This window comes from bacterium (assembly GCA_016716565.1).
Classification (GTDB): Bacteria; Bacteroidota; Ignavibacteria; order Ignavibacteriales; family Ignavibacteriaceae; genus IGN2.
The window spans coordinates 461,372-519,042 of sequence record JADJWC010000004.1 but is presented as its reverse complement, the minus strand read 5'-3'; the positions used below and the strand labels follow the sequence as shown (position 1 = coordinate 519,042).

General features: G+C 35.3%; 53 protein-coding genes, 4 tRNA genes and 3 pseudogenes (2 of these 60 running past the window's edge). 39 read left to right on the top strand and 21 right to left on the bottom strand.

Annotation, left to right across the window (positions count from 1 at the left end):
* On the top strand, nucleotides 1-1,212 hold the 3' portion of the coding sequence (locus IPM14_17830; protein ID MBK9099918.1) for a leucyl aminopeptidase. Its footprint begins 279 nt before the window's first position; the window shows 1,212 of its 1,491 coding nt (coding positions 280-1,491); the start codon falls outside the window, past its left edge; the stop codon is at nucleotides 1,210-1,212.
* Between the two features lie 4 nt (nucleotides 1,213-1,216).
* Here the strand turns inward: IPM14_17830 and IPM14_17825 are convergent, their stop codons facing one another.
* The 3 genes from IPM14_17825 to IPM14_17815 form a co-directional block, all read right to left on the bottom strand.
* On the bottom strand, nucleotides 1,217-1,903 hold the full coding sequence (locus tag IPM14_17825) for an ABC transporter ATP-binding protein (GenBank protein MBK9099917.1): 687 nt from the start codon (nucleotides 1,901-1,903) through the stop codon (nucleotides 1,217-1,219).
* A 36-nt stretch (nucleotides 1,904-1,939) separates the two neighbouring features.
* Nucleotides 1,940-3,163 carry an ABC transporter permease gene (locus IPM14_17820; GenBank protein MBK9099916.1) on the bottom strand — a complete coding sequence of 408 codons (1,224 nt, stop codon included), beginning with the start codon at nucleotides 3,161-3,163 and terminating at the stop codon, nucleotides 1,940-1,942.
* A gap of 118 nt (nucleotides 3,164-3,281) precedes the next feature.
* The gene (locus tag IPM14_17815; GenBank protein ID MBK9099915.1) at nucleotides 3,282-4,373 is read right to left on the bottom strand and encodes an ABC transporter permease; all 1,092 of its coding nucleotides are present in this window, start codon (nucleotides 4,371-4,373) and stop codon (nucleotides 3,282-3,284) included.
* Nucleotides 4,374-4,567: 194 nt separating this feature from the next.
* On the opposite strand from IPM14_17815, the gene IPM14_17810 reads away from it, so the two are divergent.
* The 16 genes from IPM14_17810 to IPM14_17735 all read left to right on the top strand — a co-directional run bounded on the left by IPM14_17810 (nucleotide 4,568) and on the right by IPM14_17735 (nucleotide 19,321).
* Nucleotides 4,568-4,642: transfer RNA gene (locus tag IPM14_17810), tRNA-Pro, on the top strand.
* 136 nt (nucleotides 4,643-4,778) lie between these two features.
* Nucleotides 4,779-4,852 (top strand) — tRNA-Arg (locus IPM14_17805).
* Between the two features lie 77 nt (nucleotides 4,853-4,929).
* Nucleotides 4,930-5,006, top strand: a tRNA-His gene (locus IPM14_17800).
* A 36-nt stretch (nucleotides 5,007-5,042) separates the two neighbouring features.
* Nucleotides 5,043-5,114: transfer RNA gene (locus IPM14_17795), tRNA-Glu, on the top strand.
* Nucleotides 5,115-5,619: 505 nt separating this feature from the next.
* Nucleotides 5,620-7,098, top strand: coding sequence for a hypothetical protein (locus IPM14_17790; protein MBK9099914.1), 1,479 nt, complete (start codon nucleotides 5,620-5,622; stop codon nucleotides 7,096-7,098).
* A gap of 132 nt (nucleotides 7,099-7,230) precedes the next feature.
* Nucleotides 7,231-9,819, top strand: a complete 2,589-nt coding sequence (locus IPM14_17785) for a DUF3160 domain-containing protein (protein MBK9099913.1) — start codon at nucleotides 7,231-7,233, stop codon at nucleotides 9,817-9,819.
* A 42-nt stretch (nucleotides 9,820-9,861) separates the two neighbouring features.
* Nucleotides 9,862-10,647, top strand: a complete 786-nt coding sequence (locus IPM14_17780) for a hypothetical protein (GenBank protein ID MBK9099912.1) — start codon at nucleotides 9,862-9,864, stop codon at nucleotides 10,645-10,647.
* Between the two features lie 1,117 nt (nucleotides 10,648-11,764).
* Complete coding sequence (locus tag IPM14_17775; protein MBK9099911.1) at nucleotides 11,765-12,343, top strand: T9SS type A sorting domain-containing protein; 579 nt, start codon at nucleotides 11,765-11,767, stop codon at nucleotides 12,341-12,343.
* A gap of 200 nt (nucleotides 12,344-12,543) precedes the next feature.
* The gene (locus tag IPM14_17770; protein MBK9099910.1) at nucleotides 12,544-13,455 is read left to right on the top strand and encodes a PstS family phosphate ABC transporter substrate-binding protein; all 912 of its coding nucleotides are present in this window, start codon (nucleotides 12,544-12,546) and stop codon (nucleotides 13,453-13,455) included.
* 84 nt (nucleotides 13,456-13,539) lie between these two features.
* Nucleotides 13,540-14,637, top strand: coding sequence for a hypothetical protein (locus tag IPM14_17765; protein ID MBK9099909.1), 1,098 nt, complete (start codon nucleotides 13,540-13,542; stop codon nucleotides 14,635-14,637).
* Nucleotides 14,638-14,660: 23 nt separating this feature from the next.
* Nucleotides 14,661-15,638: a phosphate ABC transporter permease subunit PstC gene (gene pstC, locus IPM14_17760; protein MBK9099908.1), complete on the top strand. Its 978-nt coding sequence runs from the start codon at nucleotides 14,661-14,663 to the stop codon at nucleotides 15,636-15,638.
* Nucleotides 15,639-15,648: 10 nt separating this feature from the next.
* Nucleotides 15,649-16,596: a phosphate ABC transporter permease PstA gene (gene pstA / locus IPM14_17755; GenBank protein ID MBK9099907.1), complete on the top strand. Its 948-nt coding sequence runs from the start codon at nucleotides 15,649-15,651 to the stop codon at nucleotides 16,594-16,596.
* Nucleotides 16,597-16,606: 10 nt separating this feature from the next.
* Nucleotides 16,607-17,365 carry a phosphate ABC transporter ATP-binding protein gene (locus IPM14_17750; GenBank protein MBK9099906.1) on the top strand — a complete coding sequence of 253 codons (759 nt, stop codon included), beginning with the start codon at nucleotides 16,607-16,609 and terminating at the stop codon, nucleotides 17,363-17,365.
* A gap of 32 nt (nucleotides 17,366-17,397) precedes the next feature.
* A complete protein-coding gene (phoU, locus tag IPM14_17745; protein ID MBK9099905.1) occupies nucleotides 17,398-18,093 on the top strand; it encodes a phosphate signaling complex protein PhoU in 696 nt (231 codons plus the stop codon).
* An 85-nt stretch (nucleotides 18,094-18,178) separates the two neighbouring features.
* Nucleotides 18,179-19,006, top strand: a complete 828-nt coding sequence (locus tag IPM14_17740) for a phosphate ABC transporter substrate-binding protein (protein MBK9099904.1) — start codon at nucleotides 18,179-18,181, stop codon at nucleotides 19,004-19,006.
* Between the two features lie 120 nt (nucleotides 19,007-19,126).
* Nucleotides 19,127-19,321, top strand: coding sequence for a hypothetical protein (locus tag IPM14_17735; GenBank protein ID MBK9099903.1), 195 nt, complete (start codon nucleotides 19,127-19,129; stop codon nucleotides 19,319-19,321).
* Between the two features lie 19 nt (nucleotides 19,322-19,340).
* On the opposite strand, the gene IPM14_17730 is transcribed toward IPM14_17735, so the two are convergent.
* The 8 genes and pseudogenes from IPM14_17730 to IPM14_17695 form a co-directional block, all read right to left on the bottom strand.
* Nucleotides 19,341-20,285: a metallophosphoesterase gene (locus IPM14_17730; protein ID MBK9099902.1), complete on the bottom strand. Its 945-nt coding sequence runs from the start codon at nucleotides 20,283-20,285 to the stop codon at nucleotides 19,341-19,343.
* A gap of 352 nt (nucleotides 20,286-20,637) precedes the next feature.
* The gene (locus IPM14_17725; protein MBK9099901.1) at nucleotides 20,638-21,489 is read right to left on the bottom strand and encodes a sterol desaturase family protein; all 852 of its coding nucleotides are present in this window, start codon (nucleotides 21,487-21,489) and stop codon (nucleotides 20,638-20,640) included.
* 18 nt (nucleotides 21,490-21,507) lie between these two features.
* Nucleotides 21,508-22,379 (bottom strand): annotated as a pseudogene (locus IPM14_17720) (N-acetylneuraminate synthase family protein).
* Between the two features lie 30 nt (nucleotides 22,380-22,409).
* On the bottom strand, nucleotides 22,410-22,937 hold the full coding sequence (locus IPM14_17715) for an HAD-IIIA family hydrolase (protein ID MBK9099900.1): 528 nt from the start codon (nucleotides 22,935-22,937) through the stop codon (nucleotides 22,410-22,412).
* Nucleotides 22,931-23,734 (bottom strand): SDR family oxidoreductase, encoded by an 804-nt coding sequence (locus IPM14_17710; protein ID MBK9099899.1) that lies wholly within the window; start codon nucleotides 23,732-23,734, stop codon nucleotides 22,931-22,933. Before IPM14_17710 ends, IPM14_17715 begins: the two co-directional genes overlap by 7 nt.
* 21 nt (nucleotides 23,735-23,755) lie before the next feature.
* Nucleotides 23,756-25,090 (bottom strand): aminotransferase class III-fold pyridoxal phosphate-dependent enzyme, encoded by a 1,335-nt coding sequence (locus IPM14_17705; protein ID MBK9099898.1) that lies wholly within the window; start codon nucleotides 25,088-25,090, stop codon nucleotides 23,756-23,758.
* 33 nt (nucleotides 25,091-25,123) lie between these two features.
* Nucleotides 25,124-25,891 carry a glycosyltransferase family protein gene (locus IPM14_17700; GenBank protein MBK9099897.1) on the bottom strand — a complete coding sequence of 256 codons (768 nt, stop codon included), beginning with the start codon at nucleotides 25,889-25,891 and terminating at the stop codon, nucleotides 25,124-25,126.
* A gap of 52 nt (nucleotides 25,892-25,943) precedes the next feature.
* Nucleotides 25,944-27,011: a hypothetical protein gene (locus IPM14_17695; GenBank protein ID MBK9099896.1), complete on the bottom strand. Its 1,068-nt coding sequence runs from the start codon at nucleotides 27,009-27,011 to the stop codon at nucleotides 25,944-25,946.
* A 219-nt stretch (nucleotides 27,012-27,230) separates the two neighbouring features.
* Here IPM14_17695 and IPM14_17690 point away from each other — a divergent pair, with 219 nt between their 5' ends.
* Nucleotides 27,231-28,172, top strand: coding sequence for an LD-carboxypeptidase (locus IPM14_17690; protein ID MBK9099895.1), 942 nt, complete (start codon nucleotides 27,231-27,233; stop codon nucleotides 28,170-28,172).
* Here the strand turns inward: IPM14_17690 and ispE are convergent.
* The 7 genes and pseudogenes from ispE to polA form a co-directional block, all read right to left on the bottom strand.
* Complete coding sequence (gene ispE / locus IPM14_17685; protein MBK9099894.1) at nucleotides 28,165-29,019, bottom strand: 4-(cytidine 5'-diphospho)-2-C-methyl-D-erythritol kinase; 855 nt, start codon at nucleotides 29,017-29,019, stop codon at nucleotides 28,165-28,167. The genes IPM14_17690 and ispE overlap by 8 nt on opposite strands.
* The gene (locus tag IPM14_17680; protein ID MBK9099893.1) at nucleotides 29,012-29,881 is read right to left on the bottom strand and encodes a homocysteine S-methyltransferase family protein; all 870 of its coding nucleotides are present in this window, start codon (nucleotides 29,879-29,881) and stop codon (nucleotides 29,012-29,014) included. Before IPM14_17680 ends, ispE begins: the two co-directional genes overlap by 8 nt.
* A gap of 1 nt (nucleotide 29,882) precedes the next feature.
* Nucleotides 29,883-31,021 (bottom strand): annotated as a pseudogene (locus tag IPM14_17675) (glycosyltransferase family 9 protein).
* Between the two features lie 11 nt (nucleotides 31,022-31,032).
* On the bottom strand, nucleotides 31,033-31,653 hold the full coding sequence (locus IPM14_17670) for a hypothetical protein (protein MBK9099892.1): 621 nt from the start codon (nucleotides 31,651-31,653) through the stop codon (nucleotides 31,033-31,035).
* 23 nt (nucleotides 31,654-31,676) lie between these two features.
* Nucleotides 31,677-32,018, bottom strand: coding sequence for a hypothetical protein (locus IPM14_17665; protein ID MBK9099891.1), 342 nt, complete (start codon nucleotides 32,016-32,018; stop codon nucleotides 31,677-31,679).
* Nucleotides 32,015-33,034: a glycosyltransferase family 9 protein gene (locus tag IPM14_17660; protein ID MBK9099890.1), complete on the bottom strand. Its 1,020-nt coding sequence runs from the start codon at nucleotides 33,032-33,034 to the stop codon at nucleotides 32,015-32,017. Before IPM14_17660 ends, IPM14_17665 begins: the two co-directional genes overlap by 4 nt.
* 19 nt (nucleotides 33,035-33,053) lie before the next feature.
* On the bottom strand, nucleotides 33,054-35,834 hold the full coding sequence (polA, locus tag IPM14_17655) for a DNA polymerase I (protein MBK9099889.1): 2,781 nt from the start codon (nucleotides 35,832-35,834) through the stop codon (nucleotides 33,054-33,056).
* 240 nt (nucleotides 35,835-36,074) lie between these two features.
* On the opposite strand from polA, the pseudogene aqpZ reads away from it, so the two are divergent.
* The 21 genes and pseudogenes from aqpZ to IPM14_17550 all read left to right on the top strand — a co-directional run bounded on the left by aqpZ (nucleotide 36,075) and on the right by IPM14_17550 (nucleotide 55,543).
* Nucleotides 36,075-36,772, top strand: a pseudogene (gene aqpZ / locus IPM14_17650) (aquaporin Z).
* Between the two features lie 100 nt (nucleotides 36,773-36,872).
* Entirely contained in the window at nucleotides 36,873-37,328 is a 456-nt protein-coding gene (locus IPM14_17645) for a hypothetical protein (GenBank protein ID MBK9099888.1), read from the top strand.
* A 351-nt stretch (nucleotides 37,329-37,679) separates the two neighbouring features.
* Nucleotides 37,680-38,588, top strand: a complete 909-nt coding sequence (locus IPM14_17640; protein ID MBK9099887.1) for a fatty acid desaturase — start codon at nucleotides 37,680-37,682, stop codon at nucleotides 38,586-38,588.
* Between the two features lie 86 nt (nucleotides 38,589-38,674).
* Nucleotides 38,675-39,415 (top strand): hypothetical protein, encoded by a 741-nt coding sequence (locus tag IPM14_17635; protein MBK9099886.1) that lies wholly within the window; start codon nucleotides 38,675-38,677, stop codon nucleotides 39,413-39,415.
* 1 nt (nucleotide 39,416) lies between these two features.
* Nucleotides 39,417-40,838: a sodium:solute symporter gene (locus IPM14_17630; protein MBK9099885.1), complete on the top strand. Its 1,422-nt coding sequence runs from the start codon at nucleotides 39,417-39,419 to the stop codon at nucleotides 40,836-40,838.
* A gap of 87 nt (nucleotides 40,839-40,925) precedes the next feature.
* A complete protein-coding gene (locus IPM14_17625) occupies nucleotides 40,926-41,267 on the top strand; it encodes a hypothetical protein (protein MBK9099884.1) in 342 nt (113 codons plus the stop codon).
* A gap of 286 nt (nucleotides 41,268-41,553) precedes the next feature.
* Complete coding sequence (locus IPM14_17620) at nucleotides 41,554-42,852, top strand: sodium:proton antiporter (protein MBK9099883.1); 1,299 nt, start codon at nucleotides 41,554-41,556, stop codon at nucleotides 42,850-42,852.
* A gap of 30 nt (nucleotides 42,853-42,882) precedes the next feature.
* Entirely contained in the window at nucleotides 42,883-43,425 is a 543-nt protein-coding gene (locus IPM14_17615) for an inorganic diphosphatase (GenBank protein ID MBK9099882.1), read from the top strand.
* 9 nt (nucleotides 43,426-43,434) lie between these two features.
* A complete protein-coding gene (locus IPM14_17610; protein ID MBK9099881.1) occupies nucleotides 43,435-44,481 on the top strand; it encodes a hypothetical protein in 1,047 nt (348 codons plus the stop codon).
* A complete protein-coding gene (locus IPM14_17605; GenBank protein MBK9099880.1) occupies nucleotides 44,478-45,167 on the top strand; it encodes an SDR family oxidoreductase in 690 nt (229 codons plus the stop codon). The genes IPM14_17610 and IPM14_17605 overlap by 4 nt, the downstream gene beginning before the upstream one ends.
* Before the next feature lie 139 nt (nucleotides 45,168-45,306).
* The gene (locus IPM14_17600; protein MBK9099879.1) at nucleotides 45,307-45,999 is read left to right on the top strand and encodes a MotA/TolQ/ExbB proton channel family protein; all 693 of its coding nucleotides are present in this window, start codon (nucleotides 45,307-45,309) and stop codon (nucleotides 45,997-45,999) included.
* A 37-nt stretch (nucleotides 46,000-46,036) separates the two neighbouring features.
* Nucleotides 46,037-46,561 (top strand): biopolymer transporter ExbD, encoded by a 525-nt coding sequence (locus tag IPM14_17595; GenBank protein MBK9099878.1) that lies wholly within the window; start codon nucleotides 46,037-46,039, stop codon nucleotides 46,559-46,561.
* A 12-nt stretch (nucleotides 46,562-46,573) separates the two neighbouring features.
* The gene (locus IPM14_17590; GenBank protein ID MBK9099877.1) at nucleotides 46,574-46,987 is read left to right on the top strand and encodes a biopolymer transporter ExbD; all 414 of its coding nucleotides are present in this window, start codon (nucleotides 46,574-46,576) and stop codon (nucleotides 46,985-46,987) included.
* Between the two features lie 71 nt (nucleotides 46,988-47,058).
* The gene (locus tag IPM14_17585; GenBank protein MBK9099876.1) at nucleotides 47,059-47,511 is read left to right on the top strand and encodes a GatB/YqeY domain-containing protein; all 453 of its coding nucleotides are present in this window, start codon (nucleotides 47,059-47,061) and stop codon (nucleotides 47,509-47,511) included.
* Nucleotides 47,508-48,029 (top strand): CvpA family protein, encoded by a 522-nt coding sequence (locus IPM14_17580; GenBank protein MBK9099875.1) that lies wholly within the window; start codon nucleotides 47,508-47,510, stop codon nucleotides 48,027-48,029. Before IPM14_17585 ends, IPM14_17580 begins: the two co-directional genes overlap by 4 nt.
* A complete protein-coding gene (locus tag IPM14_17575; GenBank protein MBK9099874.1) occupies nucleotides 48,026-50,374 on the top strand; it encodes an endonuclease MutS2 in 2,349 nt (782 codons plus the stop codon). The genes IPM14_17580 and IPM14_17575 overlap by 4 nt, the downstream gene beginning before the upstream one ends.
* 7 nt (nucleotides 50,375-50,381) lie before the next feature.
* Entirely contained in the window at nucleotides 50,382-51,878 is a 1,497-nt protein-coding gene (locus IPM14_17570) for an acetyl-CoA carboxylase biotin carboxylase subunit (protein MBK9099873.1), read from the top strand.
* Complete coding sequence (locus tag IPM14_17565; protein MBK9099872.1) at nucleotides 51,871-52,374, top strand: hypothetical protein; 504 nt, start codon at nucleotides 51,871-51,873, stop codon at nucleotides 52,372-52,374. The genes IPM14_17570 and IPM14_17565 overlap by 8 nt, the downstream gene beginning before the upstream one ends.
* 46 nt (nucleotides 52,375-52,420) lie before the next feature.
* Complete coding sequence (locus IPM14_17560; protein MBK9099871.1) at nucleotides 52,421-53,671, top strand: outer membrane protein transport protein; 1,251 nt, start codon at nucleotides 52,421-52,423, stop codon at nucleotides 53,669-53,671.
* A 15-nt stretch (nucleotides 53,672-53,686) separates the two neighbouring features.
* The gene (locus tag IPM14_17555) at nucleotides 53,687-55,084 is read left to right on the top strand and encodes a hypothetical protein (GenBank protein MBK9099870.1); all 1,398 of its coding nucleotides are present in this window, start codon (nucleotides 53,687-53,689) and stop codon (nucleotides 55,082-55,084) included.
* Nucleotides 55,085-55,093: 9 nt separating this feature from the next.
* Nucleotides 55,094-55,543: an SPOR domain-containing protein gene (locus tag IPM14_17550; GenBank protein MBK9099869.1), complete on the top strand. Its 450-nt coding sequence runs from the start codon at nucleotides 55,094-55,096 to the stop codon at nucleotides 55,541-55,543.
* 104 nt (nucleotides 55,544-55,647) lie between these two features.
* On the opposite strand, the gene IPM14_17545 is transcribed toward IPM14_17550, so the two are convergent.
* The 3 genes in view from IPM14_17545 to IPM14_17535 are tightly spaced (at most 14 nt apart) and all read right to left on the bottom strand, a layout consistent with a single transcriptional unit that may run on beyond the window.
* Nucleotides 55,648-56,862, bottom strand: coding sequence for a hypothetical protein (locus IPM14_17545; GenBank protein ID MBK9099868.1), 1,215 nt, complete (start codon nucleotides 56,860-56,862; stop codon nucleotides 55,648-55,650).
* Between the two features lie 14 nt (nucleotides 56,863-56,876).
* Nucleotides 56,877-57,476, bottom strand: a complete 600-nt coding sequence (locus tag IPM14_17540; protein MBK9099867.1) for a hypothetical protein — start codon at nucleotides 57,474-57,476, stop codon at nucleotides 56,877-56,879.
* A gap of 10 nt (nucleotides 57,477-57,486) precedes the next feature.
* Nucleotides 57,487-57,671 carry the 3' portion of a hypothetical protein gene (locus tag IPM14_17535; GenBank protein MBK9099866.1) on the bottom strand. It continues 304 nt past the right edge of the window, so the window shows 185 of its 489 coding nt (coding positions 305-489); its start codon lies beyond the right edge, outside the window — the gene reads right to left on this strand; it ends in the stop codon at nucleotides 57,487-57,489.

The window sequence follows — 57,671 nt, the reverse complement described above, 5'->3', positions numbered from 1 at the left end:
GCAGGTTTGATCAAGGAAGTCAAAAATGATGAGGTTCAATCGTTACATTTATTCATTCCTGAATATGAACTGGTAAAAAAATATTTTGATGAAGAAGAATATTACTACCGTACTTTTCTTGAAGGTATTTCTCTTGGAAATTATTCTTTTGATAAATTCAAAAAAGAAAAAGACAGAACGAGAAATCTTTCAGTTTTTATTTACGCGAAAGATGAAAAGCTTGTTAAGTCGGCTATTGCCAAGACTAATATTTTAGTGGAAGGAATATTTTTTACAAAAGATCTTCAAAATGAACCACCGTCATCTCTGCGTCCGTTTGAGCTGGCTGATAGAATAAAAGAAACTTTAACTAAAGCCGGATTGAAAGTAACGATATTCGATGAAAAGGAAGTTAAAAAAAGAAATATGGGTGGTTTGCTTGCCGTTGGTCAGGGCAGCAATGCGAAACCGAGATTCATTGTTATCGAATATAAGCCAAGGCAAAAGCAATCCAACATGAAAAAAATTGCCTTAGTTGGGAAGGGAGTTACTTTCGATACAGGTGGTTATTGCATCAAACCATGGCAGGGAATGTTGGAAATGAAAGGTGATATGTCCGGAGCAATCCTGGCAGCATCAAAAGCAAATTTTCCAATGGAAATTCTTGGAGTAATTCCCGCAGCCGAAAATATGATTAATGGCGAAGCTATGAGACCCAGTGATGTTGTTAAAACAGCATCTGGAAAAACAATTGAAGTAGGTCATACTGATGCAGAAGGACGAATGATTCTTGCAGATGCACTCGATTATGCATCGAAAGAAAATCCTGACGAAATAATTGACTTCGCAACTTTGACAGGAGCTTGCGTTGTCGCGCTCGGCATTAATGCTGCCGGCCTGTTTACAAAAAATGATAGAATGGCTGATGATCTTTATGAAGCCGGAATGAAAACTTATGATAGGGTCTGGCGTTTACCGATGTGGGATGACTATCATAAAGAAAATGAAAGCAAGATTGCTGACGTTAATAATGATGGTGGACGTTGGGGAGGAGCAATTACAGCCGCAAAATTTTTAGAGAACTTTGTTGATAAGAAAATCCCTTGGGCGCATCTTGATATTGCCGGACCAGCAAGTGCAAACGAACTTACTAATTATAACAAAACGTTTATGACCGGATTTGGCGTGAGATTGATGATTGAATATCTCTCACAGAAGATAAGTCAGTCTTAGGAAATTAATCTCTCGGAAGAATTTTTCCATCTTTAATTTCGAGAATTTGATCTGCAAGGTTAACCAGTTGTTGATTATGAGTAACGATAACAAATGTTACTCCGATGCTTGTCTTTAAATCCAGAATTAGATTGTGAATGTCTTCACTATTTACTGAATCAAGATTGCCGGTCGGTTCATCAGCAAAAATAATTTTTGGATCGTTTGCAAGTGCCCTGGCAACAGCAACTCTTTGCTGTTCGCCACCTGAAAGTTCTGCTGGTTTATGATCAATCCTTTTTGATAAACCTACCGTTTGAAGTAATTGTTCACTCTTAAGTTTTGCTTCAGGAAAATTTTTCCCACTGATTAATTGCGGTATAATTACATTTTCCAGAGCAGTAAATTCAGGCAATAGATGATGAAATTGAAAAACAAAACCAACATTTCCATTTCTGAATTTTGCCAATTTGTCTTCAGAGTAATTAAAAATATTTTCTTCATCATATAAAACCTCACCGGAATCTGGTCGGTCGAGTCCTCCCAGCAAATGCAGCAATGTACTTTTACCAGCACCTGATGCGCCTACGATAATTGTAATTCTTTTCTCCTCAATCTTAAGCGATACTCCTTTCAGAACTTCCAGATTATTCTTTCTCGTAGTTTGAAAAGATTTATAAATATTATTTGCTGATAAAATAGTATTACTCATTTTCTTAGTTTGATTCATTTTAAAAATTGATTGATATTACTCCCATTTGATTGCATTAATCGGATTTACTCTCGATGCTTTTTTTGCTGGATATAATGATGCCAGATATGAGAGCAGCATAGAAGCGAAGCTGATAAAGAAGAAGTCAGATATTCTTATCTCAATCGGAAGAGAATCAATTTTGTATTGTGATGGATCTAGTGGATAAATATTATATTCAATCTGAATGTAACATACAAGATAACCAATTATTACACCCAGCAATGTTCCGATTATACCGATCAGTAATCCTTCGAACATAAAAATTTTCAAAACAGATTTCTCAGTCACGCCCATCGATCGAAGTATTCCAATGTCACGTTTCTTTTCAATCACCGACATTGACAATGATCCAAGTATATTGAAAGTCGCAACTGCTATAATTAAAGAAAGTATGATGTAAGCAGTCCATCTTTCAATCTGCATTACTGAATAAAGTTCTTGGTGGAAATCATACCAGGTGTTAATACTGAATTGATTTTGATCCAATTGTGAAACCAGTTTTTGTTTAACTGAATTAGATTTATCAATGTCATCAAGTCTCACATCATATCCCTGAAAATTCTTTTTATAACCAAATAAATATTGACCATCTTTCAATTCACAAAATATGTAGCCTTCATCATATTCGTTATTTTTTGAGATAAAAACTCCTGCAATAATAAACCTCTTTGATAAAGGAAGTGAAAGCTGAGTTATTGCCTGTTCAATATTTAAAGGTGATATGATTGTGAGAGTATCGCCGGCCATCACCCGAAGTTTATCAGCTAAGGGCAATCCGATAAATACAGAAGATTCATCAGAAAATTTATCATCTCCATCTACAATATTTTCATCAAGCAGATAAACATTATTCACAGATTTAGCTTCAATACCTTTCAGATTTACTACTTGTGTTATTCCTTTGTTGTATGCTAATACTTTTCCTTCTACGAATGCGGAGTAAGATTTTATATTACCATTATTCATCAAGCTTTTCTCAAGACTGCCGATTGATTTTTCTCCTTCTTCAGTAATTGCGTTGATACGGATGTGAGGATCGAGGCTCATCAGGTAACTTGTAACAAGACTGCCAAATCCATTAAATACTGAAAGCACAACTATTAAAGCTGCGACACCAATCGTGATTCCGGCAATTGAGATAATTGAAATTATTGTAATGAAATTTATCTTGTGCTTGGATACCAAATATCTCTTTGCAATGAATCTTTCGAAAAGCATCAGCCAAACCTCAATGCATTAACCGTTTTAATTTTTGAAGCTATCAAACTTGGTATAATCGATGCCAGCAGACAAAGAATGAATGTAAGTAGAGATATCCACAAAAAAGTATCTACAGTTAAAAGAAAAGGAACCCGTGACATAAATGCACTGATGACGGTAAAGTAATGATATTGAAATTTTCCTGAAGCATTATTAATAAAAGTGCGAGCAAACTTCCCGACATAATTCCGATCACACCAAGCACCGCTCCATGTATTAAAAAAACTGTAATGATCTGTCTTCTCCGTGAACCAAGTGTTTTCATGATTCCAACTGCGTTAGTTTTCTCAAGCACGATCATAAGTAGCGTACCAATGATGTTAAACACAGCAACAAGAATTATTAATGCGAGCACAATCGGTATTGGTTCTTTTTGTAATTCAATCCAGGTAAAAATATTACGGTGAATTTGATAAACAGATCTGACGGAGTACGGATATCTGAGTGATTTGCTGAGATATGTTGTGAGGCTGTCAATTTTAGAGATATCGCTTAACTTGATATTAATTCCGGTGATATTGTCGCCAATGTCAAAAAGTTTTTGCGCAGATAATAAAGTGGTATACGCATAAGTATCATCATATTCAGTCATACCGCTTTCAAAAATACCACTGACAGTAAATTTTTGGATGTTGGGTAAATTTTCAGGAGAAGGTATCTCATCATTCTTTAGCGAGAAAATTGTAATCCGATCACCGACTTTGACAAATAGTTTCTCTGCTAGTTTCTTCCCAATTAATAAATTGTCATCAAAAAGTGAAATATCGCCTTCAACCATATTGTTAACAAAAAAAGGCTTTTCGTTTTGTCCATCTATTCCGAATAAGTTTATTCCTTCTTTCTTTTTTTTGTTGCTTACCAGAACCAGCTTGGAAGCAAAAGGTGTAATTGTGGGTTTGAAAGATTCTAATTGCGATTTTATCCATGGTAAAGTTTTTTGATAATCAGGAAGATTAGAGCGATAGGAAGTTATTTTTATATGAGAATCAAAATCTATTATTTTATTTGTAATTGTCTGCTCAAAACCTTTCAGAACACTTATAGCGATGATAAGCGTTGCCACACCCAAAGCAATTCCTATTATTGAAATTGTAGAAATCAGGCTGATAAACCTGGAATCTTTTCTTGAAAGAATGAATTGTTTTGCTATATACCAGGATACATTCATTATAAAGTAAAATGATGAAATTATAATATTTAATTTAATCAATTAAAAAATAACAGAATCGAATCAAAATTGATATGGAGATTTAATCAGATAGAGTAGAGGTAATACAGTAAAATTTACTTTTTTTTTCAGAATTCGATAGATATATTTGTGACTCAATTTTTAAGATGCTTGTTCTTCCGTCAGGAAATTACCGGGGCGTAGCGTAGTCCGGCTATCGCGCCTGCTTTGGGAGCAGGAGGTCGCAGGTTCGAATCCTGCCGCCCCGACTGGTTGAATAACCAAATCATAAACACCAAATAACAAACAATCTAACAATTCAAAATCCCAATAGTTTGTTATTTGAATTTTGAGGAATGAATTTTATTTGTTGTTTGAAAATTGATTATTGATATTTTGATTTGAGCGCCCGTAGCTCAACCGGATAGAGCATCAGCCTTCTAAGCTGAGGGTTAGTGGTTCGAGTCCACTCGGGCGTACTAATCAGGACCAAAAAACAAAAGAATAAAGTAAAAAATCTTTAGTCTTTTTTCTTTTGACTTTTATCTTTAGAATGGTGAGCGTAGCTCAGTTGGTTAGAGCATCAGGTTGTGGCCCTGAGGGCCGTGGGTTCAAATCCCATCGCTCACCCCAATTTATAATTGTTCATTTTTAATTTTTAATTAATCTGGCCCCATCGTCTAATGGTTAGGACCTCGCCCTTTCACGGCGGTAATAGGGGTTCGAATCCCCTTGGGGTCACTAAAGCCTCGGTAATTTTATCGGGGCTTTTTTATTTTCATTTTAATAGAAAAATAGCAAGGCAGTAATAGAGGTTCTCCCAAAGGGACTCCTTTGGAGGAATCCCCTTGGGGTCACTAAAGCCTCGGTAATTTTATCGGGGCTTTTTTATTTTATTAGAAAGTAGAAGATGGTGATGATAGTGGGTTCTTCCAGAGGAATGCCTTCGGCAGAATCCCCTTGGGGTCACCAAAGCTTCAGTAGAAATATCGAAGCTTTTTTATTTTATTAGAAAGTAGAAGATGGTGATGATAGTGGGTTCTTCCAGAGGAATGCCTTCGGCAGAATCCCCTTGGGGTCACCAAAGCCTCGGTAGTTGTTATCGAGGCTTTTTTTGTAAATGATCCATTTGTTTTAATTCCTTATCAATCTTAACCCTTAATTAATACCCTGTGATATTTGCTGATTAGAATATATTTTTACACGGTTACTAAAAGTATTTACTCATAATGCAGAATACTAAACTTTGAAAAAATTTATTTTGGTTTTAATAATCGTTCTTTCACAAGCAACCATTTCCTCAGTTCTTTTTGCTCAGGAATACTTCAAACCGAATGTTGGTGATGCGTTAAGATTATCCATCAGCGGTCAGATTTATGATGCGAGAACATTAAGTATGGGTAACTCAAGTTCCGTCTTCAATGATACATATACGGCAACTCTTATAAATCCTGCTGCTCTGGGATTAGCCAGGAAATTTACGGTTAACACATCTGTTGGAGCCAATTTATACAACAATGAAGCTTTCTATCTCACTGACTCCTTGCTGAGTAAACGAACAGAGACAGTACTCAATCAATTAGGAATCGTCATTCCGCTTGTAAGTGATTCAGCATCAAATAATTTTGCGCTTTCACTTGGTTATAACAGATCGAAAGATTTCAACAGAATATTAAAATTTAATTCCTTCAACTCTGCTAATAATTCTTTAATCCAGGATCTGACCTCGATCAATAATTATATCCCCCGTGAGTTGTTGCTGAGTTATTCAGAATTTGACCCGGGCAGTAACGAATATCTTGGAGACAGAACAATTTTTAATGGTAATCTCAATCAGGAAGGTTATGTTTTGGAAGAGGGTGGTATAAATCATTGGTCAATTGGTATTGCCGGCGAACTTGCCTACAACATTTTCTTTGGTGCAAGTTTTAATTATAATGTAGGCAGCTATTTACGAGATGGAGAATTTACTGAATCCGATTCAAGAGATTCTTATGCTGATTCATTACGAACAATTGCTGACAATCCATTAACCGCAGGCTTTCAATCATTTTATATAAATGATATCAAAGATTGGGTTTTTAACGGTTATGATTTGAGAGTTGGTGTAATGTACAGGTTTTTCAACTTCATTGCTATCGGTGGTGCTGTTAAAACACCTTCAGTTATTTCGGTTACCGAGGATCATTATTTCAGAGGCAGAAGTGAATTTGCTACAGATTATTTTGAACAAATTGATACTGTAATCTCCAACAAATTTACAATCCAAACTCCGTACGAATTTTCCGTTGCAGGCGATGTTAACCTTTGGATAATTACAGGCACTGCAGAAATTACGTATATCGATTATACGCAGATGAAATTCTCAGGTGATCTCGAAGTGCCCGAGCAATCAGCATTAAATAAAAAGATTATTGATACATACACTCAAACTTTTAATGCTAAAATTGGTGCTGAATTCAGGTTGCCGTGGACAGGACTTAGCGCTCGTGCAGGAGCGATGTATATCCCTTTTCCTGTTGCTGATTCACCAACAGAATACGATAGAAAATTTTTAACCGCTGGCCTTGGTATAAGATCGGGTGAAGGTGCAATGGAATTTAATGTAGCTTACGTTTATGGATGGTGGGATCATGTTGCTGAAGATTACGGCGGTAGTGTTTCACCAATCAGGCAATCAATTATCAGTCAGAATATACTTGCGAGTTTGTCATTACGATTTTAATCATTATTAAGTCAATTTATTAGAGCCTCAGCTATTAAGTTGAGGCTTTTTTAATTAATGATTGATAATCGGAAATTGATATTATCTGAATATTTTGCTAAGTTTCAAAAAAAAATATGGAGGTATTTTTTTATGAAACCTCTTGCGAATTTCAGTTTATACATATTCTCTCTCTTTCTTCTATCAAACCAAACTTACCCGCAAGTTTTTAATCTCGAAGATTATACGCAATTCCTTCAACAGCATCAGAACATGAGCACAGAAGAATTGCTGCAAATGCATGATGCAGGATTCTTCACAGATCAGATCAACACCAATTATGAAGATGCTCTTTACTTCGATACTCTCGATGGATTTTACAATTTCACCGATTTCGAAAAATCTCTGATTGAAGATCACGGATTTATGGTAAGCGAAAGATTGAAAAGAATTTCTTTCGGGCAATCGCTTCTTGAAATATTTCATCGGGATTTTCCTGTTTTCGTTTCAACCGATGCGATACTTCACGCTTTTCATATTTCTTACGACAGAATATTAACTGATATGGAAGTTGGGTTGCTTGAAGACAGACTTATTGAATTACTTTGGAATCTGCGGAATTCAATGAACCAGCTTCATAGTAATTACAGCAGCAATCCTGAAATGATGACGATGCTAAAAGATGTGGATATTTATGTAACGGTTCCTTTGCTGCTGCTTGAGGAAAATGCTCAACCATACTATCCTGAAAATGATGCAATGATAGATTCAATCCTGGAATGGATTTACGATGAACAGGGAGGTGTTTCATCAACAATTTTCTCAACCACTTGTCGAGTAATGGATTGGAGCCAATTTAAGCCAAGAGGACATTACGTTTACAATCCTTCAACTCAAATTGATCTTGAAGGTTATTTCAGAGCAATGATGTGGCTCGGAAGAATTGAGTTGTATCTCATGGCACCTGTTTCATATCCCGTTCAGTGTCCAAACCAAAAGTTTACAGATATCCAGAGACAAGCTATTGATGCATTCCTGATTGATGAATTATTCGTTATTGCAAATGCAAACCCAATTTACGAGGAAATGGAAAACATACTTAAGTTTTTTGTCGGCGAATCGGATAATGTAACTCTGGACAATCTTGATTATTTGAAGCAAGCTATTTCACTGAATAATCCGACAGAATTACTGGATAGCTTAAAGATGGTTGAGTTCCAGGATACATTGAGCAATCAGGCTTTTGCATATCAGCTAATTCTTTCCCAAATACTTTTTAGTAATCCTATGAGTCCTGACACAATTGTACCGGCTTCTGCTTTTATGATATTCGGACAAAGATTTGTTATAGATTCATATGTAACAGGAACAGTTGTATATGATAGGATTAAATATTTCGGTGAAAAAATCTGCAGACTTTATCCTTCAACACTCGATGTACTGTTCTCTCTTGGTAACAGCGCATCAGCTCAGCTATTAATTGATGAATTAAATGAATATCATTACTCAACAAATCTTGCAGCTCTTAGATATCTGATTGATCATTACGATCCTGCGTTCTGGGGAAGCTCGATTTACAATTACTGGCTCAACTCTATCAGAAAGCTAAATCCTCCGGAAGATCGAAACGGCTTGCCAACTTTTATGAAGACAGCAGCATTCTGGCAGCAGAAGATGAATACACAACTATCATCCTGGACAGAATTAAGACACGATAATCTTTTATATGCAAAACAATCATATACTGGTGGTTCTGTATGTTCTTACCCTTACAGCTTTGTTGAGCCGTTTCCAGAATTTTATTCAGCATTGAATGAATATTCAACTGAAGCGCTCAACTATTTCACGAGTCTTAATTTCCCCAATCCTGCAATAAAAAACAAAATCATCTATTACTTTGGAAGATGTAAAGGAATAACAGATACACTCCAGACAATTTGTGAAAAGGAACTTGCTGGCATTCCTTTTACCAGTGCTGAACAAGCATTTTTAGCAGGAATGATTTATGAAACCGGACAAAGCGGAGTTTCAATGGATGGCTGGTACCCAAATCTTTTTTATGATGATATTTTTCGTGGAGACTGGGGTTATGAAGGGCTGATGGAAAGTGATCATATTGTTGCTGATATTCATACAACTCCAACCTATTGTGGTGGTGGTTATCTTGGTGCAATAACTCACGTTGGAACAGGCGCTGTTAACCTCGGAGTTTTTATAACTGAAAATCATCTGGGAGAATCAACAGCTTTTGTTGGACCTGTGATGAGTTATTATGAATACAGAACAACTGACTTTTTAAGATTAACAGATGAAGAATGGGAGAACACTTATCTCCAATCTGCATTAAGACCTGAATGGGTCAACATATATCTCGCTGATAGTCTCGGAGAAACAAGAGGAAGCGGACCATCGTTGATAACTTCTGTTGAGCAGGATATAAATCCGGTAATTCCTCAGTCGCAAATATTGCTGAACAATTATCCGAACCCATTTAATCCATATACGATAATTTCTTTTTCAATTCCGTATGATTTAACAAACTCATTTGTTGAATTGAAAATATTTGATATCAATGGCAGTCTTGTTAAAACTCTGGTAAGTGAAAATCTTCCCGCGGGAAATTATTTAACCAAATGGGAAGGGGATAATACCGGTGGAAATAAAGTGAGCAGCGGAATTTATATTTACTCGATCCGAGTTGGTGACAGGGCATTAAATAAGAAGATGACGCTGTTGAAATAAAAAGATTTTTAATTAAGTTTTTCATACATAAGGGGAAGAATAATGAAAAGTAGAAAGCTGATTATGGCAGTCTTTTCAATACTAATTCTTGAGGTCAATGAACATTTTGCTCAAGAAATAAATGGGATTCCAATAGGCCCTATCCCAAAATTAAAAAATACCAAAAACATTAGTTCAGAAAATTCTACATTTAATTCTGCTTCAATTGCATTTGGATATTCATCACAGCAAGAAGCAAGTTTATCCATGCCAATTCCTTCGGGTAATCCTTTTACTATTCTTTCACCTCATACATTTACCGGATTTGCTTCGTCTATGTGTCTTGGGGGAGATGGCAAATATTATTTAATTGAAAGTTATTTCATGCCGCCAATTCCAGATCCTTCATTATATGAATTTGATCCGTTAAATGGTGCGATTACTCTCATAGGATCGATATCAGGATTAGGTACTTCACCTCCAAGTGGTATAGCTTATAATCCATCTGATGGTGGCTATTATATATGTACTCACGATGCATTATATAATTTAAATTTGAATTCAAGAGTAGCAACCTTTATTGGCAGTTTCGATTTAACAGATGGTTTAATGGATGATTTATGCTTTGATGAAAATGGTACTTGTTATGCTATTGCAATAGGTTCTGCACAAGCATTTACAATTAATATTACAACTGGAGTTGCAACACTTCTTGGTTCACTCGGATATTATGCCATTTATGGACACGGTATGAGTTATGACTTTGAGACAAATACTATCTATATAAGTGCATATAATCATACCCCCCAGACCAGGCCAACTAAGAACGATGGATCCATTAACTGGTAACACTACGCTTATAACAGATTGGGGATGGGAACAAATTGCACCATTTGCTGTAAATACATACTATGGCCCACCATGCCCTGTAGGGGTACCTTTTAATCCCATTCCTTCAGATGGAACAACTGGTGTTAGTATAAGTGAAAATTTTTTAAACTGGACAAATGGAAACAACACAGAAAGTGTAGAAGTATGGTTTGGTACATCAGGAAATGTAATCAAGGTTTATGATGGACCTGCAATTTCTAGCCTGGTACTAGATACATTGATTTATTCAACTACATACAATTGGAGAGTTATTTGTAAAAATGATACTTGTAGTTCTACTGGTCCATATTGGTATTTTCTGACTGAGTCTGATTCTACAGTAATATTCTATGAACCGTTTAATGATTTAAATTGTTGGACACCAATTGGTCCTCAAGGATTTGATAATTGGTATATTAGCTATACGAACAACTCTGGTGGATCACCAGTATCAGAGGTTAAGTTGGAAGGTAGATACTTTAATCCTTTCAATGGTCTCAGTCAGTTGCTCTCGTGTCCTATTGTTGATGATTCTTATCACTATATTGTCAAACTTAGGCATATGCTTGACGTTTATGCTGGTTCCACTTGGCAGTACATTGGAGTTGCAGTTTCATATGATGGGGGAATCACAAAAGAGATTATTTGGCAAAGTCCAATTTCAGGAGACATGGGACCTGAAGAAATAGAAACAGAATTTTATCCATCATCAAGCACATTTCAAATGATTCTTTATTTTAACGGCTATACAATTCAATTAAATAATTGGTTTGTCGATGACCTCATACTGATCGATGATTGTATGGAGTGTTTCCCACCTGCTACTCCAACTTGGCTTCATGCTACTCGCTACTATAATCCGCTGAGAGTTCTTTTATATTGGAATGATAATTCCTGGAATGAAGAAGGATTTAAAATATTTAGAAAGAGAGGATTTCCTGAGGATTCACCTCAATATGAATTAATCGGTTTGGTTGTAGAAAATCAACATAATTTCACTGATCCAAATGTATTTATGGATTCAACATATACATACAGAGCACTTGCATATAATCAATGGGGTGAATCCGATTCAAGCAATACAACGACCATTACAATGATTCCAATCCCAGTCGAATTAATTTCATTTACAGCAAAAGTGGTGAAGAATAAAGTGATCCTGAATTGGTCAACTGCAACAGAACTAAATAACTTAGGTTTCGAAATAGAAAGAAAGACTACCGGTGAATTTTATACAATAGGGTTTACAGAAGGTCAAGGATCAACCACAGAAATTCATAACTACTCATTCACAGATTATTATCCTGAAAGAGGAAACAATTATTACCGATTGAAGCAAATCGATTATAATGGAAATTTCAACTATTCAGAGGAGATTGAACTGAATTTTGACATTCCGGAATTCTTCTCACTAGAACAAAATTATCCAAATCCATTTAACCCAAGCACAGTGATCATTTATCAGATGCCAGTAAGCAGTGATGTAACACTAAAAGTATTTGATGTTTTGGGAAATGAAGTTGCAACACTTGTTAATGAATATAAACCCGCTGGTACTCACGAAGTAGAATTTAACACATCATCCATCAACCAAATTCCATCTTCCGGAGTTTATTTCTATCAGGTAAAAGCCGGAGAATTTGTTAGCACGAAGAAGATGATCCTCCTTCGTTAACACTTCGGCGGACAGGTACTTCTGAAATAATTATTAATTTTTAATCAACTTTCCAGCCCCGAATCCGGCAGCTGCCGGACGGGGCTTTTTATTTCCTCTTCAAACTTAACATACACTTAACCCTAACTTAACAATTCCTTAACATTAGTTTTATAATTTTATTTAATAAAAAGTAAAAAATTATTCAGAAAGGAGTGGAAATGTTTAAACAAAGGTACATTCAGATATTCATTGTAGCGATTGTTATTGGACCGTTAATTTTTATCGGCTGCAAGAAAAAAGAAGCTGGTAAGGAAAAAACAGTAATTTCTATAAAAGGTTCAGATACAATGGTTAACCTTGCTCAAAAATGGGCTGAGATCTACATGCAGAAAAATCCAAACGTTTCGATTCAGGTAACCGGAGGTGGTTCAGGAACCGGTGTTGCATCATTATTAAACGGAACAACTGATCTTGCCAACTCTTCAAGAGAATTAAAAGACAGTGAACTGGAAAAAGCAAAAGAAAAAGGAATTACACCTGTAGTTTACAATGTTGCGCTCGATGGAATTGCAGTTATTGTTCATCCTGAAAACAAAATTGACAATCTCACTGTACAACAGGTAAGCGATATTTTTGCCGGAAAAATTTCTAACTGGAAACAGCTTGGTGGTTCAGACATGCCGATAACTTTATATGGAAGGGAAAACAGCAGTGGTACTTACGAATTTTTCAAAGATCATGTATTAGGTAAAGATGCTACAGGAAAACAGGTAGATTACTCACCGGCAACCCAGGTTCTGCAGGGAACAGCAGCACTTGGTGAAGCTGTTGCAAGAGACGTTAAGGGAATTGGTTATGGCGGTGTAGGATACTTTGCTCAGAGAAAAGATGTAAAAATTCTTCATATCAAAAAAGATGATAATGCTGTTGCAATATCACCTGCTGAAAATGGTCTGGTAAACTATGAAGCTATCTGGAATGGTGATTATTCAATTTCGCGTTACCTTTATTGCTTTACGAATGGTGAAGCACAGGGTGAATTGAAAAACTTTATGGATTTTATTCTTTCACCCGAAGGACAAAAATTAGTTGAGTCAATGGAATATATTCCATTACCGCCAAAAGGCTGAGCTTTAATTAAAGCTTCCTGAAAGAGAGAGCAGGAAGCTTTTCTTATTTATACTAAACTGGTCGAATTAAAGAGAGAGGACAAAATGAAAGTTGTTTCATTTATTTTTTTATTTATTGTTTTTGCATTTATTCATGTTTCCGCACAATCTGAATCAAATGGAAAATTTTCAGGGCTTATGTTCGGAGATTATTTTTATAATATCCTTCGGGATTCTACGATCGATAACATTAACTACAAAGCATTATCTGGTCGAAAAGATCTGAACGGTTTTCAGTTCAGGAGAATTTATTTTACTTACGATTATACTATTTCTGATCAATTCAGTACGAGGTTCAGACTAGAATCTCAAACACAGGTAGGTGTCAACAACACCATATTCCTTGTATTTGTAAAAGATGCATTCCTCAAATGGAAAGATATTTTCGAAGGTAGCAGTCTTATTTTCGGAATCCAACCCCCTCCAAGTTTTGATGTAGCAGAAGGTTATTGGGGATATAGATCATTGGAAAGAACAATTATGGATTTGCGGGGAATTGTTAGTTCCAGAGATTTTGGGGCTGCTTTAAAAGGTAGACTCAACAGTTCAGGTACTATAAACTATTGGTTAATGTATGGTAATGGTGCAATACTAGATTCGGAAACAGACAAATATAAAAGAGCATATGCGCATCTTGAATTCAAACCCACTGAAAATATTGATATTACAGTATATGGAGATTATAGATTCAAAGCCGATAAAACATTCAGTTCATTACCTGATGAAAATTTTAATAATGATGCACTCACAACAGACGTTTTTATAGGTTACAGAGATCCTAAAATCTTCTCAGTTGGAGTTGAATCATTTTTGCAGAATACTTCGAATGATGTTATTCAAACTGAGAATACTGATTACAAAGTATCAAATCGTAATGCGCTTGGAATTTCAGCTTTTGGCTGGTACCGAATTTCAGAATTACTTGCCGGAGTAGGAAGGTATGATTATTTCGATCCTAACATTTCAAGTGACTTCAAGGGAGATTCAAGAAATTATTTTATTTTAGGTTTGAGTTTTATTTTACATGAAAAAGTGTCAATTACACCGAACATACTGCTCGAAACTTATGAGCAGCCTGTAAACGGTGTAGAGATTGATCCTTCGCTGACTGGAAGAATCACTTTTAATTATGAATTCTTATAAAAGATTTTGATTCCTTCTCATATATGGAAGAAAAAGAATTTTTTCAAAAAGCTGCGGATTCTAAGTACGCAAAGAAGATTGGTAAGCACACCAGATTAAAAGAATCTTTAATTAAATTCTTTTTTGCTGTTAATGGAACAATGGCTTTAATCTTCATCGTACTGATTTTTGTTTTTTTATTTAAAGAAGGATTTAAAGCATTAGATCATATTGGTCTTCTTGATTTTCTTTATCTGGACAGACCTGATGCTTCCGGAAATATTGAAAGAGTTTTTCAATGGTATCCGACTTCTGAAGAGCCAAGATATTCCTTGATACCATTGTTAATCGGTACTTTCCTCACTGCGTTCCCCGCAACAATAATTTCTACTTTACTCGGAGTTGGTGCAGGTATTTATTTGTCTGAAGTTGCCAATCCAAAATTCAAAGAATTTCTAAAGCCAATGATTGAATTGTTTGCTGGAATACCTACAGTAGTACTCGGATTTATTATGCTTGTTGTAGGAGCGAGCTTCTTCAATGATTTGCTAAATCCTGCAAACAGACTTAATGCTTTTGTCGCATCAATTGGATTATCTTTTGTAATTATTCCGATTATTGCATCTCTAACTGAAGATGCACTTCATTCAATTCCAAATGATTTGAGAATGGCTTCTTATGGATTAGGTGCAACCAAATGGCAAACGATTAGCAAAGTTATTCTTCCGGCAGCATTCAGCGGAGTTTCTGCCAGTATTCTACTCGGATTCGGAAGAGCGATCGGTGAAACAATGATTGTATTGATGTGTGCGGGTAATGCAGCGAATCTTACATCTAATATTTTCTTAAGTGTAAGAACAATGACGGCAACTATCGCCGCTGAAATGGGTGAGGTATCTCAAGGTTCTGATCATTATTACTCTTTATTCTTTATTGGAATAGTTTTGTTTACTATTACTTTCTTTCTCAATCTTATCGCTGAGATCATTATCAATAAGATGAGAAAGAAAAATACTTTTTAAGAAAGCTTTTATGGAACTGAAGAAAAGAAAAATAGATTTTGCCGGATTTTTATCACTTGGAATTGTGAGACTTACTTTCTTTTTTCTTGTTTTAATTCTCATTCTTCTGCTTGGTAAAATATTTATTGAGGGAATCAATGTAATATCACTCGAATTTCTGTTTGATGAGCCCAGAAATAATATGACTGAAGGCGGAATAGGACCAGCGATTTTTGGGACGGTTGCAGTTACACTTTTAATGGTACTTTTTGCTGTCCCGTTGGGTGTCTTTTCAGCCATTTATCTCAATGAGTATGCTAAGGATACTTTTTTTTCCCGGATAATTAGAACATCCATAAATAATCTTGCAGGTGTTCCATCAATCGTATTCGGTCTTTTTGGACTTGGATTTTTTATTCTATTTATTGGAAAAAATCTGGATGATGTGCTACAGACTGGATTGCTATTTGGGCAGCCAGCATTGCTTTGGGCCTCTGCAACTTTAGCAGTGCTTGTTCTGCCAATTGTAATTGTTTCAACTCTTGAAGCGCTTAATTCAGTTCCCAAATCCCACAGGGATGCGTCGTACGGACTTGGCGCAACTAAGTGGCAGACAATTAAAAATGTTGTGCTGCCTCAAGCAAGACCGGGAATATTAACCGGAACCATTTTAGCAATCAGCCGTGGGGCAGGAGAAACTGCACCAATATTATTTTTAGGTGCTGCATTCTTCTTACCGAATTTACCTGTTGCTGATCTTTGTATTGGTGATTATTGTATTCCTATGATTAACCCGACAGAACAATTTATGTATCTTGCTTATCACATTTTTATAATGGCAACACAATCAGCCAATCCTACAAAAACTTTACCGATTCAATACGGCTCAACGCTGGTGTTAATAGTTCTGACATTTTTATTAAATATTACAGCAATAATTTTCAGATATCGGTTCAGAAAATTATTAGGAAGATTATAATCTTAATTCTATGAAAGAAACTAAAATAGTCGTCAAAGATTTAAACCTGTTTTATGGTGAAAAACAGGCACTCAAAAATATTACTATGAACATTCCATCGAAACGTGTTACTGCTTTTATCGGTCCCTCCGGCTGTGGTAAATCAACTTTCCTGAGAGTAATTAATAGAATGAATGATCTTATTGATCACGTTAAAATTGAAGGCGAAGTATATATTGATGGTGTGAATATTTACGACAAATCATTGGATATAGTAAATCTTAGAAAAAATGTGGGAATGGTTTTTCAGAAATCAAACCTCTTTCCCAAAACTGTTTTCGAGAATATTGTTTATGGTCCAAGAATAAACGGTATAAAAGACAAAAAAGCACTGGACGAAATAGTTGAACGCACCCTTAATCAAGCAGCAATCTGGGATGAAGTAAAAGATAGATTGAATGAGAATGCGTTAAGTTTATCCGGTGGACAGCAGCAAAGGCTTTGCATCGCTCGTGCTCTTGCAGTTGAACCCGAAATAATTCTAATGGATGAACCCGCCAGTGCGCTTGATCCGATCTCAACAGCAAAAATAGAGGAACTTATTCACGACTTGAAAAAGCAGTATACAATTGTTATCGTTACACATAATATGCAGCAGGCAGCGAGAGTAAGCGATCAGACCGCGTTCTTTTACCTCGGTGAATTAATTGAAGTTGACCGGACAACAACAATTTTTACTAATCCCTCAAAGAAACAAACTGAGGATTATGTAACCGGCAGATTTGGTTAATTAATTTCAAATTTAATTATTAAGGAGAAGTGATGGAGAGATTATTAGACGAGCACATTGAGAAACTAAAGTCGAGAGTTATTAAAATGTGCAGTCTCGTGGATGAACAGGTACAATCTGCAATAAAAGCAGTTGAGGAAGAGAATATCGAGTTAGCGAAACAGGTAATTGAAAAGGATACTAAAGTAGACAAATATGATACTAAAATAGATAAGATCTGTCAGAAAATTTTTGCGCTCACTCAACCGGTTGCTCTTGATTTAAGATTAATAATGTCTTCTCTTACAATCAACAATAATCTTGAACGGATAGGTGATATCTCCGTTAATATTGCAGAATACCTGACTATGATTGAGAAGAAGCCAGCATTCTTCAATCAAACTAGACTCGAACCAATGTTCAAGATAGCCAAGCAAATGCTCAAGGATGCAATTGATTCATACATACAGGGTAATGAAAATCTTGCTAAATCAGTTATCACATCAGATGATGCACTCGATAAACTTAATGTGGAGAACCATAAAATCCTTGTTGATATTATGAAGCAGGATAAAAATAATATTGATAGCGCGGTTGTGCTGCTCGTCATGTCAAGACAGCTTGAAAGATTAGGGGATCATTGCACCAATATTGCTGAAGATGTCTTTTTCATTGTTGAAGCACATATAGTAAAGCACAAGTATGAGAAATATTTATTCAGTGATGATAAAGATGAAAACGATGACTGATCATTTATTAAAAACTTGTTCAATATAATTCCATCTGTTTTTACCTTATCGATTTAAGTCTCCGAAACTATGAATGGTTGATGAAATGAAATGGTTGTACGTTTTTCTTTTGATCTTTTTATTTCAAATAGGATGCAGTTTCAAACCAGTTGAAGTTGCCCGCATAACCATCAAAGGTTCTGATTCAATGCTACCGCTAACGGAGATGCTTGCAGAAGAATATATGAAGCAGAATCCCGAGATATCAATTTATGTTTATGGCGGCGGTTCTGCGGAAGGAATCAAAGCTTTAATCAGAAATGAAATTGATATTTGCACGACATCAAGAAATCTTGAACCTCAGGAAACTAAAGCTCTCGCTGAATATTATGGGTCAGTCGGCTTATTTTATCTGATTGCCAAAGATGCACTGTGTATATATATCAACAAATCTAACCCGGTAAAAGAATATTCAATTGAACAAATCAGACAAATATTTGAATGTAAAGTAATAAACTGGAATGAACTCGGTTGGCAAAACACAGTAATTATTCCAGTGATCCGAAATCTTAATTCCGGAACACATCTTTATTTCAAAGAGCACGTTTTGGAAGGAGCCGAATACTGCAATTCTGCTATTGTAAAATCTACCACAAACGATGTGATCCAATTTATTGAACAAAATGACAATGCAATTGGGTATGGAAGTATTGGTTACACGGGAGATTTCAGTTACGCCAGTATAAATGGGATCGAACCCTCAGAAAAGAATGCGCAGAACGACACATATCCTATTACCCGTTACCTTCATTTTTTTACCACACAAATTCCAAAAGGTTCGGTTAAAAATTTTGTTGATTGGGTCTTGTCGCCTGAAGGACAACGAATTGTTAAGCAAGCAGGTTATATACCATTATGGGATCTAACATATTAATTATTCTTATTCACCCCGTTTCTTTTTCTTAACAAAAACTTAATCAATTCTTAACTATTTCTTTATCTACAGTTAATACCAATTATTTAGTTTTGTGTAAAAATATTGGTAAGACTTGTAATGACATTTAAAGAAATATTCCACATAAATAATCTTTTTAGTAAGATCAAACTCGATCATTCCGATTCACACCAGAATCTGTTAAACCATTCTGAATACGATGATGTGGATAAAAGAAAAGATGAAAAGTATCCGGAGAATGAGTGGAACCAGGAGTATGAATTGATTTATTTATCATACGTTATTGAAAAATAAATAAGAGTATGATCTGAAATCAAGCTATCATTGCAGCGTTAATTAATTTTAGCTGTTCATTTTTCGAATTGGTTATGCGCTCAGGTTTCAACTGTTCAGGATAAGCCAGCTTTTGTATGTCAATCTTCATTTTACTTTTACTTATTGTAAGGTAATTAATATGAAGATAATCTTTGTTGTTTTTTATCGATGCACCAGCATTTAAAAATCTTATCTCTTTGCGATAATATTCCTTTGATTCGTGAACATGTCCATGCAGTACGATATCCACTCCAAATTCATTAAATAACTTTAACAGTCTTTTCTTACCTCGTAATTTCATTGTCTGCTTTTCAATGCCGGCCCATATTGTTCCGAATGTACTTTTAGCATCACTTTTTAATTTATTAAAATGATGATGGGTAATTAATATTTTGTGACTCAAATCGTTGCTATTTTTCCGCAGAATCTCGTATAGTTCTCCGAACTGAGTAGGATCCACAACACCATTAGAACCAAATGGATTTGTTATTCTTGAATAAGGGGCAACTGAGTTTACCCCGATGATTAATGTATCATTTAACTTTTTTAAGAAAGGGAAGAATTTTTTTGGAGATATATAGTTACAATTGCTAAAAGCTTCCGGGAAGTAGCTCAGGAATGTATCCATTCTCTCATTATAATTTGTTGAATTACATTTCTCGGGAAAAATAAAAATGTCCTCTGCTTTCTGAACGCCTCCGAAAATGTCATGATTACCTGCAATTATTGAAAGCTTATTGCCATCCATAAAATTATATTTAATTAACAGACGTCTGAATCTTTCCAGATCCTTTTCAGAAGCGTTATCTGTTATGTCACCGGTAATTATTAAATGATCCACCTTGCTTTCAGAAATTTCTTTTAAGAGAAAGTTAGCGCGTTTAAAAGTAGAATCGTTATAAAAACTGTTTAGATGTAGATCTGATATGTGAGCTATTAACAAGAAGATACTTTAGATTGTTTTTGATAACCAAAGCTACAATTGAACTGTTAACAAAATATTAAGAAATGCTTAAGTAATTATTATTAAATATTTGACGGAAAAGTATCTTTCCAAAGTAAATTGACCTCACTCTAATCTCTCTCCTAAAAGGAGAGAGACTTATTATCAATAAAACGATAAGTGATTATGTTCTGACGTAATAAATATATCACGTAACAATAAAATAAATAATCCCTTCTCTTCTTAAGAGAAGGGTAGGGATGAGTTCAATTATTGTTTAATAAATTTAGAATTTATCAAATATTCAGATTGAATATTACAATAAAATCCTTCTCAACAAGACAGTAACCACCTAATTTTCCGTTTCAGCCTGCAGCGAACCTTTAGACTTCTTGAAGGTGCGAAACGCAAATAACGTTTGCATAAAGTAATGTTTCGGAAAGTAAGTTTTCAATCCATATTCATCCGGCTTCGTTTCAGGTAGAAATGCTGTGCCGAAAATCCAATCCCAGATTGCAAGCTTTGTGGCAAAGTTTCTGTTTCTTCCTTTGCCGGTTGAGTGATGCCAGCGATGCATTTCAGGACCATTAATAAATTTTTGAAGTTTTCCGGTACGCACATTAAGGTTTGAATGGATGTACATTCCCCAAACTGCGCTAATCACTCCTTTATATGCAATGACTTCAGGTGGAGAACCAAGTAATACAATCGGAAGAAATTCAATTGTCTGGTTGATTAAAATCTCCAAGCCGTGTGATCTCGAACCGGAAAGCCAATCAACTTTTTTGGGTGAGTGATGCGCCTCGTGAATTCTCCAAAGATATTTATTCTTGTGCTGCCAGCGATGCATCCAGTAAATGTAAAGATCGTGAGTTACCAGGAAAAAGATAAGTTGAATCCATATTGGAACATCTCTGAATAACTGCAATCTTGAAAGACCGGTTGATTGATCGATAAAATTAATGATGTAGGTGAAAATCAAAATTCCAAGAATGTAACTCTGGGCAATTGTGTATAATGCAAGATCGTCGAAGAAACCTTCACGTAAAACCTTCTGACCTTTAGTATAGGGCCAGATTCTTTCTGCAAGAATAAAAAGTACAGCAGCACCAACAATTATAAGAGTTGAATATAGCTCAGCATTAGACATATTGGAAAAATAGTTCTGAATCCAGTGAGCGATATCAGCAAATATTGTAGCCATGATCTTTTTTAGTCGAAATTATTTTACTCTTCTTAACTTTGTTCTTGCACTCATTTCACTCGGATAAACCCGCTTTATTCCGTCACCTAAAGCAATTTCAATATCACGAATGTTTCTTACGAGCCGGTGAAATCCGTCAACTTCTACAGATGCAGCCTGATCGCTGCCCCACATTGCCCGGTCAAGAGTAATGTGTCTTTCGACAAAGTTAGCACCGAGTGAAACAGCAGCCCAGGTAGGAGCTAACCCGGTTTCGTGTCCTGAATATCCAATCGGAATTTCAGGATATTTATTTCGCAATGTTGTAATCATCTTTAAATTCAGTTCTTCATTCGGACAGGGATAGGAAGATGTTGAATGTGCAATAAGAATATTTTTCCTTCGAATAAATTCTCAGCAACTTCAATTTCTTCCAAAGTTGACATACCCGTTGAAACAATCGTTGCTTTATTCAATTTTTTATGTTTCAGCAGAAGATTTATATCCGTAAGTGAAGCAGATGCAGTTTTGTAAATAGGTACATCAAATTGTTCAATAAAATCTACTGCTGCTTCATCCCAGCAGGAAGCGAACCAAAAAATATTTTTCTCTTTGCAGAACTTATCAATTTCTGCATAATCGTCCTTTGTAAATTCAACTTTGTATCTGTAATCGATGTAAGTCATTCTGCCCCAGGGAGTATCTCTTTCAATACTCCATTGGTCTTTTGGAACGCAGATTTCAGGAGTTCTTTTCTGAAATTTGACTGCATCACATCCTGCAGCTTTTGCACCATCGATTAATTTTTTTGCAATTTCTAATGAACCATTGTGATTGATTCCGATTTCTGCAACAATAAAAACCGGATTTCCATCACCAATATTTATCCTTCCAGCTTTGATTGATCTCATATTCAAATTCTCATTTAAAGAATAATATTATTATTTCGTTTTGAAAGCTATAATTAATTCGGCGACTTCTCTGAAAGCACCGTTACCGCCTTTATTTTCGCAAACATAATCTGCAATTTCTTTAATGAAACTCATACCATCTGAAGGAGTGGCTTTGAATCCTGCAAGTTTCATTACTTCAAAATCATTTGAATCATCTCCCACATAAGCAATTTCATTCGAGGTTAATTTGTGCTTTTTCATAATTTCAGAAAAGACTTCCTCTTTTTTCTTCACGCCAAGATAATATTCATTCATTTTTAACTTTTCAGCCCGCGCTTTTACAGAACCTGATTCTTCACCGGTTACAATTATGGTTTCAACGCCAGCATATTTTCTTAGTCTTTCAACACCCATTCCATCTCTGATTGAAAATCTTTTAAGCTCTTCGCCTTTGGCGGAAAAGTAAACACCTGTATCAGTAAGAACACCATCATTATCAGTCAGAACGATTTTAATCTTTTCGAGTTTCTCTTTTAGATGAAGATTTTTTTGCTTGAGTTGATTATCGATTACCATGCTGTCCAGCCTCCGTCAACTATGAGATTAGCACCCGTCATATAACTTGAAGCATCACTCGCAAGAAAAACTAAAGCCCCCTTGTAATCAGTAGGGTGAGCCATTCTTCCGAGTGGTGTTTTAGTTGAATAATTCTTCACGAAAAACTCTTCCTGTCCATCTTTTACACCGCCGGGAGAAAGAGTATTTACTCTAACACCTTTGTTTCCCCAATATGCTGCAAGAAATCTTGTGAAAGAAATTACGGCACCTTTTGTAACTGGATAAGCAGCAGATTTATAAAATGTCTGTTCACCTTTTTCATTTTTATAGATTGATTGATCAGGTGCAACAATTCCATAAGTCGATGCGACATTTATTATGCTTCCGTAACCTTTGTTTGCCATTTCAGTTCCGAGAACCTGCGAGCAAAGGAACATTCCGGTTACATTTACTTCAAGTGACTTTCTGAACATTTCAACAGGATAGTTTTCAAATTTTGATTCTTCCAACGCTGCAAGCGGATCTTCAAACTTATCATTTATGGCAGCATTGTTAACAAGAATATCAATCTTACCATAATTACTGAGAATTTTGTTTCTGAGTTCTTTAACAGATTTTTTATTGGTGATGTCGGCAGAAATGCCTAACGACAAGACCGAAAGAGAAGAAGCAAAATCAGCGCATTCGGTTTCATTCAAATCACATACTACAACACTTGCACCTGCATCTGCGAGTGCATGACAATGATGTTTTCCGATTAACCCGAGAGCACCGGTTACAACAGCAACTTTTCTTTTAGGGAAAATAATTCCGATAATTTCTTTTCGACAGTCACTTTATTTCTTCTTTGGTTTAGTGTTAAAGTTTGAAACTTTTCTGAATACAGGTTCTACCGGTTCACCTTTCAGATATCCTTTTACATTTTTCTCATCGACGGCTTTTTTCAAGATTGGCAGAACTTCGCGATAAACTTTTAAAGTATATTCAACATCATGATCTGAATGAGAGAAGCTCATGTTATGAAAACCTCCCCAGAGAATTCCGCGTTTAATCATCTCCTGCTGAACAAGTGATTTCATTTCCAACGGATTGCCAGCAGAAGCATCAAAAGTAATAAGTGAACGGCATTCAAATCCGATACATTTTGTATAAGGCATATTTAATTGTTCTGCTACTGAGTTGTAGCCATCTTTCAGCTTCGTTCCTTGCTTTGCAAGATATGCGGGGACATTCTTTTCCTTTAATTCAGTAATTGTAGCTTTGACTGCTGCTAAAGATAAAGCTTCTCCGCCAAATGTTGTAAAAAAGAAAACATCCTTTTCGAGCACACTCATTACATCTTTTCTTCCAGCCAAAATTCCGATAGGCATTCCATTAGCTACTGCTTTTGAGAAACAAGCAAGATCAGCTTTAACGCCGAAGTATTCCTGTGCACCACCAATTGCAATTCTGAATCCTGTCCACATTTCATCAAATATTAAAAGTGTACCATTCCTATCACAGACATCGCGTAATTTATGCAGAAAATTATCTTTCGGAGCTTCAAACACAAACGGTTCAAGAATTACAGCGGCGGTATCTTCATCAATAGAATCGATTACAGATTGAATGTCGTTGTAATTAAATGTGAAAGTCAAATTCTGAATTACATTAGGGATTCCAGCATTTCTATCTGTAACTGAGATATACCAATCGTGCCAGCCATGATAACCACAGCATAAAACTTTATTTCTTTTTGTGAAAGCTCTTGAAACCCGGATTGCAGCTGAAGTAATATCAGCACCGGACTTACTGTACCTGATTGACTCAGCATTTGGAATTATTTTATTCAACATCTCAGCAACTTCAACCTCCAGCGGATGCATCAATGAAAAAGTAATTCCGTCTTCCAGTTGTTTCTTTATGGCTTCATCAATTTTGTCATAAGCATAACCAAGTGAGAGTGGACCGATACCCATATTAAAATCCAGATATTCATTTCCGTCAACGTCCCAAACATGTGAACCTTTTCCTCTGACTAAATATTTTGGAGCAACTCCTTTTACATTTTGCTGCGGACCTTTTGCGAGTGTCTGGGTTGTGCAAGGAATTAAGTTTAATGCTTTCTGATAAATCTCGTCTGATTTTTTTATTGATGGATAGTCTTTATTGAAATCAACTTTATTTGGCATAGCTTAATTAGTAGTTGTGTTTATAATATAACGCTAAATATTTTTTGTTTGTTCCGGAGAAATTGTTTTCAGTTCATTGAGATGATTTCTGTACCAATTAACTCCGGCATAAACTTCATTTATTTTTTTTATTTCAGGTTTTTCTTCGAGCAGATTAAGAATATCATTTAATCCGAATCTTTTATTTGTTGGATATAGTTCCTCGTAAACTCTTCTTATAAACTCATAGTCTTCCTTGTAATCGATAGTAAACCTGTGAGTCATTGAATAATCTTTTCTGGTTTCCCACTCAACATTTCCTATTCTGAATTTATCTGGGTTTTCCCAAATGTAGGGTGTTGAGTGTTCACGTTCAAAATCTTTTTTTGCATTGATCCAAGCGCTCTCGAGCGTTTTAAAACTCATCACCTCAACATCATTTCCGTCCGGATAGGTTGGAGGATGCAGGTTACTCACAAAGTCAAATTTTTCTCTGTTGTTAATATAATACAGGATGACTTTATCAATAATTTCCGGATCAATTAATGGACAGTCTGAAGGTATTTTGAGGACGACATCAGCATTGAATTTTTTTGCTGCTTGATAATGGCGATCAAGCAGATCAAGTGGATGACCACGAAATACATTAATTCCATTTTGCTGACACAGATTGAAGAGTTGATTATCAGATTGGTCGTTTGTAACTGCAATAACAATTTCTCCTGCATATTTTGAAAGCTTCACACGTTCGTGCATTCTTAATATTAAAGGCTTGTCAGCTAGTGGAAGAAGCACTTTTCCAGGCAAACGTGTCGATCCCATACGAGCTTGAATTACTGAAACAATTTTAAGTGATGTATTCAATTTGGAAAGGTCAGTGCCCGGTATTTGTTCGAGCTACTTTGCGTTTAAGAAGATACTTTAAATTATTCCGGAGATCAGAATAATATTTATCTTTTTCTCTTCCCCTTACAACGGAGCGGGATGATGTTAACAATTCGTTAGCTACTTCTGCGATATTTTTTGCCGAAGTACCGCCATTTTGAATCGGTACTAATTTTTTTAGCTCTTCATTATCAATTGCACAATGAACTTCTTTACCGAGAACAAATGCCGGGAAAATAGTACTTGAATATTTAGTAATGAAGACATCACAATTTGCCAGCAATGGATCAATGCTTACACCGTGATAAACCAATGCTTCCGGTGCATATTTCTTTATTTCATCAATTCTCTTTTTTACTTTTTCATTCGGATGGAGTTTAAATATTAGTTTCCGACCATTAGCAATTTTAAGCGCATAATTAATCAGTTTTTTTCGATTCTCATATTTTAAAGTTTCTCTGATATCCGAAGTAGCAACTAAGACAAAATTCTTGTATTCAAATTTAAGATCTCTCATTTCATCAAAATTATCAAAGTTGGGGATGCCTGTAACCCTGATTTTGCTTGGATTAATTCCTCTTTCAATAAATTGATTTCTGAATCCTTCCGATGCAACACAAAAGTAATCATACTGGTGCGACAAGCCGGTCATCGATGTGCTCGCACACCAGCGAGGTAAATGCAAAAATCTGGTAACGTGATATCTCCAGTCAGGGGGATCGGTCATTCCTTCCTGAATGAGGATAGTCTTAAATTTTTTAATATTCCTGGGAACTGTAATATCCTGAGAAGTAATTACCAGATCATAGTCATCATTCTTGCCACGATAATCTATTTTTAATTTATTCTCTGAGAGGTAATTAAGTGTGTTACGCTTGAATACTCCACCCAAAATTGTAAATTCGATTAATTTTAATCTGTTCAATAATCCTAAAAAACCGGTATCAAAAAATGGTGTGAAGTAAGCATCATGTTCAGGGAGTTCGAGTGAAATTTTGTGCATCTGTGTGGTTTGATTCATCGAACCACATATGTATAAAATTTTTTTCTTGTTCATTTTACAATATTAAAAATAACCACCTTTTGTAAATGAAATATAAAAAAATAATAAATCTTAATGGATGCAATTAAAAGCTACTGTGAAAGATTTGATTGGAATCACATAAAAATAGATTAATCGCTACTGAAAAAATAATTAACAATTAATTAATAACAGGCTTGCATTAGGCGGGAATAAATACAATTTTTTACAAACAAAATTAGAATTAAATACAAGATGAATATTATTAAACCAAATAAACTAAAAAATGGAGATCTGATAGGAATCATTTCGCCTGCTTCATCACCTGAAGACTTATCACTGATTGAAAGTGGAATCAGTTACATTGATAATCTTGGATATTCAACTACTATGGGGAAAAATGTTGGTAAAGTGCGAGGTTATCTTGCTGGCACTGATGAGGAAAGAGTAGCCGACTTGCACCAGATGTTTTCTGATAAAAATGTTAGGGCGATATTTTGTCTTCGTGGTGGATATGGTGCAGTAAGATTGTTGGATAAAATTGATTACAAGCTGATTAAAAATAATCCTAAAATATTAGTTGGCTTTAGTGAGATCACTGCGCTTCAGATGGCGTTTTTCAGGAAGGCTGGATTAGTAACTTTTGGAGGACCAATGGTTATCCCAAATTTTTCAAGGAACATTAGTCCTTTTACTGAAGAGAATTTTTGGGAAACTATTTCTTCAGTTAAAAAACGAAAACCGGTTGAAGCAAAATTTCTTTTTGGGAGGAATCTAAAAAATCCTTCCGGAGTAAGTGGAAGAATTTTAGGTGGTAATCTTGCAGTCCTGACTTCATTAATAGGTAGTAAATATTTTCCTGATTTAAAAGAAAGCATTTTATTTCTGGAAGAAATTAGTGAACCTCCTTACAAAATCGATAGAATGTTAAATCAGCTAAAACTGAATAATGTTTTCAAAAAAGTTAAAGGAATTATTCTGGGCAGCTTTATCGATTGTACTGAGAAAGATATAAATAAAAAGACATTAACACTCGAACAGGTCATCGAAGATTATTTTGGTAAACTGAATATTCCGGTATTCCATTCATTCCCGCATGGTCATATTAATGATTTAGTAACATTTCCATTTGGTGTAAAAGTTAAACTTAATCTACGCAGTGAGAAAATAGAATTTCTGGAAAGCGGAGTCAGGTAATAGAACCTTTTTCAAAAGGAATATTCAGGTACGTAAAATATTTTTTTCTGAAAAAATCTTCCGCCCAAGCTGCTTTCTGAAGATTCGTAAATATTCCATAAACCGTTGAACCTGTTCCGCTCATCAAAGCAAATTCCGCCCCTGAAGCATACAAATCATTTTTTATATCTTTTATTTCCGGAAAAGTTTCAAATACGATTTCTTCGAAATCATTTTTTACAAATGATTTTAGTTCATCGAAATCCAGTGCCCCATTTATGAAAATACTTTTTAAACTTTTCCCTGGTTTTGCAGGACTAATTTTTTTGAATGCCCAGGCCGTTTCAATCTTAATTCCAGGATTCACAATCAAAATAGGATATGGAATTTCCACGTTTAACGGATGAAGTATTTCACCTCGTGATTCAGCAAAACAGGGGATAGGATTCAAAAAATACGGCACATCTGAACCCAAGTTTAGTGCGAATTTTGCTAACTCATTATAACTAAAACCAAGATTAAACATTTTATTTATCGTTTTCAATGTCACAGCTGCATTTGAGCTTCCTCCACCTAATCCACCTCCAATAGGAATAATTTTTTCAACATAAATAGAGAGATTAAAATCTTGTCCGAAATTTGACTTCAACAACCGAATTGCCCGAAGAATCAGATTATCTTTTATTGCAATCATTTGCTGATTGTTGCTATCAAAAGTCAGTTTATCAGATCGAACAAAAGTCATTTTATCGGAAAGCATAATTGGTATGAACACCGTTTCCAAATCGTGAAATCCATCTTCTCTCTTTCTTACAACGTTTAATCCTAAGTTGATTTTTGCGGGAGAATCGACAGTAATTTTATTCATTAAAAAATTTCCTTAAACTTTTTGTGTGTTCCGGATTAGAGCCGCAGCAAGAACCAACAAACGAAGGATGATATTCCATCGATGTCTTCACGATTTGTAAATACTCATCAGGATTAATACCACAATTGATGACTTTATCCTGAGGACTACCACTTCCACAATTTAAGTAATATCCCCAGAGAACAGGTAACTTCGTGCTCCTGATTAGATTTTGAAATACTTCAGTAGATATACAGTTAAATCCAATTGCCATTGGATTGTAATCTTGCAGAAAAGTAAGAACATATTCTACGCTTTCACCTGATAATAAATTTAAATTATCATCAAGATATAAACTGATTACATAAGGTATTGAATTTTTATCACAATGCTGACAAATAATTTTTATTTCATCTACATGGCTTTGTGTTTCATTTAAAATAAAATGAACATCGTTATCTATAAGTAAATCAATATGATATTTGTGATTTTTCTCAAGTTCAACATAGGGTAGAGTTCGAATCTTTTGATAACAATCTTCAGCTGGTGCATTTGAACCGGCAATCAATACATTCCTACCATCTGCTGCTTGATTGGTCAGACTCACAGCCTGTTTGACGTAATCTGGTGATGAAAAAGACAAACCAGATTTATTTAACGATGCTGGATTAGTTCTGAATGTATTAGTAGTAATAATATTTGCTCCCGCATCAATGTATTCTCTGTGAATTTGAACTATTAATTCAGGATTTTCAAAGTTCACTTTTGTTGTCCACAGGATATCATCAGTTATAAATCCTAGTTGTTGAATATAGCTGCCTATTGCCCCATCCAGTATAAGTGGTTTTTCATTTATTTGTTCTAATGGATTTCTTTTAATCATTCTAGTGATGTGAATTTTTTTTCTTCTTGAAAAACATATCGATTGCCGATAGTATTCCATCGAGATCAATCATTTTTATACACTCCAGATCATACGGACACTGTTTTTTCCAACAAGGAGAGCAGAATAAATCTGCTTGAAAAAATTTCACTCCTTTGTCATATAAATCTATTTCAGTCCAGCAGCTAACACCAAACCAAGCAATTACAAATTTCTTCAATGCAATAGCTATGTGCATTCCCAGAGAATCTCCTGTAACTATAATATCTGGAATATTTTCGTAGCATATACCTCGTCTCAATCCTTCATCAGTTGGAGTGTTGATTATTTTACCTTTAAATCTTGATAGATCTCTTTATTTCGTTGAGTATCTTCCGGCCCACCGAGCAGAATTATTTTATAATTCTTCTTTAATAAATTTTTTATGAGAAAGATGTGCTGCTCATTAGTCATTTTTTTGTTTGGATATAGCTCTGAGCAACCAGTATTAAATCCTATAACTTTATCCTTCTTCTTAATTCCAATTTTCTTTCTGTAGGATTCGATGAATTTCTTTTCCTCTTCGGTGAAATCAAATACATATTCATCTCGTTTATAATCATTTTCAAAAGTCTCCGCTAGATAATCCTGTCCTGTTCGCTGGTTGACTTTAAATTTCAAGTGATCATCCATTCCCAAATTGAAATTGTAGTGTGCTCCTTTGTTCATTGGAATAATCTGACCATTCTTATTTAAGCCAAAACCAAGTTTATTTTCACTGATAACACTGTTTAGTAAAGAACAAGATTGTTTTGATTTATCAACGTTCAAAACATAATCGAACTTCATTTGTTGAAGAATCAGGATCGAAGATGCATCGAATATCATCACATGATCAATCAGTGGATTATTGAATAATAGGGGAGCAGCATTTTTTAGAGTAATCCAGTAAATAGTCGATTCCGGAAATTTTCTTTTTAATCCTGGAAGCTGGGCAGTTGTCATTAAGACATCACCCATTGCATCAAGATTTATGATCAGAATTTTAGTACCGATCGGGATATTATCCTTGCATCCATTTTCCCAGCAATTATGATCTGGAAAACATGGTTTGTATCCCGAAAATCTTTTGCATGAAAAGACGCCTTTTTCTTTATCCATAATAATTTCCATTAAAATTCACTTGTTAAACTAATAAATGATTGATAAACCTCTTCGACACTAACGTTTGATATATTCTCTTCTTTAGCTTGTATAGATCTGAAATGAGTCGAAAGAGGCTGCCAGCTTTTAAAATTCCATTCATAATTTGGATAGATTGCGATGACAGGAACGTTAAAAGCTGATGCAATATGAACGGCTGCTGTATCCGGTGTAATCAACACATCAGAATTTTTTATACAAGCGGCATAATGCTGAAAAGAATCAAATGCAGCTGGAATAATTCTGTTAGTATCGATTTGTTGAAGTATTAATTCTTTTTGTTGCTTGTCTCTTTTTTCTGATAGAATTATAAACAACCAGTTAGTTGAATCCTCACAAATTCTATTCATTAATTCTATCCATTTTTTTTCTGGCCAGTAACGTATTGGTGCCCCGGCTGAAATATTAATTGAGATTATTTTTTTATTGTCTCGATACTTTTGTATTTCCTTAGTAACAACATGAGATTCATTTTCACCAAGGTAAAGAACCGGCTTTAAATAAGATTTATCGAAAATTTTGTTCAGATTTATTAATATTGATTTTACCCTTTCGATAATATGTGTTTCTGTTTTTAGTGGTCGATCCAATTGACACATCTGGAGCATTATGATCAGAATTTAAATCCTGCAGTTACTGTTGCCTTTATATATTTTCTTAAAATTGCTGAAGTAGTCGATGGGTCATCATTTAAATCGACGAGCAAATCAAATCTTTCAGATCTTAATTTTATAATCTGAAAAAATAATTGTGCTCTGTTTTTTACGAAGTAGATTTCGTCAACGTCTCTGTTGTATTTGAGTACGTCTTTGTTCTTATCGAGTGTCACAAGTGTAATGTGGTTATCTGGAAAAAGTTTTTTCCACACTAAAAAAACTGATGAAGCAATTATTATATCGCCTATCTTTCCAAGACGAACGATCAATATTCTTTTTTTACCGTTGAGCTCAATCATTGCTGATTTAAGAGTTTATCTATATCGATTAGAAATTTCTCAGTTGGTAGTTCGAACATACATTCGTGGCCATACGGACAAACTAATTTATTACATTTTATACAATGAAGTTCAGAGTGAATTACATAACCGGATTTTTCAGAATATGGTCTGTGGTTTTCAGGATTGGTGGGTCCAAAAATTCCTATTGTGGGAATATTTAATGCAGCAGCTGCATGCATCGGACCTGAATCGTTTGCGATAACCAAATCACATTTTTCTATCAAAGCAGACATTTGACCAAAGCTTGAATTAGGAGCGAGAATCGGATTTAGTGTTAGTCCAACTCGAATTTCTTCAGCATCTTTTTCATCACCCGGACCCCAAAGAATTAAAAAATGAGCATCGAATTTTTTTTGTATTTCTTTGCAGATTTCTATCCATTTGGAGACCTCACATCTTTTTGAATCCCAACCTCCGGAAGGAATAATACCTATTATAATTGTTCCCTTTTTCGGAAAAGTCTGCTCAAATAACTTTTTGGCAAACGATCTTTCTTCTGAATTTGTTTTAAATAATATTTTCTTTGAGATAATCGGGATGTCCAATTCATTCAATAATACGAGATTATCTTCCGCAGCATGATTTCCCATCGTTCCGTTTTTGCCACGATAATTATATGCATAGTTTCTTCCTCTTTTTTCAAATCCTACACGGTACTTCGCTCCGGAAAAAAAAGTAATCTGCGCTGTTTTGGGATTAGACCACAAATCCAATATCAGATCATATTTTTCTTTTCGCACTTTTCGAATTGTCGAAAGAATAAAATCCTCTTTATTAAATGTTAATACCTTTGAAATGAAGGGATTATTTTCAACAGCACGTTTTGCAAATTCTTCTGTGAGGTAATGAATCTCGGAGTGGGGAAATGCATCTTTTAAATTTTCAAGAACAATCGTTGAAAGGATAATATCGCCAATTCCGCGAGGCTTTATACAAAGAATTTTTTTTATTTCATCCTTCTTAATCTTACTCATTCTCTTACTCTTAATCTATTCAGTGCGCATCTAGCCAGTTTTCGCCAACTCCAGTATCAACTAAAATAGGAACATCAACAGGCAAAGCTTTTTCCATAATTTCTTTGATCATCGGACGCAAATCCTCAACTTCATCTTTGTGAGCGTCAAATACCAATTCATCATGCACCTGAAGGACCATTTTAGTTTTAGCGTTTCTTTTTTCCAGCTCACTGTGAATCTTAATCATAGCCAATTTTATCATATCAGCAGCAGTCCCTTGTATTGGCATATTTATCGCAACTCTTTCCTCGAACTGTCTGACAACTCTGTTATTGCTATTAATATTTCTCAGGAATCTTCTTCTGCCAAGCAAAGTTTCTGCGAATCCTTTCTCCTGTGCCTTCTTCACAGAATCATCCATATATTTTCTAACGTTTTTAAATGTCTTAAAGTAAAGTTCAATAATATCTTTTGCGTGTGATTGCGGAATTCCTAATCGCGTCTTCAAACCAAATGGACCGATGCCATAAAGAATTCCAAAGTTTACTTCTTTTGCTTTTCTTCTCATATCTGGTGTTACATCTTTCGGATCGACCATAAACACAAGTGCAGCAGTACTTCTGTGAATATCTTCCCCGCTTTTAAAAGCTTTCATCAATGCTTCATCTTTGCAGATTGCAGCAAGTAAACGAAGTTCTATCTGACTGTAATCTGCGCTGAGTAAAACATAATTTTTATCTCTAGGAACAAATGCTTTTCGAACTTCTTTTCCCATTTCTGTTCTAATGGGTATGTTCTGAAGATTTGGATTTAAGCTTGATAGTCTTCCCGTTGCTGCTACAGTTTGGTTGAAATCTGTATGAACTCTTCCCGTTTTTGAATTGATAAGATTCGGTAACGAATCAGCATAAGTTGATTTTAGTTTCGAAGCCTGACGGTAATCAAGAATCATTTCAATTATCTCATGTTGATCGCGCAGATTTTCCAAAGCGCGAGCATCAGTTGAAAATCCTGTTTTTGTTTTTCTGCCTGATTCAAGCCCCAGTTTTTCGAATAGGATAACCTGTAATTGTTTTGGCGAGCTGATATTAAATTCTTCTCCCGCTGATTTATATATTTTTTTTGTGTATGAAGTAATCAGCTTTTGTAAATCTTTGCTGAAACTTTCAAGTGCTTTTTTATCAATATTTACACCTTCATGCTCCATATCTTCAAGAACTGGAACGAGAGGGAAGTCAACATCAAAAGCAACACGGTCCAATTTTTCTTTTTCAATTTCTTTGCTGAGAATTTCATACAACTGGAATGTGATGTCAGCATCTTCTGCAGCATAATCTGAAAGCTTTTCAACTTCTACATCAAACATTTTCGATGGATCTTTTTTCTCCCCTATTAGTGATGAAAGAGGAATTGGTTTGTAATTGAGAAACTTTTCAGACAAATCATCCATTCCGTGCTTTTGATCGGGGTCGATTAAGTAACTCGCAACCATTGTATCGAAGTAAAAATTTTCAACCTTGATTCCCAAACCTCTCATCACAGAAATATCAAACTTTCCGTTCTGACAGACTTTCTTGATTTTTTTATTTTCAAAAATCGGTTTGAATATTTTTATGAAGTTATCGACGGGCAATCGATTCTTACCATCAGAAAATATTTTGCTTCCAGGATCAATTGCTATAAAATATCCCTCTCCGGATTTTGTAGAGAATGATGCACCGACAATACTCAGCTCGAATTGGTCAAGAGAATCAGTCTCCGTATCGAATACTATTAACTCTTTCTTGCTTAATTTGTCAGCAAGTTTTTCCGCATCTTTTTTATTAGTGATGAGTTCATATTTTGATTTTGACTTATCAAAAGTTGAAGAATTTGAAAATTCTTCTTCTTTAATTTCCTGCTTCTGATTTTCCTGTTCATAAATCTTCATCAACCTTGTATACAGACTTTTAAATTCCAACTCAACAAATACATCTCGCAGTTTATCAAAGTTCGGTTTACCGAACTTCGCTTTTTCAAAATCAATTTCCATCGGAACATTGCAGTTAATAGTTGCAAGCTCCTTAGAGAGAAAAGCATTGTCTTTATTTTCTTCCAGCTTTTTCTTTGTTCCGGCTTTATCTACTTTATCAAGATTGTCGTATAGATTCTCAATCGAACCAAACTGTTGAATTAACGGAAGTGCCGTTTTTTCTCCAACTCCCTTTACACCTGGAATATTATCAGAGCTATCACCAACCAAAGCGAGGTAATCGATCATCTGCTCTGGTTCAAAGCCAAAATTTTCCTTTACTTTTTTCACATCAAAAAATGCGACCTCGTCTGAACCCCGACCTGGTTTTGCAATTATTGTTTTATCAGTAACCAACTGCATATAATCTTTATCAGGAGTAACTGCATAAGAAATCATTCCTTTTTTTTCTGCAAGTCTGACAGCCGTTCCGATAATATCATCTGCTTCGTATCCGGGTTTTATGTAAAGGGGAATATTCAGCAACTCAACAATCTCTTTTATTCGACCTATTTGTGGAATCATATCATCAGGCATTGCTTCGCGAGTTGCTTTGTACTCTTTATACATATCGTGACGAAATGTTTTTTCTTTTGAATCCGAAGCAACTGCGATAAAATCTGGTTTATGATCTTCAAGCACTTTGACAAGCTGATTCATAAATCCAAATACGGCTGAAGTGGGCTCACCACTTTTTGTCGTTAAAGGTCTGTTTATGAACGCAAAGTATGCCCTATAAGCCATTGCCATTGCATCAATGATGACAAATGTTTTATCTGTGAATTCTGAACTTTTAGATTCTTTCATGTTATACTTAATTATTTGGGAGAATTGCCGGATTGAAAATAAGGATTAAGGGCTTAACTTTAAATTGCTAAATGTTATTTTACATATGGAAATATTTGTTCCGAATTTTTGCTTGCAAGGATAATCTTAAAATTATTTTTCCTAATTTCGCACTATACTCTTGTGTGGCATATTACAGAAAACTTCAAAATGAAGAGTACTTAAATAACAGATTACTTAATCTATTTCCAGGAGAGTAAAATGGACTCAAAAAAAATGCTGGCTGAATTCTTCGGAACATTCTGGCTGGTTCTTGGAGGGTGCGGAAGTGCTGTATTAGCGGCAGCTTTTCCCGAAGTTGGTATCGGTTTACTTGGTGTTGCATTAGCATTTGGACTTACCGTGCTGACAATGGCTTATGCAATCGGACATATTTCTGGCTGTCATCTTAATCCTGCGGTAACAATTGGTTTGTGGGCAGGCGGAAGAATTAAAGCCGGCGACCTTCTTCCTTATATAATTTCGCAAGTCTGGGTGCTATTGCTGGTGCGGGTGTATTATATTTTATTGCAAGTGGTCAATCAGGATTCGATATAAGCGGAGGGCTCGCTTCCAACGGTTATGCAGAACATTCGCCAGGTGGATACTCACTTGCAGCTGGATTTGTTACTGAAATTGTGATGACTTTCTTTTTCCTATTTATAATTCTCGGTGCAACAGATGAAAGAGCACCGAAAGGTTATGCCGGAATTGCAATTGGATTAGCTTTAACACTCATTCACCTGATAAGCATTCCGGTAACAAACACATCCGTCAATCCTGCAAGAAGCACGGGGCCTGCAATTTTTGTAGGAGGTTGGGCATTATCACAATTATGGATGTTCTGGGTAGCACCAATAATTGGTGCAGCATTAGCTGGCTTTGTTTATAGCTTTTTCAACGGCAAATCAAAAAGCTGATTAGAAACAAACATAATTTTGAATTAGAAAAACCTGTGTAACCAATGCAGGTTTTTCTATGTAAATTAATCATCAATTTATTAAGTATGGAAAGATAAAAATGGGTGAAAGTATTTTAGATATGGCGAAAGCTTCTTTAGAATCAACAAAAGAGAAAATAAAAGAATTGCATGAAACTTATTTCGATGATGAAAAGAAAGAAATTATCGAGCAGTTTAAAGGAAGCGGGCAGGAGAAAATCAGAGAATCTTTAAAAACATTTAATGATTATGCACTGTTATTCAAGCAAGGTGGGTATGAACTGAGTTCTCTCAATGCGAGCGTTTCAGTTCCGCCTGATATAAGTATAAGTTTTAAATGCCTTGATACTATTCTGCAAGATGAAAGAAATGCTTTGCTTGAGAAAACAAGTGAAAATAAACTCGCACTATTAATCTTGAAGAGTTTATTCAAGGCAAGCGATTTTGCCGAGTCAATGAAGATGGGTAATTACAAATTGAAATCCATAAATATAAAACTTGGACTAATTCCGGGAATTTCCGTTTCATTTTCCTGAGATAAAATCTATTCTTATATAGTATGAAGGAAATCTTCACGTGCAAGCTAATAGCAATGAATAATATTAACAGAATGACTTATTAAAATTTATTAAACGAAGATTTGAGTTTTACAAACTGAACAAGTTGCCGTCGTGAAAAGCATTTTACATTTCATCGGTAAGTAATTATAACTATTTTAATTTTTTCAAAAATAAAATAATAACACCTATTACATGTCTTCAAATGATTCTTCAGTAAAACAACTTTTCTGGGATAGTCTTGTTGCAAAATATCAGACATCCCACAGATGGAAAAGCATCTGGCAATGAACTAATTCATTCATACCGTATTTTATAATCTGGATCCTGATGTATCTGAGTTTAGATATAAGCTATTGGCTGACACTTTTACTTTCTTTACCTGCAGCAGGATTTGTTGTAAGAATTTTTATTATTCAGCATGATTGCGGACATGGATCCTTTTTCGAATCAAGAAAAGCAAATGATGTTTGGGGTGTTATATGCAGCATATTCACTTTAACACCTTATTACTACTGGCGGAAAAAACATTCTATTCATCACGCCAGTGCCGGTAAACTGGATAAACGAGGGATTGGCGACATATACACAATGACAGTTGACGAATTTCTTCAACAATCAAAATGGGGAAGATTTAAATATCGTTTATATCGCAATCCGATATTTTTATTTATTGTAATTCCGTTCATTCTTTTTGTGATTATTTACCGCCTTCCACTTCCGCTTGTAAAGAGTTTAAGGAAACTTCATCCGAGTGTTTATCTTACAAGTTTGTTTCTTTTACTTTTGGCTACAGGAATGATTTGGGTTTTTGGATGGCAAGCATTTTTACTTGTTCAACTTCCAATAACATTCATAGCATCGTCGACGGGAACATGGCTATTTTATGTTCAGCATCAATTTGAAGATACATACTGGACACAAGATAATTCATGGGATTACGAGTTAGCAGCTTTACAGGGAAGTTCATACTACAAACTTCCTAAAGTGCTGCAATGGTTTACCGGAAATATCGGTTTTCATCACATACATCACCTCAGTCCAAAAATTCCTAACTACTTACTTGAAAAATGTTATAAGGAAAATCCGGATTTTCAGAAAGCACCCATATTAACACTTAGCTCAAGTTTCCGAAGTATGTTTTTAAGATTATGGTATGAGAAAGAAAAAAAACTCATAAGCTTTCGTTACTTAAAAAGAGTTTTACCTGAGCTGCAAACCAATTTTTCTGATAAATAAATATTTAAGTTGTTGTTACGTTAAAATGATTTGAAGCTTTAATTTTACTGTAATTCCTATATAAATTATTTCTAGTTGTTTCCACTATGAACCCAATATGGGAAAACACATTTAAGGTTCGTGCATTCGACGTTGATGCAAACGGTAGATTCAAAGTCAACAGCATTCTTGACTACTGCCAGGATGCTGCCTCAAATGATGCAGAACGATTGGGATTTGGTTACTCAGATTTCAATTCGATGAGATTATTTTGGGTTTTATCGTGGGCAAAGTTTGAGTTCATTCACTCTCCAAAATTTTCTGACGAGATAAAAATTCAAACCTGGGGAAAGAAACAGTACAAACTATATTCGCTCAGGGATTATCTGATGTTTAATTCAAAAGAAGAAATTATTCTCAAAGGTACATCAGCGTGGCTTCTGCTGGATTCTAAAAGTCTTCGTCCGAAAATCTTACCTCAGCTTTTTCCTAACTTGAAAATGTTTGATACGAAAGATGCACTAATAGATCTTCCTGAAAAAATAAATCCTGCAACCGAAAATAAGGTCACCTATTCTACTGAAATTAGATACACTGATATTGATTTAAACCAGCACACAAACAATGCAAAGTATATTGAGATGATGCTTGATTGTTTTGACCAGGAATTTCATCATACCCATCAAATAAAATCTTTAACCGTTTCATTTAATGCTGAATCCAAATTTGGTGACCAAATCGAATTGAGTAAAAGTTTGATTAAAAGTGAAAACATCATCTATTATGTAGAGGCAAAAAATTTGACCAGCAATAAGATAGTTTTTCAAGCTTTAGTTGAGTGGAGCTGACATGGAATATGGATGGCTCTCAGTTATTCCACCTTTGTTCGCCATAGCACTTGCGATTAAAACCCGGCAGGTTTTTCTGTCGTTGTTTCTTGGAATTGTGGTAGGCTGGATAATCATTTCGGGCGGAAATATATTAAAGGGATTTGAACTATCACTTCAATCAATTGTGGATGTCTTCAAGGATGCAGGAAATACTCGTGTTGTAATTTTTTGTGCATTAGTGGGCGCATTAATTTCTTTAACACAAGCGAATGGTGGAGTGCAGGGCTTCGTTGATTTTATTCAGAAGAAAAATATCGTAAACAGCAGGAGGCGTGCGAGTGTCTTTTCTTTTTTTGTAGGGTGTATAGTTTTCATTGAGTCTACAATTTCCTGTTTAGTTACAGGAACGATCTTTCATCCTATATTTGAACGATTCAAGATTTCGCGAGAGAAGCTTGCGTATATTTGTGATACAACTTCTTCGCCTGTCTGTATTTTGATTCCACTTAATGCCTGGGGAGCTTATGTAGTTTCATTATTAGAGAAAGAATCTGCGTATGGAGGGTTTGGTGATCCCGTTTCACTTTTTCTAAGTACGATTCCCTTAAATTTTTACTCGATAATCTCTGTTCTGTTTGCCGGATTCATTGCTTTCAGTTACAAAGATTTTGGAGCAATGAAAAAAGCAGAAAACAGATCTGAAAAATTAGGAAAGACTATTGCTGATGGTGCCGTTCCGATGATCTCTGAGGAGGTATCTTCACTAAAACCAAAAAAGGGAATTCAGCATAAATCTTTTAATATGATAATTCCAATTTTAGTGATGATAATAATGATGCCTGTTAGTTTACTAATTACAGGAGATGGAAATCTAACTTCCGGTTCAGGAACGACTTCTGTCCTTTGGTCAGTATTAGCGGCTATTCTAGTTGCCGGAATAATTTCTTTAATTCAAAATATTTTAACTTTAAAAGAAGTGATGGATTACACTCTTAAAGGAATTTCCGGATTAGTTCCACTTGCAATCTTAATGGTATTTGCTTTTTCAATTGGTGATACTTGCAGAACACTTGGCACCGGTATTTATGTTGCCTCGTTATCAAAAGATTTCCTGAATCCTTCTGTAATAGCTCCGATACTTTTTATTACATCAGCATTTATTTCTTTCTCAACAGGAACAAGCTGGGGAACATTTGCGATAATGATTCCGATTGCTGTTCCGACTGCTCTTTTTGCTGAGGCTTCGCTTCCACTTTCTTTGGCTGCAGTTTTAAGTGGAAGTGTGTTTGGAGATCATTGTTCACCTATATCAGATACTACTATTGTTTCCTCCATGGCTTCTGCTTGCGATCACATAGATCATGTAAGAACTCAAATGCCTTATGCTTTGCTGATTGCACTTATTTCAGCGATACTATTCTTTCTAGCAGGTGCATTTTGATTAATTAAATGTCAAAGCTTTGGTAAAATCGAGCAATTGTTTTTAATCGGAAATTAAGATAATTATACACCTGTGAAAAGAATTTTATTGGTAAAAATACCAGCAGTTATAAATCTCAATATTATAATCACTTTACTGATAACGAATATTGGCCTATCTGATTTTTATAACTCATATCAAGATATTGATGATTATGGAACTGCTTGGTTTAATGATCAGACTGGAAATATTTTAACAGAAACAACTGGAATAAAAGTTCAGCTAAAACTTATTGATGTATCGTTTGCTGATAAATTTTTTGCAGCTGAATATTATAAAGATAGATTAGGCAAACATCCCAAAGTTTTTACTATCATTTCTGAAACATTATCAGAAATCAATATTCGAAATTCAACATTTCTTATAAGTCAATACACAACCAGCACGTAAGTTCCTTTCAAATCCTCTAACGGTTCTAAATCACTATTAACAATAATTTTGAAAGGAATTTTCATATGGATACCCCGGAAAAAACAGATAAAACTACTTCTTTTTTATTTCATTTTTTCATAGCTCAAGTCGTGATTGGAATGCTTGCGATTTTGGGTTATATAATTTATTCGTTCATAATGTTATAATGAATAAAACATTCTATTAAAAGTAGGAACAGCTATCAGAAGTAAAATATCGGATAGCTATTTCATTCTTAACAAATTATTGACTATAAATTCTCTTTATGGAAAACTCATTAGTAAATATTCCGGTAGTAACATTACTACCATTTATTCTTATGCTATTATCTATTGCGTTATTTCCATTATTCTGGAACCATTTCTGGGAAAAGAATAAGAACAAGTTATACATCGCAATTGCTTTAAGTATACCCGTTATTATCTATTTATTGTCAGCAGGACTGACAGAAAAACTATTTGAAACCATTGTTTTTGATTATATCCCGTTTATAATTCTTCTCGGGTCTCTATTTACTATTACAGGTGGAATTTTTCTGTCAGGGGATATCGAAGCCAAACCAATTATCAACACGACGTTCCTGGCAATCGGCGCGGTATTAGCTTCTTTTGTAGGAACAACAGGTGCTGCTATGCTGTTAATCCGACCGATTATTCAAACAAACAGACAACGGAAATTTAAAGTCCATACAATTTTATTCTTTATCGGAATCGTTGCAAACTGTGGTGGTCTATTAACTCCGCTCGGCGATCCACCTTTGTTTATGATGTATTTGCGAGGAGCACCTTTTGAGTGGTTCTTCCAGCTTTTCCCTGAATGGTTATTTGTAAATCTGTTTTTATTAATTATTTACTACATTGTTGATTTTTTTTATTACAAGAAAGAAGATCCTGCAGCAATCAAATATGATAAATTAAATATTCGTCCCATAAAAATAGAAGGAAAAAGAAATTTTATTTTTCTTCTGATAGTCATCTTTTCTGTGGCTTTCTTAAATGAACAATATCTTTCGATAATTCATTCAAATCACTACTTTAAATTCATTCGCGAAGCTGTAATACTTCTTGCCGCATATCTTTCTTTATTATTCACACCCAGACTATTACGTGTTTCAAATAATTTTACCTGGATGCCAATTCAGGAAGTAGCTTATCTGTTTTTAGGAATTTTCATTACAATGGTACCTTGTCTGCTTTATCTGGAATTTAATGCTAAATCACTTGGTATTACTTCACCTACTCATTTTTATTATTACACAGGATTGCTAAGTAGTTTTTTGGATAACACTCCTACAGCAGTAACCTTTCATTCATTAGCTTCAGGGCTTGGAGTGACATCTTCAAACATCGTTGCTGGGATTCCGGAAGAAATTTTAAAAGCAATTTGCGTAGGTGCCGTTTATTTTGGAAGCATGACTTATATAGGCAACGGACCAAATTTCATGGTTAAAACAGTAGCGGAAGAAAACAATATTAAAATGCCGGATTTTTTCAGTTATATGGTGAAATTTTCTCTGATAATTCTTTTGCCTGTCTTCATCATCACACAAATTATTATTTTATAAGACAAAATATTTAATATTACTAAAAACGTTATGAATCCCTGGCACACGGTAACACCCGGCAATGAAGCACCTCAGTTTGTCAATAGTATTATTGAAATTCCGAAAGGCTCAAAAGCAAAGTATGAACTTGATAAAAAGAGCGGCTTGATTAAACTCGATCGTGTTCTTTTTTCTGCAGTTCATTATCCTGCAAATTATGGCTTCATACCTCAAACATATTGTGAGGATAATGATCCGCTCGATATACTTGTTATCTGTTCGATAGATGTTGATCCATTATGCATTATCGAAACAAAAGTCCTTGGGGTTATGCATATGGTTGATGATGAAATGAAAGATGATAAGATTATCGGTGTAGCAAAGAATGACATAGCATTAAATTATATTAATGAGCTTTCTGAATTACCTCCGCACACAATGGTTGAACTTCAAAGATTTTTTGAAGACTATAAAAAACTGGAGAACAAGCATGTAATTGTAAAAGATTTTTTAGGCAAGAAAGAAGCTTATAAGATAATTAATGACAGCAGAGATATGTATATTAAAAACCGAAGTATGTTAATTTCAGACTAAGAAAGAATTATGAAAAAAATTTATTTAGCATTTCTACTGGTTATCATTCCTGGCATAGTTTCCTGCGAAACACAGAATGATACAATATTTGTTGCATTCTGGAATTTGCAAAATCTGTTTGATACAAACGATGATCCGGCAATAGATGACGAAGAATTTCTTCCCGGTTCTGAATTAGAATGGACTGAAGATCGACTTGATAAAAAAATGTACAACCTTGCACGAACTATAAGAATGATGAACAACGGCCAAGGTCCGGATATTCTTGGCGTCTGTGAAGTTGAAAATGAAACCGTACTTTCTGAAATGGTGAACCGATATTTATCAGATTTATCGTACCAGGTTGCATACATTGAATCACCTGACAACAGGGGAATTGACAACGGATTAATCTTTAAAAAAGATAAATTCAAGTTACTAAGTACGCAAGCAGACACTGTTCATCTTTCGGATGGATGGCCGACACGATTAATTTTTGGTGTCAACTTACTCACCAATGATAAAACAGCACTTACAGTTTTTGTAAATCACTGGCCATCAAGAAGCGGTGGTCAACTTGAATCGGAACCTAAAAGAGTTTCAGCGGCTCAAACACTTCGTAAGGCTGTTGATAGAATATTTCAATCAGATGCTCAAGCTAACATCATCATTATCGGTGACTTCAATGACGAGCCATTAAATAAATCCGTTTTAGAAGCGCTTTCTGCTCATCCGCTGAAGTGTGATTCTCTGAATGCAATAATTGAATTTGAATCAGATAATGAATTATTCAATCTATCCTATATAGCATTTGAGAATGAAGAAGGAACATTTAAGTACAAGGATGATTGGAATATGCTCGATCAGATAATCGTATCAGGCAATTTAATTACAGGAAGTGATCTAAACTATATCTGCGGTACATTCGATATCTTTAAACCAGATTTCATCGTTACGAAAACCGGTCAGTATGCAGGCACTCCTTTTCCAACCTACGGAGGAAGAAGATATCTTGGTGGTTACAGCGATCATTTTCCTGTATCGGCAAAATTTTTAATAAACAGGAGTGAAGATTGAAAAAAGAATTATTAATATTTGGGGCAAGCGGGGCTTTGGGTAACGGAGTCACCGAAGTTTTTCTCAAAAAGAAATATGATAAAATTTACCTGTTTGATTTTAAACATCGCGAGAGATCAGGCAGGAACGTAAAATTGATTACAATAAAAGATCTATCGACAGAAGAAAATGTCAAAGATGCATTTGCAGAAATCATTCCTTCAAAAAATACAGTCTATTATTTATTCAGCACCGTTGGAGGATTCACGGGTGGAAAGAATATCTGGGAAACAGAGATCGGATATTTTGACAGAATGATTAACATGAATCTCAAGACCAGTTTTTTAATTGCTAAATATTTTTCATTATTAGTGAAAGAATCACATTCCGGTTCAATTTGTCTTACCGCAGCTTATACAGGATTGGAAGCTGAACCCGGAAAAGCTGTATACGGAATCTCAAAAGCAGGCGTAATCCATCTGATTAAAACTCTTGCAGAGGAAGGGAAGAAGATTAATTTATCTGCTAATGCAATAGCTCCGTTTATTATTGATACTCCAGCAAACAGAGAATGGATGAAAGATGGAGATTATGATAACTGGATCAAACCGGATGAAATCGGAGAGTTCGTGGATTCTTTATTTCAAAATTATAATATCACATCCGGAAACATTTATCAACTTAAATACCGATTCAAGAAAGACTAAAAAAATACCTTTTTAGATTAAGTAATTTGTTGACTTTCGATGCTGAAATGTTTATTGTAGTCATACTCATAATTAAAAATTATTTGGAAAAAACTCTTTCCTTGATAACAATCAATCATATTTCAGGAGGAAACTCTATATGGATTTCTCAGGTGTAATAGCAATATCATTTAACACCATAGCCCAGGCTACGAACGATAGTGGTGTTTTAAACTGGTTAAGTTCAAAATATGAAGCTGGTGGATTTTTTATGCATCCGATTCTGGGATGTTTAATTGTTGGCTTAGCTTTTTGTATTGAGAGATTATGGACTTTAACCCGTTCCAAAACAAATACAAAAAAATTCATACTTCAGGTTAAAAGAGCTCTTGAAGATGGAGGAATTGAACAAGCAAAACAAGTCTGTGCAAACACCAGAGGTCCAGTTGCTTCAGTTTTTCACGCAGGATTACTTAGAGCTGATGAAGGACTTGACGCTGCTGAAAAAGCTATAATTGCTTATGGTGGAATCGAAATGGGTTTCCTCGAAAGAGGTTTAATCTGGATTTCACTTTTCATTTCGCTTGCCCCGATGCTTGGATTTACCGGTACGGTTCAAGGTATGATCGCAGCTTTCGATGCTATCAAAGAAGCAGCTCAGATTTCGCCTGCAATCGTTGCGGATGGTATCGCAGTTGCATTGTTAACTACACTTTTTGGTTTGGTTGTAGCTATGATTCTTCAAGTATTTTACAACTACCTGGTATCAAGAATTGACAGATTAGTTGGTGACATGGAGGAAGCTTCCATCGAATTAATAGATGCATTATATGAATTACAAACCAGAAAGTAATTCTGAAAGTAATAAATAATAAATCTAAATTATTAATATGATTAAAAAGAAAAAAACACCTGAAGCTACAATCCCAACCTCTTCAATGGCGGATATTGCATTCCTGCTTCTGATATTCTTTCTTGTTGCAACTGTTATTGATGTAGACTCGGGAATAGGTATGACTCTTCCTGAATTTGTGGAAGATGTAGAAACAGTTGAAGTACCAAAAGATAGAATGGCTGCTATATTGATTAACGAAACCGGTGATGTTTTACTTGATGGTCAGTCAATCTCACTTTTTCAGATTACCAATACACTTAAACCGAGGATTCAATCAAAGATTGATCTGCCTAAGAACAAAAAATTAATAGTTTCAATAAAAACTGACAGGAAAACTGTTTATAATGCTTATATATCAGCTCTCGACCAGGTAAAAGAAGCATTTTTTGAAGTACGTGATGAGTATTCCAATTCAAAATATGGAAAAAAATTTAATGATCTTGATGAAGCTGGACAGAATGAAGTGAAGGAAGCAGTACCTATTATTATTTCAATAGCAGAACCTGAAAAAGTAAAGTAGAGGAACTGGAAAATGAAATTTGAAAAGAAAAGAGCGTCAACCAAGCAGGAAATCCCCACAGCTTCAATGCCTGACATTATATTTATGCTGTTGCTGTTCTTTATGGTAACAACAACTTTGCGGGAAGTTGAAGTGCTTGTTAACTATACTCTTCCTGAAGCAAAAGCTATCGAGAAAATAGAAAATAAAAGATTGATTTCATATATCTGGGTTGGGCAGGATCAGAGAATCCAGATTAACGATAGCCTTGTGAAGCTCGAAGAAATCCAATCAATAATGTATACTAAAAGACAAGCACTGCCAAATGTAATTGTATCATTAAGGATTGATAAAAATACTGATATGGGGTATGTCACTGATATCCAACAGGAATTGAGGAAAGCATACTGCCTTAGAATAAATTATTCGGCAAACATAAAAATATAAATTACATTCAATTTTTAAGATTTAAGCAGGCGTTCTGATACTTCGCCTGCTTTTTTATTATAGAGGGTATTATGAGTCTTACAGAAAGAATAAACCATGATCTTAAAGAAGCAATGAAGTCTAACGACTCAGTTAAGCTTCAAACTATCAGGTCAATAAGAGCACTAATTCTGGAATTTGAAAAAAGCGGATCCGGAAAAAAGCTTAATGAGGAAGAAGAAATTATATTACTCAGCTCTGCCGCAAAAAAACGTAAAGAAGCAATGGAAGAATATATTAAAGCTGGCAGAAATGATCTTGCTTCAATAGAAGAAGCTGAACTGAATATTATAAAGACATATCTTCCGAAACAGCTTTCGTCTGAAGAAATACTTCAGAGAATCAAGCAGCTTGCTGAGCAAATCGGTGCCAAATCAAAAGCAGATTTTCCAAAGCTTATGCCGCTTGCAATAAAAGAGTTAAAAGGGCAGGCAGATGGAAAAATAATCAAGGAAACTATCGAGAAATTTCTTGGTGTAAATTGATTCTTATTGATGCTCTGATAATCGCCGGATTGATCATTGGTTTTATCCTTGGTTTTAAAGATGGTTTCGTAAGGAAACTTGTTGGACTTATAGGATTCATTCTGGCAGTTATCGCCGCAGTATTTTTTGCTGGTAAACTTGGTCGGGTAATCGAAAGTTTTTTCCGGATTGAGTATTACCTCGCAGAAATTATCGGTGGACTATTAATATTCATCACCATAGTTACGATTTTTGTTTTTCTGAAGAGGGTCGTTCATCCATTTGATAAAGTAAATAATCTGATAAACCAGATTGTCGGTGGTGTTGTTGGCTCGATTCAAATATTATTTTTTTTAAGTGCGATTTTCATCATTTTGAATATATTTGATCTTCCTGATAATCAAACAAGGAAGCAATCGCTTTTCTACAATTCAACTTTAAATGTAATTCCATTGACGATACAATATTTGAGCTATTATACTCCCGAGCCTCGAAAATTAATTGAGGATTACATCAATGAAAAAGACGCTGAAAAATGATCGATAAGATTGTTCTGGAAAAACTTGAATTCAATAAAGTTCTTTCCCACATCGCAAATTATACTTCCACTGAAAATGGCAAAAAGCAGATTCTTGATTTAGTGCCGCTCACTGACTTAAATAAAATTATTCGGGAAGGTCAAACAGTATCTGAAGCCAAAGAAATATTAATCAGAAATATTCCACCACAGATTGATTTCATACCTGATCTCTTCGACGCAATCACACAAAGTAAAATTGATGGAGTCGTACTAACCTCGCGAAAAATTCTGGAAATTCTTAAGCTTGTAAAAGTTTCAAGGAATCTGACTCAATTCCTGAAGAACAATTCATCCATAGCTCCATTATTATCTGAGCAAAATAATTTTTTATTTAGTGATAAACTATTTGAACATCACATTGAAAAAGTAATAGATGAAAACGGTGAAATAAAAGAAAAGGCAAGCCAGAAACTTTACGATATCAGAAAACAGATAATAGAAAAGCAAAGTACACTGGTTAAATCAATTAACAGCATAATGAAATCTCTGGACTCTGAAGGAATTGTCAGGGAGGATTACCTGACACTGCGTGATGGACGAATGGTAATTCCTGTCAAGGTTGAACATAAGAGACAAATCAGAGGGTTTATTCATTCTGAATCAGCAACAGGGCAAACTGTTTACATCGAACCCGAACAAACACTCGAGTTGAACAACGAAATCATTACTCTCGGTTTTGCAGAAAAAAGAGAAATTGAAAAACTGCTTAAAGATCTTACTTCCTTAATAGGTAAAGAAAGTGAAAAACTTAAAGTAGCATTATCGGCTATTTCATATATTGATACTGTATTTGCTCGTGCTAAATATTCAATTGAAACTATCGGATCTTTTCCTTCCATAAATAATAAAATTAGTTTTTACATAAATGATGCAAGACATCCCGTTCTATTGAAGAAACTTGGTAGAGAGAAAACCATACCTCTTAGTTTCAAACTTGATGATAAAAGAATTATTGTTATCACAGGTCCAAATGCTGGTGGCAAAACGGTTGTGTTAAAAACGATAGGATTACTAACTCTGCTGCTTCAATCAGGTATTCACATTCCTGTTGATCCCTATTCTAATTTTCATTTTTTTGAAAACGTGCTTGTAGATATCGGAGATGAACAATCACTCGAAGATGATTTATCGACTTTCAGTTCTCACCTGACAAATCTGAAAAACATTTTATTTGTCGGTAATCAAAACTCACTTGTTCTTCTTGATGAAATCGGAACTGGCACTGATCCGACTGAAGGCTCAGCTCTTGCTGCGGCAGTTTTATTAAATCTAAGAGAAAAGAAAGCATTGGTTTTTGCATCGACACATCATGGCAGTTTAAAGATCATTGCAAATTCGGAAATTGCTTTTGTTAATGCAGGGATGGAATTTGATCATCAGGAATTGCAACCCACATATAAATTTAAGCTTGGTGTTCCTGGTTCCAGTTATGCATTTGAAATCGCAAAAAGAATTGGTGTTGATGAGAAAATAATTACAACTGCTTCAGATTTAATGGACAGCGACAAATACCAGCTTGAATCTTTTCTTGCTGAATTGGAAGAAAAATCCAACAGGCTTGAAGAAAAAATGAAGCAGATAGAAATAGAAAATACGAGATTAGCAGGGCTTTCAGCTTTGTATAAATCGAATATCGAAAAGCTAGAGAAAGAAAAGAAGGAAATACTTAAGAACGCAAAAGCAGATGCTGAAGAATTTCTCAGAACCGTGAATAAAAAAGTTGAAACTGCAATAAAAGAAATCAGAGAATCAGGCGCTCAAAAAAATATAATAAAAGAAACCAAGAGAATTATCGAAGAACTGAAAAAAGAATCAGAAAATCTTTATTCTGCTGAAGTTGTTACAGAGACAAAAATATCCGATTTTAGTATTGGCAGCTTTGTGATCATCAAGAATACTTCAACTTCCGGGAGAATTGTCCAAATTGACAAGACAAGAAACAAAGCTCTAATCGAATCAGGTTCGATTAAAATGCAGGTCGATTTATCCGACTTGTTGATTGGAGATGAATCAAAGGAGCAAAGGGATTTAAGTCATCATCATAATTTACAGCACTCAGTTACTCAGTATCGGCTTGATATCAGAGGAAAAAAACCGGAGGAAGCTGATTTTGAAATACTGAAATTTCTTGATGACTCTTATATGAACAATCAGAATAGAGTGGAAATATTGCATGGAAAGGGAACAGGAGTATTAAAGAAGACAGTTAAGGATATACTTGACAAGCATGAAAAGGTAAAGAATTATTATTTTGCACCCATCGAATTTGGAGGAGAGGGAATAACAATCGTTGAATTAAAGTAGAGCACGTTTGTTCAAAAAAATATTAATAGCAAACAGAGGAGAAATTGCGGTCCGGGTTATTCGAACTTGCCGTGATTTTGGAATAAAGTCCGCATCCATATTCTCGGATGCAGACATTGCTTCTCTTCATACACGTTTAGCTGATGAAAGCTATCATATTGGCAGTTCGGCTGCATCCGATTCATACCTGAATAAAGAAAAAATAATTAAACTGGCGAAAGAAATTGGCGCGGATGCAATTCATCCTGGCTATGGTTTCTTTTCAGAGAATGCAGAATTCATAAGAGCACTTGAAAAAAATAAAATTACTTTTATAGGTCCTTCTTCGAAATCTGTTTCTTTAATGGGAAGTAAAACCGAAGCAAGGAAACTTATGGCAAAACATGGCGTTCCTATTGTTCCGGGAACAACATCGCCAATAAAATCTCTGGAGGAAGGATTGAGTGCAGCCAAAGAGATTGGCTATCCTGTATTGCTGAAAGCAGCAGCAGGTGGCGGCGGTAAAGGTATGCGCAAAATATCTTCAGCTGACGAATTTCAATCTGCGTTTGAAGCAACTAAAAGAGAAGCTTTAAAAGCTTTTGCTAATGATGATATCTATATAGAAAAGTTCATTGAAAATCCAAGACATATTGAAGTTCAGATTTTAGGAGACAAGCAGGGAAATTATGTCCATTTGTTTGAACGGGAATGTTCAATTCAACGCAGACATCAAAAAATAATTGAGGAAGCTCCTTCATCTTTTGTTGATGAAACAACCAGACAGAAAATCACTTCAGCAGCTGTTGATGCTGCTAAAGCTTGTGGTTACTACAACGCAGGAACAGTCGAGTTTCTGATGGATTCTGATAAGAATTTTTATTTCCTTGAAATGAACACACGTCTCCAGGTTGAACATCCAGTTACAGAATTGATTACAGGAAAAGATCTTGTAAAAGAACAAATTTATGTTGCTATGGGTAACAGCTTATCTTTCAAACAAAGTGATTTGAAGATAAATGGTCACGCACTTGAATGCAGAATTTACGCTGAAGACCCGATGAATGACTTTCTTCCATCGACAGGTCAGATAATTCGTTACTTACAACCGGCAGGTCCGGGAATACGTGTAGATTCAGGGTTCGATAGCGGTTCACAAATCACTGTTCATTATGACCCGCTTATTTCTAAACTAGTTAGTTGGTCTGATAGCAGAGATTCTTCAATTAACAGAATGCTTCGTGCACTCTCCGAATTTGTTGTCACTGGACTTGTCACAAATATTCCATTTTTAAAGATAATTGTTGACAATCCTTCCTTCAGAAAAGGGGATTTCAGCATAAATTTTCTTAATGAAGAATTTATGAATGAATTGAAAAAGGTAAATGAAAAACAGGAGTCGGCAGAAAAAGAAATAACAGCAGCAATAATCTCATCAATAATTAAATCCAAATCAACAGGAAGAAGCTACAAGCAATCTGATTCATCCAGCATAAATTCCTGGCAGGAACAGATGTATGAATGAATTTGTAGTTAGCGTGAACAATTCCAAAATAGATGTAAAGATTATTGATGAAAATAATCTGATTGCAAATAATGTCGAATACAAGTTTGAATTGTTGACTCTTTCAGATCATTCATACATTTTAAAATTAAATGAAAGAGTAATTGATTTAACTTCAGTGCAAATCGATAACGGCAATTTTAAAATATTCTTAGATGGACAACTGATTGAAACAGCTGTCAGGACTGCATTGCAGGAAAAAGCTTTTAAGCTGCTCGAAAATTCAGGTGAATTTCAGAAGCGACATACAGATGTAAAAGCGCCAATGCCGGGTCTGATTCTTAAAGTAAAGAAAAAAGAAGGCGATAAAGTTGAAATAGGTGATTCCATTATTATTTTAGAAGCAATGAAAATGGAAAATGATTTAAAGGCACATGCATCCGGCATCATTGAAAAGATTTATATAACTGAGGGTTCAGCGGTTGAAAAAGGCAATTTGCTTTTTTCAATTACTTAGTTTTCTTAAATAACATAATTCATCAATTCATATAGGAGGGATCCATTTGAAAAACTATCTTTACATCATCCTAATGATACTTGGCTTGTTTCCCGGTATCATTCTGGCGGGTGGATTTCAGATAAACGAACATGGAGCAAAAGCAATGGGACTCGGTGGCGCATTCACTGCAGTCGCAAATGATGCTTCAGCTATTTACTGGAATTCAGCCGGAATGACTCAGTTGAGAGGAACAAATTTTCTGTTGGGTTCGGCATTAATAGCTCCAAGCTCTTCTTTTCGTGGGGTATCACCATCAGTAGATATAACTCGAATGAAGAGTCAGGCATTTTTTCCGAGTCATCTATTTATTACTCATTCATTCACTGAATCATTTTCAGCAGGGTTAGGTTTGACCACACCTTTCGGATTAGGAACACATTGGAAGGATGGATGGGTAGGAAGATATCTTGCACTCGAAACTGAACTCAAAACATTTTGGGTGCCAATAACATTCGCATACAGTCCAATCGAAAACTTTTCGATTGGTGCTGGATTTATTTACAGCTTTGCTGATGTTTTGATAACCAGGAATAATCCACAAGCACCTTTTGCAGGTGATGCATACGTTGAATTGGAAGGTAATGACCAATTTGCTTATGGCTATACATTCAGTTTGATGTACAAACCCGTGAAAGAATTTACAATTGGTGCCTCATTCAGAAGTGAAGTCGAATATGAATTTGAAGGAACAGCTGTAGTTACCGGTGCTGAACAGCTTCAGGAAATTGGTGCATTTCCCGGTGGCGATGTAACTGCAAAACTTACAACCCCAATGAATATAGTTGGTGGATTGGCTTATCAGGTTATACCACAACTGAGATTGAGTGCAGATTTTCAGTGGATTGGGTGGTCCAGTTACGATTCATTAAATGTAAATTTTGTTGATCCTGATATGGAAGATTCAAAAAGTGCAAGATTATATAAAGATACTTATATAATCAGGTTCGGAGCTCAGTATGATTTGACCGATCAATTCTCACTGCTTGGCGGAGTCTATTTTGATAAGATGCCGGTTGATCCCGAATATGTAAGTCCAAGTCTTCCGGATTCTGACAGGTTGGGATTAAGTATTGGCGCAAACGCAAAAATATTTGACAGCTTTGGAATCTCCGGTTCTTATCTGTTCATCCGTGCAAAAGAATTGACTGTAACCAACTCGAAGGAAATTTATACAACCGGCGATTCACAATTTAATGGCACATATAATTCATCAGCCAATTTGCTGTCATTAAGTTTATATTATCATTTGCAATAGAAGGAGGAAGTTGAAATGAAAAAATTATATATATCAATAAGTCTTCTTTCATTTATTGTATTGGCAATAATTGGCTGCGAAGATTACAATGATCTCACAGCCCCTGAAATAAATTTCGGATCAGCTGATTTCAATCGTTTTGTATGTATTGGAAATAGTCTGACGATGGGAGAGCAATCAAATTCGATATTTGCATCAGCGCAAATGTATTCCTTTGGAAATATAATTGCAAAACATGTTGGAACGACATATGCTCAGGCAACAATTAGTGAACCAGGTTCCGTTGGCAGATTAGAAGTAGCTTCGCTGAATCCGTTTACATTGTACACAAATCCAGGACAAGGTTCTCCCACAAACCTTAATTATCCGGCGTCATATAATAATCTTGGAATTAAAAGTGCATTTATATATGATGTTATGAATGCCAGAAGTTCGACAACTTGTTATACTGCACAGCCTCCTTTTAATACGCCTAATCCCTTTTTTGATCTAGTGCTAAGAGGTTTAGGAACTCAAATGGAACTTGCGCTTTCTCAGGATCCAACACTAATTACCTTGTGGATTGGCAATAATGATATTCTGGCGTTTGCAACACGCGGAGGATTATTTCCACCTACTAATGCTACACTATTCCAAAATCAGTATACACAGATCCTGACTTCATTAAGTTCAACAGGAGCTCCTGTAATAATTGGAAGTTTGCCAAATGGATTGCTTACTCCATTTTTCACGACCGTCGGTCCTGGAATTGGTTTAGCGTTACAAGGCATACCCGGAGCTGCGGGATTAGTTTATCAGACAACCGGTGCACCTGGAATTGCTGTTGCAACTTCAAGTGATCTTATAAATCTAAGTACATTGGTTACCTTAAGTGGCTCATCCGCAGCAGGATTGTTGGGAAATACAACGGGTAAATATTATACTGACAATGGAATACCTGTTCCTGCCGGTGTTGATATTACTAAACCATTTGGGTTGACTCCTGAAAATCCATTTCCAAATGGGCTTGTTTTAGACCCAACAGAAATAGCGGCATATCATGCATTGAGAGATGGTTTTAATCAGATTATTTCGGGACTGGCATTGAACTTTGGTTATCATGTGATTAATTGGGATGATCTATTTACTCAGCTGGCTAGTACAAATGGCTTGGTAATAAATGGTGTGAATTTCTCTTCGACTTATATTCAAGGAAACTTCTTCAGTTTAGATGGAGTTCACCCCACAAGTCAGGGATACGGAATCATTGCAAACGAATTCATTAAAGCCATTAATGAAGAATGCAATGCACAAATACCTTTGATTGATGTTTCTACAATTCCAGGAAGCCTTGTATTTGAAGGGCAGGTAAGTATGGGTAAATATGGTATTCCAGTAATTCCATACGGATCATTAGATAATGTTTTATTTTAAAATTAAGGGATGGGAAACCATCCCTTATTTTCTTATATGACAAGTCAACTAAAAATATCGATAACGCTCGGGCTTCTATTCATAGTCATTTTCGGATGTTCATCATCCCAAGAGACCAAAGTACAGAAAATTGAAACAGACAGCTTGTACATTTTTGATGAGGTCCCACCTGAAGACATTTTCAAATTCGAATCACCGGAACAGCAAACTTTTGATGTTTTCGTTGTTCAGATTGGTGCTTTCTCGAGTCTTGAGCATGCAAAGGAATTTGCGGAGGAAAGTCGGATGACATTATCAAGAGATATTAAAGTTGAATATGTTCAGCAAAAAAATCTTTATGTTGTTTGGATCCATCCCCCGTTTGAAAACAAAATTGAAGCAGAAGCTTTCCGGAATGAAATTAGGCTAAAGGAAGAATTTAAAGATGCATGGATTGTCACTCTTGAATCTAAAAAATAAAAAAGGCTAAGCAATCAGCTTAGCCCTTGTCTCTTATTCCCTCACAGCATATAGAGCGTATTAAAAGATTAATTCTTTATTTAGTCTTGAGTATAGAGAATCAGTTATTCAAACCAGGAAACAATTTCCAATCCACCTGTACCCGGATATCCCGGTGGTGATGCAATCATCAAGCGTTGATCATATTTGTATCGTCTATTAAATCCCCAGATTTCACTTCCTTGGATGATACCGATCTGGACACGACTATAGTTTTGAATACCCCCAAGTAAATTAATATTACCGTTCGGCTCAGTAAATTTTGGCCATCCCGCACCAAAACCGCCTTTTTCACAGTAGATTGATGCATGAACATCTATGCTGGATTTATTTGCTGCGTTTTCTGTAATCTTTACATTGTTCCTCGATACTATGCCTAACATATCTTTAGAATCTGGATTAATTCTTGGATCTGAATTATATCTGATGTTATCGTCTAAATAGACATTACCCTTTGGTGCAGTTCCATCACAAGCGACAGTATATCTGCCTTTCACGGTCCCCTGAAGACGGAGAATGGCATTGTCAGCGAATATAACTCCATTAGGAGCTAAAGATGAAGCTAAAACTGTTGTCGGAATTTCATTGTAATTAAATCTATACTTAATGCTATCACCTACGAACGTAACGTAAACAGTGTCTTTACCTGAAAAAACATGTCCATCATCATTTGCCATAGATTTTAAATTATCTATCCCGCTTGGAGGAAAAGTAATGCTTACACCTGATTCAAATCCGCCTAGGAATCGCGGTGCATCCGCAGCTTCACTTGTGAGATACTTAACTGTACCTTTAGTAGTTGCTTTACCTACAAATACCGGGTGCTGATAAGCATTGATATTACCTTCGGAATGGAATGGACCCCAAATTGTATCTTTACCTGACCAGTAAAGATTAGTTGGGTCATTGATTGACAAGTAAGCAAATTTAGCAAAACTGCTAGGTTGAAATATCACTTCGATGGTTTTGTTAACACCACCATAATCAGCTGAAGTAATTAATTTTCGAATATTCCTCCAGGGATCTAAAACCTGAATGGAGGAGCTAAAAGATCCATTTTCGAAATTAATGTTGGTATAACCATCATCCCAGGCACCATTCAGGAATAATTGATTACAAGAAAGATTCGTTCCACTGACAGCTATGTTATGTGCAACTGTTCTAGCATGATAGTCAGCCATATTTTCAACTGTCTGTGTAGATAATTTATTAGAATTACTTCCCAGTATCATATAAAGAATGCTGAAACCCAGAACCAATATAAGTGATAATTTACCCATTCGTTTTTTCCTCCTTAACGATTAAAAAGATTTCTTGCAGCCATTCTGATTTGTCTCCAGAATATGGTTTGATATTTTTCATCATAAGCTGCTACATCTTCAACAATAATATCTATCTGCATTGAGTATATCTCTTGTGGATTTGCAATTGGAAAATTAAGTTTTGTACCGAGTGCATTATAAAATTCCATTTTAAATTGAGTCACGCCCAAGTTAACCCCAGTGGGAGTTTCATTATCAACAACCCTGTACAAATATCTATCTCTTGGATTAGGAGTGCCTGGAATATCCGTAGCAGCATCAAAGTAATAATGCATAGTATCAATAAAACCATTTTGATCCATATCAGTTAGATACTTGATACTTGTTGAATCAGCATAAAGGATAGCTTCTGTGGGGACTGGGATTTGCTGCCAGTCAGCACAATAACCGATTCGTCTAAAATCATTTTCCAAAATTTGTACAATGGTTGCTAAATTTGTTTGAGCTGTTAGGTTTCCAGTCCCGCGGTAAAGATCTTCAGTTGAGGAGTTTTGTAACCTGAAAATTGAAACCATAAGGATTCCTGCAATGACCATTGACCCTATTATATCTAAAATTACATTTGTTCCCATTTCTATGCTCCTATCTGAAATACCAATAACTAAAAAGAGAGGAAGTTTTAAATGTATCTGGTGTGAAAGGACTAGTAATCGTAACGTTAATTTTTTTATGCCAGGTTCTGCTAGCTGTAGATCCCAATATGTTGCTCGGGTCCACGTAAACCACCTGACACTTGATATCAAAAATTGCTGACGGCATTGTGCTGT

Excerpts from the sequence above, each read along its gene's own strand:
- IPM14_17765 (MBK9099909.1), top strand. The coding sequence starts at position 13,540 with ATGAAAGTTGTTTCATTTATTTTTTTATTTATTGTTTTTGCATTTATT.
- pstC (MBK9099908.1), top strand. The coding sequence starts at position 14,661 with ATGGAAGAAAAAGAATTTTTTCAAAAAGCTGCGGATTCTAAGTACGCA.
- IPM14_17555 (MBK9099870.1), top strand. The coding sequence starts at position 53,687 with ATGAAAAAATTATATATATCAATAAGTCTTCTTTCATTTATTGTATTG.
- IPM14_17750 (MBK9099906.1), top strand. The coding sequence starts at position 16,607 with ATGAAAGAAACTAAAATAGTCGTCAAAGATTTAAACCTGTTTTATGGT.
- IPM14_17715 (MBK9099900.1), bottom strand. The coding sequence starts at position 22,937 with ATGGTAATCGATAATCAACTCAAGCAAAAAAATCTTCATCTAAAAGAG.
- IPM14_17680 (MBK9099893.1), bottom strand. The coding sequence starts at position 29,881 with ATGATTAAAAGAAATCCATTAGAACAAATAAATGAAAAACCACTTATA.
- polA (MBK9099889.1), bottom strand. The coding sequence starts at position 35,834 with ATGAAAGAATCTAAAAGTTCAGAATTCACAGATAAAACATTTGTCATC.
- IPM14_17565 (MBK9099872.1), top strand. The coding sequence starts at position 51,871 with ATGAATGAATTTGTAGTTAGCGTGAACAATTCCAAAATAGATGTAAAG.
- IPM14_17610 (MBK9099881.1), top strand. The coding sequence starts at position 43,435 with ATGAAAAAAATTTATTTAGCATTTCTACTGGTTATCATTCCTGGCATA.
- IPM14_17815 (MBK9099915.1), bottom strand. The coding sequence starts at position 4,373 with ATGAATGTATCCTGGTATATAGCAAAACAATTCATTCTTTCAAGAAAA.
- IPM14_17600 (MBK9099879.1), top strand. The coding sequence starts at position 45,307 with ATGGATTTCTCAGGTGTAATAGCAATATCATTTAACACCATAGCCCAG.
- IPM14_17825 (MBK9099917.1), bottom strand. The coding sequence starts at position 1,903 with ATGAGTAATACTATTTTATCAGCAAATAATATTTATAAATCTTTTCAA.
- IPM14_17640 (MBK9099887.1), top strand. The coding sequence starts at position 37,680 with ATGTATCTGAGTTTAGATATAAGCTATTGGCTGACACTTTTACTTTCT.
- IPM14_17660 (MBK9099890.1), bottom strand. The coding sequence starts at position 33,034 with ATGAGTAAGATTAAGAAGGATGAAATAAAAAAAATTCTTTGTATAAAG.
- IPM14_17575 (MBK9099874.1), top strand. The coding sequence starts at position 48,026 with ATGATCGATAAGATTGTTCTGGAAAAACTTGAATTCAATAAAGTTCTT.
- IPM14_17540 (MBK9099867.1), bottom strand. The coding sequence starts at position 57,476 with ATGGGAACAAATGTAATTTTAGATATAATAGGGTCAATGGTCATTGCA.
- IPM14_17770 (MBK9099910.1), top strand. The coding sequence starts at position 12,544 with ATGTTTAAACAAAGGTACATTCAGATATTCATTGTAGCGATTGTTATT.
- ispE (MBK9099894.1), bottom strand. The coding sequence starts at position 29,019 with ATGAATAAAATTACTGTCGATTCTCCCGCAAAAATCAACTTAGGATTA.
- IPM14_17665 (MBK9099891.1), bottom strand. The coding sequence starts at position 32,018 with ATGATTGAGCTCAACGGTAAAAAAAGAATATTGATCGTTCGTCTTGGA.
- IPM14_17630 (MBK9099885.1), top strand. The coding sequence starts at position 39,417 with ATGGAATATGGATGGCTCTCAGTTATTCCACCTTTGTTCGCCATAGCA.
- IPM14_17705 (MBK9099898.1), bottom strand. The coding sequence starts at position 25,090 with ATGCCAAATAAAGTTGATTTCAATAAAGACTATCCATCAATAAAAAAA.
- IPM14_17595 (MBK9099878.1), top strand. The coding sequence starts at position 46,037 with ATGATTAAAAAGAAAAAAACACCTGAAGCTACAATCCCAACCTCTTCA.
- IPM14_17820 (MBK9099916.1), bottom strand. The coding sequence starts at position 3,163 with ATGCTTTTCGAAAGATTCATTGCAAAGAGATATTTGGTATCCAAGCAC.
- IPM14_17725 (MBK9099901.1), bottom strand. The coding sequence starts at position 21,489 with ATGGCTACAATATTTGCTGATATCGCTCACTGGATTCAGAACTATTTT.
- IPM14_17635 (MBK9099886.1), top strand. The coding sequence starts at position 38,675 with ATGAACCCAATATGGGAAAACACATTTAAGGTTCGTGCATTCGACGTT.
- IPM14_17545 (MBK9099868.1), bottom strand. The coding sequence starts at position 56,862 with ATGGGTAAATTATCACTTATATTGGTTCTGGGTTTCAGCATTCTTTAT.
- IPM14_17550 (MBK9099869.1), top strand. The coding sequence starts at position 55,094 with ATGGGAAACCATCCCTTATTTTCTTATATGACAAGTCAACTAAAAATA.
- IPM14_17690 (MBK9099895.1), top strand. The coding sequence starts at position 27,231 with ATGAATATTATTAAACCAAATAAACTAAAAAATGGAGATCTGATAGGA.
- IPM14_17735 (MBK9099903.1), top strand. The coding sequence starts at position 19,127 with ATGACATTTAAAGAAATATTCCACATAAATAATCTTTTTAGTAAGATC.
- IPM14_17780 (MBK9099912.1), top strand. The coding sequence starts at position 9,862 with ATGAAAAGTAGAAAGCTGATTATGGCAGTCTTTTCAATACTAATTCTT.
- IPM14_17585 (MBK9099876.1), top strand. The coding sequence starts at position 47,059 with ATGAGTCTTACAGAAAGAATAAACCATGATCTTAAAGAAGCAATGAAG.
- IPM14_17700 (MBK9099897.1), bottom strand. The coding sequence starts at position 25,891 with ATGGGATCGACACGTTTGCCTGGAAAAGTGCTTCTTCCACTAGCTGAC.
- pstA (MBK9099907.1), top strand. The coding sequence starts at position 15,649 with ATGGAACTGAAGAAAAGAAAAATAGATTTTGCCGGATTTTTATCACTT.
- phoU (MBK9099905.1), top strand. The coding sequence starts at position 17,398 with ATGGAGAGATTATTAGACGAGCACATTGAGAAACTAAAGTCGAGAGTT.
- IPM14_17620 (MBK9099883.1), top strand. The coding sequence starts at position 41,554 with ATGGAAAACTCATTAGTAAATATTCCGGTAGTAACATTACTACCATTT.
- IPM14_17695 (MBK9099896.1), bottom strand. The coding sequence starts at position 27,011 with ATGAACAAGAAAAAAATTTTATACATATGTGGTTCGATGAATCAAACC.
- IPM14_17775 (MBK9099911.1), top strand. The coding sequence starts at position 11,765 with ATGATTCCAATCCCAGTCGAATTAATTTCATTTACAGCAAAAGTGGTG.
- IPM14_17590 (MBK9099877.1), top strand. The coding sequence starts at position 46,574 with ATGAAATTTGAAAAGAAAAGAGCGTCAACCAAGCAGGAAATCCCCACA.
- IPM14_17785 (MBK9099913.1), top strand. The coding sequence starts at position 7,231 with ATGAAACCTCTTGCGAATTTCAGTTTATACATATTCTCTCTCTTTCTT.
- IPM14_17740 (MBK9099904.1), top strand. The coding sequence starts at position 18,179 with ATGAAATGGTTGTACGTTTTTCTTTTGATCTTTTTATTTCAAATAGGA.
- IPM14_17645 (MBK9099888.1), top strand. The coding sequence starts at position 36,873 with ATGGGTGAAAGTATTTTAGATATGGCGAAAGCTTCTTTAGAATCAACA.
- IPM14_17615 (MBK9099882.1), top strand. The coding sequence starts at position 42,883 with ATGAATCCCTGGCACACGGTAACACCCGGCAATGAAGCACCTCAGTTT.